The following is a 57,671-nucleotide window of genomic DNA, read 5'->3' as shown; positions in this document are numbered from 1 at the left end:
AAACGTTTTTATACCGTCATCTTCCGCGACATCACAGAACGCAAGGTCGCCAAAGAAAAAATGGCGCTTTACCATGATGAACTGACACAGTTATCAGCCGCCCTGCAAAGCATACGTGAAGAAGAACGCAAGCATATTGCGCGTGAACTGCATGACGATCTCGGTCAATTACTGGCCGCCCTGCGCATGGATTTATCGCTACTGCAAAGAGATAGTGTATTGACAGGCAAAACCCAGCAAACCCTGAATAGCATGGACCAGTTGTTACTGACCTCCATCACCACTCTGAGGCGCATTGCCACCGACCTCAGGCCACGTGCCCTGGATGAAGGCGGCCTGTACTTTGCCCTGCAAACCCTGCAAAAAGATTTTTCCCAACGACATGGGATAGCTTGTGACCTGGAAGCAAATGAAGAACAACTGGCGCTCGACGACGCGCGCAGTACGGCCATCTTCCGCATCGTCCAGGAGTCACTGACGAATGTGGTCAGGCATGCACATGCCACGGAAGTGCAAATCGCGTTCGAACGCAGTCCAAGTACCCTCAGTTTCAGCATTACGGATAATGGCAAAGGCATAGAGGCCGATGAGATGCGCAAATCACGTTCTTTTGGCCTGGTCGGCATGCGCGAGCGCGTCAAGGCCATGCAGGGAGAGTTTCTGGTTGATAGCCAACCTGGCGAAGGAACCAGGCTGAAAATTAATTTGCCACTAAATTAAGTAAATAAATCAAGCAAATAAGTTAAGCAAATTGAATAGCCGTGCAAACTTATCCGTTCCGGTATAAGCTTTCATTAAATCACCTTGTAATCACATTGTATTTGGAGTACTTCATGTCAGTTTCAGCGCTTAACAGTGGCCTTTCAGGACTCAAGGCTTACACTCGTGCGCTGGACAGTTCTGGCCACAATGTGGCGAATGCCAGCACCTCAGGTTTCGTCCCTCAACAAGTCAGTTTTCAAGAACAGCCTGCAGGTGGTGTGATTGCCAATATCAGCCGGGAAGGCAGCAGCCTGGCTTCGCAAGAACTGAGCGGTACTGATCTGACCAGCGAAATCGTGCAATCCATACAATTTAAAACAGGTTTTGATCTGTCTGCAAAAATCATCAAGACCGCAGATGAATTACTGGGTACGTTGATCGATATCAAGGCTTGATGCCGCCCTCTCAGGCAGTTGGCACCAGACATAAGAAGGATGGCATATCCTTCATATCAAAATGCCAAAGCCCTAAAGCACCTAGCCCTATCAAGATTGCTGCCCCCAGATAACGCAGGCCACGCATGATTTTTTTATTCTGCGCCTGTTGCATGACTGCCTGAGTCAGTAATAAATGCGGCAATGCAAACACGCCAAACACCAGCATCAGCAAAGCACCTGACCAGGCATCACCCGACAGCAAGGCAAATGGCGCAACACCGTACAAAAGGCCGCAAGGCAGGCAACCCCAGCTCATCCCCAATAAAAATGGATATCTTGCTGCCTGTTGCAGCGATGGCAGTCTCCTGGTCAATCCCGCATGTAATTTCGCCAAAAAACTTTGCAAAAAAGGGATTTGCAGCGACAGACCCAATACGCGCAATCCAAGAAGTATCAACATCAGATTGCCAACAACGAACAGAATTTGCTGTACTGGTAAATAAGGTTTGAACAACATGCCTGCTGTTCCAAGGCCACCAAGAATAGCGCCAGCAATTACATAGGTAAAAATGCGACCGCTTTGTAATAGGCCTTGATATAACACTCTGGCTTGCAAATTGACGGCAATTTGTCCAGTCCCGCCCTGGGCTACAACGGTAATCGGAATGGTTTTACTGGCTGGCCTATCGCGTTTCTGCCCCGCCTGCGTCAACAGCAAGGAGATACCGCCGCACATTCCAACACAATGGACACCACCTATGGCACCGGCAGTCATCGCGGCAAATACCAAAGGGAGAGTCAGCATATCAAATCAATTTGGAATACCGGGCACCTGACTGCTGCGACAGGTAGCAATCAAAGACCATCGCCAGTGCGCGTACGAACAAACGCCCTTTGGCAGGAATGCTGATACTGGCATCATCAATAAGTACTATGCCTTCTTTGGCATAGTCTTGCAGCTTCAGCAATTCAGCAGCAAAGTAATCGGAGAAAGAGATGCCATATTGAATCTCAAGAAATTTGAAATTCAGGGTATTACTGCACATCAGGCTCATGATGATCTGCCTGCGCAAGATATCATCAACATCAAGATGGTATCCTTTCTCGACAGGCAATATTCCCTTGTCCAGACTGGCATAGTATTCATCCAGCGTGCGCAGATTCTGACCATAAGACGCGCCCACCTTGCCTATCGCCGACAAGCCCAGGGCAATAAGATCGCAATCTGCGCGCGTGGTGTAACCCTGAAAATTCCGATGCAGGCTACCATCCAGCGTTGCCAATGCCAGGCTGTCATCCGGTTTGGCGAAATGATCGAGACCTATGTAAATGTAACCCTCAGCCAGCAAGCGTTTGATCGACATCAAAAAAATCTGCAAGCGCTGTTCTGCAGAAGGCAAATCTGCTTCGGCAATACGGCGCTGTGGTTTAAACCTGGTCGGCAGGTGTGCGTAGTTATACAGCGCAATGCGTGCTGGCGAGAGTGCGATGACCTGATCCAGGGTTTGCGAAAAACTGTCCAGATTCTGCTTGGGCAAGCCATAGATCAAATCAAAATTGATGGATTGAAAACCACAGGCGCGGCTATCAGCGACAGTTTGTGCCACCATCTCATAAGGCTGGATACGGTGCACTGCCTTTTGCACATCAGCATTGAAGTCCTGCACACCCAGGCTGGTGCGGTTGAAACCCAGCTCCGCCAACAATTGCAAGGTCTCTGTCGTGACTGTGCGCGGATCTATTTCTATCGAGATTTCAGCATCATCAGAAAAATCAAAATGTTCGCGCAGCAAGTGCATCAACTGACGCAGTTCAGCATGACTGAGGAAGGTAGGCGTACCACCACCCAGATGCAACTGGCTCAAGGTTTCCCTGTGATGCAAATGCCCTGTGACCAGCTTCAACTCTTTGGCCAGATATTCCAGATATTTGGCTGAGCGTCCATGGTCTTTGGTAATGACCTTATTGCAGGCGCAGTAGTAACACAACGAAGCACAAAACGGAATGTGTATGTATAGCGATAAAGGCGGCTTGTTCAATAAACGGCTGCGCTCTTCCAGGTAGAGTATGTAAGATTCTGCAGTAAAACCTTCCATGAATCTGTCTGCCGTTGGGTAAGACGTGTATCTCGGCCCCAGACTGTCGAAACGACGTATCAAAGCTTCTGGGATTTCTATTGCTGGAAATGCAGCCAGTTCGTTCATTTTCATGATGATGTCTCAATGTGCTTTCTGCACAAGCAAGGCCGTTAAACCACTAGACAGAATTCCCAGCATCCAGAAGGCAAAAAAACCTACTGTGTAAACACCAGTTTCATGCATTTGCAGGCGCTGATCCAGCACAATCATTTCCATAGGATCAATAAGGCTGAAAAACAAGCCAGTTGCCGCACAAGCCATCAAAAATGCAGGCCACAAGACGATCATTAACATGGAGCGCAACTGTGGTTTGCGTGATGTGATAGTGCTATTTTCCAAATCCTGTCCCCTTCTAGTGGTTATCCAGCCTCAGGTCAGCAAGCTTTCAGGGATTACCTTCATTTTGCTGCATTCAGTTGCACCGATTTTTGTTCTGGATCAAACCAGTCACCTGTCAAACGCCAGTCTGTTGTCTCCAGTTTGATATGAAACAGCTTTACAGTTCCCTCACCCGCCTTGGGCATCAATTTCAAGTCACCTTCATACTGTCCAGGTGAGGTCTGTTTCATAGGTAGTCGGCGGATAACTTCACTGACAGAATTACTGCCAGCAGCGGCATTGGCCATACTGAGTTGTATGGTCTCTGGCAAATTGCTCTTGCCACTGAGTTGCAACATGATCTTGCCTTTGACAAAGTCAGCATTGATGTAGGCATTCAGTTGCATTTCCCTAGCCCTGGCGTCACGCTGTATATCTTTGTTGATCATCAAGCCTTGCTTGTAATAGTCTTCGGCGACGACCTTATCAGCGCCACGCATGGCAATGTAGCCAGTGTAAATACTTGCGCAAACCACAAATGCCGGACCACCAGCGACCAGCAGCAACCATGGTTCTTTGTACCAGGTATCACGCCTGGATTTTGGGGGCATCAAACTGGCTTCCATTTTCTTCTCCTATCGTGGAACGATGAACACGGCTTTTTCAGTCACAGTCACTTCTGGCGAGTCCAGATCCTTGACAATAAAGCGTATGCGATTGGAACCTTTGGCCAACACATTTGCTGGCACCCTGACCCTGATCGGGAAAGCTTTTGCTGTTGCAGATCCAACTTCAAGATTAGCTGAATTCACGATAACTGCACCACTTGCACCCTGCACTTCCACACTGTAATGCCGGGCGGACTCCTGGGTGTTCATCACTTGCAGGCGATAGACATTTTCTATCGCACCCGTTTCTGTGATCTTGGGCATGCCGCGGTCTTTAATGACATCAAGCTTTAAAGGCGTATGCAGGGCCAGAGAAACGGCAGCCAGTAAAATAATCAAACCCAGCAAACCACCGTAGATCAGGGTACGCATGCGGAACACCCGCCTCCACATGGCTTTGTCATCCAGTTTTCGTGTCAGCGCATGTTCAGTGGTATAACGTATCAAACCCCGTTCATAGCCCATCTTGTCCATGACCTGGTCACAGCCATCAATGCAGGCACCGCAGGCGATACACTCATATTGCAAGCCTTCACGGATATCAATTCCGGTAGGACAGACCTGCACGCAAATCCCGCAATCGACACAGTCACCCAGGCCTTGTGCCTTGTAGTCGACTTTCTTGTTCCTTGAACCGCGAGGATCGCCACGTGCGGTATCGTAAGTAACAATCAGTGTGTCCTTGTCAAACATGGCACTCTGGAAGCGTGCATAAGGACACATATATTTGCAGACCTGCTCACGCATCCAGCCCGCATTACCATAAGTGGCAAAGCCATAGAACAGGAACCAGAATGTTTCCCATGGGCCTAGCGTAAAATTGCCCACTTCTATCGCCAGTTCACGTATGGGTGTGAAATAACCGACAAAGGTAAAACCCGTCCACAGTGCCAGCGTTATCCAGATGAAATGCTTGATGAATTTGAGTGAAAACTTGCGTGCCGACATGGGCGCGGCATCCAGCTTGATCCTGGCATTGCGCTCACCTTCTATCTTCTGTTCTATCCATAAAAAGATTTCCGTGTACACGGTTTGCGGACAGGCATAACCACAAAACACTCTGCCAGCAATGGCGGTAAACAAAAATAGACTCAGGGCAGAAATGACCAGCAAGACTGCCAGATAAATAAAATCCTGTGGCCATAGAACCAGGCCAAAAATATAAAATTTACGTGCTACCAGATCAAACAATACTGCCTGTCTGTCATTCCAGTTCAGCCAGGCTGTGCCATAAAACAAAGCCTGGGTAAAAAACACCAGCACCCAGCGCCAGGAAGAAAACCAGCCTGTTTGCGTACGTGGATAGATCTTCCTGCGCTCTTCAAAAAGCGCCAATTCAGCTTCTTCTATCGGCACCTGGATGATGGGTATGTGCTTCATCGTGATTCTGTTTTTCTTAATAAGACAAGGTGGCAAGGCCAAACAATGCAGGCGGGGCATGCTGTATGATCACTTTCCCTCCCTGCGTATGATTGGCGTTGTCATGGTTATCATTCACTTACTTGTTTGAGTTCGCCGCGCCCGATGCCGTTGCAGCGATCTGTTTGACTGCGCCAACGTCGGCATCGCCAATCTGTGCAGAAGCTGAATTATTTGACAGTCCCCAGACATAGGCAGCCAGCAGGTGCAGCTTGCCGTCCGTCAAAATGGTTTTATGCGCTGGCATCTGGTTATTGCGTCCCTTGTTGATGGTTTCCATGACGTTTTCAATACCGCCACCATATAGCCACACTTTATCCGTCAGGTTTGGTGCACCCAGTGCCTGATTACCCTTCCCATCACCACCATGACAGGCGGCGCAAGCAGCGAATTTGGATTTGCCTAATGCAGCCTTGATAGGGTCATACGCAGAATTGGACAGACTCAATACATAATTGGCGACGTTACGAACATCATCATCAGTACCCAGCGCCACGCCCATGGGTGGCATCTGGCCATGGCGGCCTTCGCGTATGGTAGTCAGGATGGTTTGTGGGTCACCACCATACAGCCAGTCATTGTCGGCCAGATTAGGATAGCCCTTGCCGCCTTGCGCATCAGAGCCATGGCATTGTGCGCAGGTGTTCAGGAACAGACGCTGACCAATTTCACGGGCTTGCGGATCTTTGGCAACTGCCTTGATATCCATGGCAAGATATTTATTGAAGATAGGGCCATATTGCGCCTCACCATCTTTCATTTCTTTTTCATATTCACCTTTTTGACTCCAGCCAAATGTGCCCTGCCATTTGCCAAAACCAGGGTACACAATCAGGTAGCCAACGCTATACACCACGGTCAGATAAAACAGCCACATCCACCATTTAGGCAGGGGGTTGTTTTGTTCCATCAAGTCGCCGTCCCAGACGTGGCCAGTGGTTTCTGCAGGCAAGGGCTTGCCATCGCTGCCGACTTTGACCTTGACCTTGGATTGTGACCACAGCAGTAACACGCAGGCCAGCATGGACAAGGCCGTAGCGATGGCGATGCCGGTACTCCACCATTCATTAAAAAAGTCTGCCATGGCTATTTTCCATTCTCATTATCAATTGGCAAGCGCGCCATTTTTTCAAACCTTTCCTTGTTACCCGCACTAAATGCCCAGTAGATAATGCCAAGGAATACGATGAGGCTGATGACGGTAACGACGCTGCTGATTATTGTGAAATTCATTTTTAATTTCTCCCCGAATAGCCGGGCCACTCAAAAACAGGGCCAGGCCATTCCTCTGTCAATTCTTGTTCGTGATCGCAGTGCCCAACACTTGCAGATAAGCGATCACCGCATCCAGTTCAGTCTTGTTCGCCAACTCAGAAGCACCAGCCTTGATTTGCGCATCGGTGTAAGGCACTCCCAAGGCTTTCATGGCTTTGAGTTTGGGCGTGACCTCATCAGGCACGAGCTGTGTTTTAGCCAGCCATGGATAGGCAGGCATATTCGACTCCACCACGACCGAACGCGGATCATTCAGATGGTCTTTGTGCCAGGTATCGCTGTAGCGTCCGCCAACACGCGCCAGATCGGGGCCAGTGCGTTTGCTCCCCCATTGAAAGGGGTGGTCGTAGACAGATTCACCTGCCACAGAATAATGGCCATAGCGTTCAGTCTCGGCACGGAAAGGGCGTATCATCTGTGAATGACAGCCATAGCAGCCTTCTCTCAGATAAACGTCACGACCTGCCAGTTGCAGTGCCGAATAAGGCTGCATGCCCTGTACTGGCTGGGTCGTTGATTTTTGAAAAAACAAAGGGACGATTTCAACCAGGCCGCCGACACTGATGGTCAGGATCACCAGCACCAGCAGCAAGCCCACATTCCGCTCAATCAAGTCATGAGTAAAATTACGCATTCAATTTCTCCTTTGATTTATGCATGTGCTGCAGTTGCAGGCAAAGCCGGGATCGCATTATTGACAGGCTTGGCTGCCACGATCGTTTTTGTGACGTTGTAAGCCATTACCAGCATGCCACTCAGGTACAACAAACCACCCAGCATACGTATCACATAGTAGGGATAGGTTGCCTTGACGCTCTCAACAAAGGAGTAAGTCAGCGTGCCATCCTCATTCACTGCACGCCACATCAGGCCCTGCATGACACCGGCAATCCACATGGACGCGATGTACAAGACCACACCTATCGTCGCCACCCAGAAATGCACTTCAATGAGACGTTTGCTATACATCTGCGTCTGACCAAACAGGCGCGGGATCAGGTAATACAAGCTGCCGATGGTGATGAAGCCTACCCAACCCAAAGCACCGGAGTGAACGTGGCCAACAGTCCAGTCTGTATAGTGAGACAAGGCATTCACGGTCTTGATCGCCATCATCGGGCCTTCAAAGGTCGACATGCCATAGAAAGACAGGGACACGATGAGGAAACGCAGGATAGGGTCAGAACGCAACTTGCTCCAGGCACCGGACAGGGTCATGATGCCGTTGACCATACCACCCCAGGACGGAGCCAGCAAAATCAGCGAAAACAACATGCCTATGGATTGCGCCCAGTCAGGCAAGGCGGTGTAATGCAAGTGATGCGGGCCCGCCCACATATAAGTGAAGATCAATGCCCAGAAGTGAACGATGGACAAGCGATAGGAATAAACCGGGCGCTCAATTTGCTTGGGGATGAAGTAATACATCATGCCCAGAAAGCCAGCCGTCAAAAAGAAGCCGACGGCATTATGGCCGTACCACCACTGCACCATCGCATCCTGCACGCCAGAATAAGCAGAATAGGATTTCATGAACGACACCGGGATGGCAGCGCTATTGACGATATGCAAAACTGCTACCGCGATAATGAAGGCACCATAAAACCAGTTCGCCACATAAATGTGCTCCACCTTGCGCTTGACCAGTGTGCCAAAAAACACCACGGCATAGGATACCCAAACCACGGCGATCAGCAGGTCGATAGGCCATTCCAGCTCCGCATATTCTTTACCCTGGGTAAAGCCCATAGGCAAGCTGATGGCTGCAGCGACGATCACCAGTTGCCAGCCCCAGAATGTGAATTCAGCAAGGCCCTCAGAAAACAAGCGCACATTGGATGTGCGCTGGACGACGTAATAGGAAGTGGCAAACAAGGCGCAGCCACCAAAGGCAAAGATCACGGCATTGGTATGCAAGGGGCGCAAACGGCCATAACTCAACCACGGTATGCCCCCCAGAAATTCTGGCCAGGCAAGCTGGGTAGCAATCACCACGCCCACGAGCATGCCGACGATTCCCCAAACCACTGCCATGACAGAAAATTGCCGTACAACCCGATAGTTGTATGTGTTTTCTTTAGTTATTGTCATGATCTCACTCTGTTGTAAAAATACACCGCCAGAATAACAATCACCTTGCCCAGCTACATTGATGCAAATCAAATGCAGCCAGATTCAAAATCAATTACCGGCAAAAGACAACATGCGCATAAATCTGAAGAATCAGTTTTTAAAAAAAACAAAAAAAAAGACATCCAGAGGATGTCTTTTTTAACAGCAAGATGATGCTGAATTATGGTGCGGCAGTTACTGGTGCTGTCACTGCTGCCTTATTGATAGTGACCTTGGCTTTGTGCTTCAACAATTCTATATATGAATACAGATTTTGAGCAGACTGCATGCTCGTCAATTGCTGTGCTTCTGAAGCACGGCGTGCCGCATCAGGTGTACCCGCGGTGACTTTACTTATACGGAAAATCACATAGCCAGCATTACCCAGGTGTGTGCCGACAAAGGCAGGCAATTTCTGTGTATCAGCGCGCATCACATCAACCAACGCAGCACTTGGGATATCCTGATTCTTCAAACGGGACACCATTTTTGCTTCTGTAAATCCAGCCGTTGAATCTGCAGCCTTCAACGCAGCCAGTTTGGCTATGCCTTCTTTTTCAGCCAGTGCTGCAGCTTCAGTTGCAGTCACCTGCGCCTGAATTGATGCCTTCACTTCTTCAAACGGGCGCTTGGATGCGGGTTTGTATTCAACAATACGGCCAGCAATCAAGGTATTCGGGGCAACTTCAACTGCTTCTGTATTATGTTTTTTCTTGACCACGTCGTCAGAGAAAATCGCCTTCAGGAATTTAGGGCTATTGGTTTCTACCGTTGCTGGTAGACCTGGTTTACTGTTACGTGACAAGCCATTCACCGTTTGTATTTTCAGCTTCAGCTTTTCTGCTGCAGGCTTCAAGCTATCGCCTTGCTCGTACAAGACATTGGTAAACGTTTCGGCAGCTTCAGTATATGCCTTGCCAGCTTTTTGCTTTTTGATATCGGCAGCAATTTGCGCTTTGACTTCATCCAGAGTTTTTACGCCGGCTGGTTTGATCCCTGTCACAGTGATGATGTGAAAGCCATAGTCAGACTGCACCAGCTCACTGATCTCACCTTGCTTGAGCTTGAATACACTTTCATCAAACTGTGGAACCATCGCACCTTTGCCAAAGAAATCCAGATCACCACCTTTTTCCTTGGAACCTGGGTCATCAGAATTCTCTTTCGCCAGTTTGGCGAAATCTTCTGGTTTCTTGCGCAGTTGAGCAAGAATATCCGCAGCTTTGGCTTTCGCCTTGGCTTTATCAGCATCGCTACTGTCTTTACCAGCCGCGATCAAAATATGGCTGGCACGACGCTGCTCTTCTGTCGTATAGGATTTTTCATTGGCCTTATAGTAAGCCTGGACATCAGCATCAGATACCGTTGTCTGCTCAGCCAGCACTTCACTGTTCAAGACTACGTACTCAGCATTAATTTGCTCGGGAATTTCAAACTGCGCCGTATTTTTTTCGTAATACGCTTTGAGCATTTCATCAGTAACTTTGACACGTGACGCAAAATCACCCGGCTTGTACATCAGCATCTGCACTTCGCGCTCTTGCTCATTGATGGCAGAAAGACGCTCGGTCACAGTTTTTGAAACGAAAGCACTTGCCTGAACTGGGCTCAGCAATTGCTGCAGCACCATGTCCTGGCGCAGACGCTGCTCAAACATCGGTGGCGTCATGCCTTGTTGTGCCAGCAGACGGGTATATTCAGCATTGTCGAAATGCCCGTCAGCCTTCACCAGGCCTGGCGTCTTGGTAATATTGTCTTGCAATGTTGCATCTGCAATTGCCAATTTTTTGACAGCAATCTCACCGGCCATCGCTTTGCGTGCAATTAACTCGTCCAAAATACTTTGCCTTGCTTCAGGAGTATTAAGCATTTTTGCATCAAACTGCGGGCCATACATCTGGCGCATACGGTCTAGTTGATCACGCAAGGCTTGATCAAACTCGCCCTGGGTAATGGGGGCACCCGCAACAGTTGCAATACCTGCCTCTTTGCCTATTGAACGCAAAGCGTCAGTGTTACCGAACAAAACAAATGACGGCAAGATAAGAACAGCTAGCAAAATTTGCATTAAGCGCTGATGGGTACGAATAAATTCAAACATGTTCAACCAATCACGTGGCTAAGTATCACAATAACAATTTGACGAATACAAAAAAAGGCGAACTTTCGTTCGCCTTTTCGATTTTCTGGCGGAGCGGACGGGGCTCGAACCCGCGACCCCCGGCGTGACAGGCCGGTATTCTAACCAACTGAACTACCACTCCTTTTGTTTCTTTTGTACTTCCTGGCACTACAATTTGCTTGCTACTGGTGGGCGCTGAGAGGCTCGAACTCCCGACCTAAGCCTTGTAAGGGCTCCGCTCTACCAACTGAGCTAAGCGCCCCACGCATACAAACAAATATCGCGACCCATGTCCTGAGCCACGAAAGTGCATTAGTTTACCGCATCTTTCAATGCTTTGCCAGGTTTAAATTTAGGTACCTTGGCAGATTTGATCTTGATTGGCTCACCAGTCTTAGGATTACGGCCTGCTCTGGCAGCACGTTTGGCAACAGAGAAGGTACCAAAACCAACCAGTGTTACCGTGCCATTTTTCTTCAATGTGGTTTTTACGGCGCCGATCACAGCATCCAGCGCACGCGACGAAGCCGCTTTGGAAATATCCGCTGTTTTCGCAATATGATCGATCAACTCAGTCTTATTCACTTATAGCCCCCTCACAAAAATTTGAATTTCGCGATGATGTATTCGATTATTTTATTGGTCGTGCATCTATCACGGCAAGCAGGAAATCTGCATCCGGTATTAGAGCAAGCCGCAAAGCCTTATGTCAAGCGGTTTGCAAGCTTTATGGCCAAGTTTGCTGATTTGTGATTTGCTTATTCGGTTTTTATGCTTGCTCAGGCTAAAGCCACTGTGCAAAAAATCAGGTGGCTGAGTGTTTTTGCTATATGGAAAAGCCACCCTCTTTTGTATCCTGAATTAGAATGTGACAAGCCCACATTAAAAATTGAGGCATCATGCTACCCGGCAGCAATTCAGGTAACTGCGTATTTCATGTAACTGCGCACACGGTCAAGCTATTCCTGATTCGTTACATGGTATGGCTTTAAGTTATAGGAAGCCCTGACAGTCTGCCTGAATCATGATCTGCAAAAAAAGCAGCGGATATAGCAGTCCCCAAAAATCGGAACAGACTTAAAACAAATAAAGATACACACGGAAGACAATGAAGAATTTTGACGTAGCAATCGTAGGTAGTGGACTAGCCGGCTTGTCTGTCGCCCTGCATCTGGCACAAACTCGCAAAGTCGCCATCGTTTCCAAGCGTGAATTACTCGACGGTGCAAGTAACTGGGCACAAGGTGGCATCGCTGCCGTGCTGGATTCTCACGACAGTCATGAGCAGCACATTTCAGACACCCTGATTGCAGGCGGTGGCTTGTGCGACGAAGGTGCCACCCGCTACATCATAGAACATGGCCGTGAAGCTATAGACTGGCTGATAGAACAAGGCGTCCCCTTCACCCGTGATGAAGAAGCTGAACTGGGCTTTCACCTGACCCGCGAAGGTGGTCATAGCCAGCGCCGCATCATCCATGCTGCAGATGCTACCGGCCATGCCGTGCAAGTCACACTGGAACAAAAAGTACGTAATCATCCCAATATCACGCTGTTTGAGCATCACTATGCAATCGACGTGATTACCTCAGCCAAGATAGGTGACACGTCCCCTACCCCACGCTGCCTTGGTTTGTATGTGCAAGATGTAAAAACTGGCAAGGTCGATACTTTTGCCGCGCAGCACACCGTGATGGCAACTGGCGGTGCCGGCAAAGTCTATCTGTACACCACCAACCCTGACACTGCTACCGGAGATGGCATTGCCATGGCCTGGCGCGCTGGCTGCCGCATCGGCAACATGGAATTCATACAGTTCCATCCCACCTGCCTGTATCACCCTTTTGCCAAATCATTTTTGATTACTGAAGCAGTACGCGGCGAAGGCGGCATATTGAAGTTACCGGCTGAGGCTGGTGCTTCTGCCGGCAAACGCTTCATGACCAATCATGATGACCGCATGGAACTGGCACCACGCGATGTGGTCGCCCGTGCGATTGACTTTGAAATGAAAAAACGCGGCCTGGATTTTGTTGAACTTGACATCAGCCACCAGCCGCCAGAGTTCTTGAAAGAGCATTTCCCCACCATTTATGCACGCTGCCTGGAGTTGGGCATAGACATCACCAAACAAGCCATACCTGTGGTACCTGCTGTGCATTTCACTTGCGGTGGCATCGTCACCGATACAGATGGCCGGACTGACTTGCCTGGTCTGTATGCTGTTGGCGAAACAGCTTACACAGGCCTGCATGGTGCCAATCGCCTGGCCAGCAATTCGCTACTGGAATGCCTGGTTGTTGGCCGCGCCACAGCCAAACACATAGAAGCCCAGGAACGCGCCAGCGTCATTGCCCTGCCAGACTGGGATGAAAGCCGCGTTTCAGATGCAGATGAAGAAGTCGTCATCGCCAATAACTGGGATGAGCTGCGCCGCTTCATGTGGAATTATGTGGGCATAGTCCGCACCACCAAACGCCTTGAGCGCGCCAAACACCGCATACGTTTACTGAAGGAAGAGATAGACGAATACTATGCCAACTTCCGCATCTCGAATAATTTACTGGAGCTGCGCAATCTGGTAGAAGTAGCTTCGCTGATCGTAAATAGCGCATTGTCACGTCGTGAAAGCCGTGGCCTGCATTTTAGCCGTGACTATCCAGATACTTTACCCAAAGCACTGCCCACGGTCTTGTCGCCAAAGCGAAAAAAATAAACCCGTCTGCCAGCATCTTGGACGATGCTGGCAGAACCTTGCGGGCGTTCAAATGCAGCTCAAATAATACGCAAGGAATAATCAGTCGCTTTAATATCCTTGGTAAGACTGCCTATCGATATTCTATCGACACCCGTCTCTGCTATTGCCCTCACGGATGCATGATCAATGCCACCAGATGCTTCCAGCAAGGCACGGCCAGCGGTGATGGCAACTGCTTCACGCATCATGTTGGTGTTGAAATTATCCAGCAAGATGGAAGTGGCACCAGCATTCAGTGCGGTCTGCAATTGTTCCAGTGTTTCCACTTCTATTTGTATGCTGACGCCCGCATTCAGGCTCAGGGCATTTTGCATGGCTTCGGCTACGCCACCTGCTGCTGCGATATGGTTTTCCTTGATGAGGATGCCATCATAAAGCGCCAGGCGCTGGTTCTTGCCGCCGCCCACACGCACGGCATATTTTTGCGCCAGACGCAGACCCGGCAAGGTTTTGCGGGTATCGAGTATCGCCGCTCTTGTACCAGCGATGATGGCGACATATTTGCTGGTGGCGGTTGCGACAGCAGATAATAATTGCAGGAAATTCAGCGCAGAACGTTCGGCTGTCAGCAAGGCCCGGGCAGGCGCTTTAATCTTGCAGACGACAGTGTTTGCCTTCATCTGCTCACCTTCGGCATATTGCCAGTCTACTTCTATGCTTGCATCAAGTGCCGTCATGACGGCATCGAACCACGGCGCACCACATAGAACAGCACCTTCGCGCACGATGACTTGTGCCTGCACTACTTCATCTGCAGGCACCAGCAAGCCAGTCAGATCGGCAGCACCAACATCTTCAGCCAGCGCATCACTGATATTGCGTTTAAATGCTTTTTGTAAATCTGCATCAAAAGGGAAATGCGTATTCTTTAAATTACCAGACATGTCCAGATAACCTCAGTTTAATTAGATGGGGCTTGCGCAGTATTCAGAACCTGTTGATGATCTGTAGCGAGCATGCGTCAGCGGATTGAAGAGCAGCGCATAAGGGCCTCGCATTAATTCCTGTTGCACTCGCGCTTAAGATCGTCAACAGGTTCTCAGGCCGGGCCTATTCCGGAGAACAGTTTGGCTTCTTTAGCCAGGTCACCTGAAGGGCGTACATTGGCTTTTTTGGCCGCCGCAAAATCCAGCATGCGGTCTATACAGACTTTGGCTTTTTGCCCCACTACCGGGTCAACCTGGATTTCATTATTACCATTCTCCAGTACCTGTACCAGATTGCGCAAGCCATTCATCGCCATCCATGGGCAATGTGCGCAGCTCTTGCAAGTCGCGCTATTACCCGCTGTTGGGGCAACGATGAAACGCTTGGTCGGGGCTGCCATTTGCATTTTGTGCAGGATGCCATTATCAGTGGCGACGATGAATTCATCTGCATCCAGGGTTTGTGCCGCATGGATCATTTGCGAAGTCGAACCAACCACGTCTGCCAATGCCACTACGGCAGCGGGTGATTCAGGGTGGACCAGGATTTTGGCATTAGGATGCTCAGCCTTGAGCACGTCCAGCTCTATACCTTTAAATTCATCATGGACCAGGCAGGAACCCTGCCATAGCAACATGTCTGCACCTGTCTGTTTCTGGATATAGCCACCCAGATGTTTGTCGGGAGCCCAGAGTATTTTTTTACCTTGTGCATGCAAGTGTGCGACGATGTCCAGGCCTATGCTGGAGGTCACCATCCAGTCAGCACGTGCTTTGACTGCCGCGCTGGTATTGGCATACACAACGACGGTACGGTCGGGGTGGGCGTCGCAAAACGCCGCAAACTCGTCTGCCGGACAACCCAGATCCAGAGAGCAGGTCGCATCGAGGTCAGGCATTAAAATGGTTTTTTCTGGGCTGAGTATTTTGGCGGTTTCGCCCATGAACTTGACACCGGCCACGACCAGGGTCTTGGCGGGATGGTCACGGCCAAATCTTGCCATTTCCAGCGAGTCAGAAACGCAGCCACCAGTTTCTTCTGCCAGGTCCTGCAGTTCGGCATCGACATAATAATGCGCCACCAGTACAGCCTGCTTTTCTTTCAGCAATTGGCGTATTCTGGCTTTGAGCTCCAGCTTTTCTATTGCTGAAGGCGCATCAGGGATGCGCGCCCAGGCATTGGCGGTACAACTACTGCCCACATCCATCTGCGGACGTTCAAATTCGACAACTTTGGTTTCCATATAGCCCTACATATCTGGAGTGCATGACTGGCACGCACCCTGATGACAAGAAATATTGGCAGGTTTTGAGATTGCCAGATTTGCATCCAGCGCCCCTTTAACCTGCATCCACTACTGCATTTCAAGCCATAGTATACGCTGTTACCAGATATTTACCCGCGTCGCTGTTGGGCGCAGGGGTGAACGATCGCCCTTGCACTGGAAAGCATCAGAAAATTCTGTCATGTTTGCCAATGGCGCAATGACACGGTATTTGTCTGGTGAATGCGGATCAGTTGCCAGTTTCATGCGCAACATCTCATCACGAATGAGGCTACGGAAGCTCTGTGCATTAGCGACAAAGAAGCGCTGGTCCACCGTCAAGCCATCAATTTCCTTTGCCTGGGGCTTGCGTTCCAGCGATTTGTGCAGCGCTTGCAGGGCAATCTTCATCCCACCCAGATCAGCAATATTTTCACCAGCAGTCAGTTTGCCATTGATGTGCAATTTATCGATGGGGTTAAATTCATCAAATTGCTTTTCTATGGCTTTGACACGAACCAGGAATTTCTTCTCGTCGTCCTTGGTCCACCAGCTTTTGAGATTACCCTGGGCATCATATTGGCGACCTTCATCATCAAAGGCATGCGTCAGTTCATGACCTATGGTAGCTCCCGTATTGCCATAGTTGGCCGCAGGATCAGCATTCACATGGTACAGCGGTGGTTGCAGTATGCCTGCCGGAAACACCATTTCATTCATGGTGGGGTTGTAGTAGGCATTCACCGTTTGTGACGTCATGCCCCACTCATTCCTGTCTATGGGCTTGCCCAGCTTGGCCAGATTGCGCTTGAATTCAAATTCAGCGGCGCGTGCCATATTCGCTGCATACGGGCCAGTATCGATTTGCAGGCTGCTGTAATCACGCCAGACATCGGGGTAACCTATTTTTACCAAAATAGTGTCGAGCTTCTTATACGCTTGCTGCTTGGTGGTATCTGACATCCATTCCAGCTTGCTGATGCTTTCACGCATGGCGAGTTTGATGTTATCAACCATTTCCAGCACACCAGCTTTGGCTTCAGGGCCAAAGAATTTTGCGACATACAACTCGCCCATGGCTTCGCCTGCCATGTTATCTATAGAACCCAGGACGCGCTTCCAGCGCGGTTGCAATTCCTTGGTGCCAGCCAGAGTCTTGCCGTAAAAATCAAAGTTGGCATTGACAAAGGCTGAACTCAAATCTCTGGCACGTGCATTCGCCAATTGCCAGCGTAAATAAGTCCTCCATTGATCGAGGCTGACGGTATTAACCATGCGCCCTGCTTCTGCAATGAATTTGGGATGGGCGAGATTGAATTGACCAGGCTGCGCCAGACCCAGCTCATTAAAATAAGTTGCCCAGGCTGTTTTCTTGTCTGTCTTTTGCAAGGCATTCAGATCAGACAAGTGGTAACTGGCTTGCGGGTCGCGTAATTCGACCTTGGTCAAGGATGCCTTGGCCAGGCGGGTTTCCAGTGTCAGTACAACGCCAGCATTTTTCTTTGCCTGGTCTGGCGTATCGCCGAGCAAGCTAAAAATCTGAGTCACATAAGCGACATACTTGTCGCGGATATCCTTGGTCTTGGTATCAGTTTTCAGATAATAATCACGGTCTGGCAAGCCCAGCCCACCCTGCATGATTTGCGGGATGTAGCGGGTCGTGTTTTTTGCGTCCTGATCTACAGTGAAGCCAAACAAAGGTGAGACACCTTGCTTATGCAAATCAGCGATCACAGCCAGTAATTGCGTACTATCCTTGATGCCATTGATTTGCGTAAACTGCGGCTCCAGCGGTTTGATACCTTCTTTTTCTATCTGCGATTCATTCATGCCACTGGCATAAAAAGCACCGACCAGTTGCGCTGCCTTACTCTTGCCCTCGCCTTTTGCGGCTGTTTCTGCAATGAGCTTCAGTGCTGCCAGATTCCGTTCAGTCACTTCATCATAAGCGCTGTAACGCGCACGATCAGAGGGAATGGGGTTAGCCTTCAGCCATTCGCCATTTGAATACTGGAAGAAATCTGTGCAAGGGTCAGTCTTTTTATCCATGGTCATGGATTCCAAGACCAATTGGTTTGAAGTCGCTGTCTGAGCAAATACTGCATTACCCATGCAAGCCACGCCAACCAGGCTGGCCATCACACTGCGTTTGAAGATATTTTTTGTTTTCATTTTTTTGTCCCTGTCTCTTAATTTTTACGGTATTACTTGCACGGCTATACCTGAGTATTGTCCCGGCGAACGATAAACTCTTTGCGTCGCTTTCTGGAAATCCTCAGGATTGGCTTTTGGGATATCCATGAATTTTTGAGGATTCAAATCCACCAGCGGGAACCAGCTGCTCTGCACCTGTACCATGATGCGGTGACCACGGCGGAAGGTGTGCTGGATATCCGGCATGCTATAGCTGATGGCAGCGACTTTGCCAGGCACAAAGGGCTCTGGCTTTTCAAAGCTGTTACGGAACTTGCCTCGCAAAGGCTCTCCCCGGACCAACTGCTGATAGCCAGCCATGGCCACCGACGGTGGTGGCACGTCATTGGCACGATCGCGTATTACCTGTTTATCTGGATAAGTCGAGGGATACACATCAATGAGTTTGACGACCCAATCGGCATCCGTTCCTGAAGTTGAGACAAACAATTTTGGATTGACTGGCCCGACGATGGTTACATCTTCCTCCAGTGGCTCAGTCTGATAAACCAGCACATCTGGCCGTGTCGATGCAAAGCGCTGGTCAGAAACGACATATTCACGCGGTGCACCAGTGGCAGCGTAAGAGATGAAGGGTACTGGCTTTTTAGGGTCGCTGACATATTCGTCGAAGGTATTAAATTCTGTCTGCGGCTCTTTCCAGCTCAGGCTGCCGTCATTGCCAAAATACAGAGTACGTTTTTGTGCCTGTTGCGGTGGCCAGGCAGGATATTCGCGCCAGACATTGGTGCCGGTTTCAAATACAGTCACTTCCGGCAAGGCCTTACCAGTCGTGCCTTTCAAATGCTGCTCAAAGAAAGGGAAAACAATGTTCTTGCGATAATAGTCACCTGTTTTGGTGTCGAAGCTGACATTGCCAATTGACTTGCCATCAGCACTCGCCCAGCCGCCGTGCGACCAAGGCCCCATGACCAGGCCATTGTAATAACCCTTGTTATTACTTTTGATGCTGTGATAAGTCGTGAATGGCCCTTGCGGGTCTTCAGCGTCATACCAACCGCCGACAGTCAACACCGCTGCCTTGATATTTTTCAGATGAGACGCGATGTTCCTGCTCTTCCAGAAGTCATCATAGGTACTATGCTCTATCGTCGGCATCAGCAATTCGCGTTGCTTGGCTGACAGCTGGGAAGTAATATTTTTCAGGCTCATATGCTTGAGAAAGTATTGATAGCCATCCGAGGTACCAAAATCAAACTCTTCCCAGCGTTTGGGTAAGGTGGTGGGATTTTTTTCTACTGTGAAGTTGGAGAAAAAACCAAAATTTGCCGCCAGCATGAAGGCACCGCCATGGTAAGAATCATCACCCATGAACAAATCAGTCACTGGTGCCTGAGGTGATGCTGCCTTGATGGCTGGATGCGAATCTATAATACTGGCTGAGGCATAAAAGCCGGGGTAGGAAATACCCCAGATACCTACCTTGCCATTATTACCCTTGACGTTTTTCAGCAGCCATTCAACGGTGTCATGCATATCCTGGCTTTCAACACCCTCGCCTGCCAGCCTGCCGGCTTTGATATGCGGTGTCATTTCTTGCCATACGCCCTCTGACATATAGCGACCGCGTACGTCCTGTTTAACGAAGATATACCCACTTTGATCAAATTCTTTAGAGGGTCCCAGCGATTGCGGGTAAAAATCCACGCCATAGTGCGATTGCCCGCCCTCATAGACACCGCTGCCATAAGGGGAGCGTGTCATCAGGAAGGGATAAGACTTGCTGCCATCTTTGGGAACATATACCACTGTAAAAAGCCGTGTACCATCACGCATGGGAATCTGGTACTCATATTTGGTGTATTGTTCACGTATGCCAGGTTTGGCAGCTTCAGGAGCATCAGCCATGGCAGCTTCAGCAGCATATACCGGCAAATTGGCCATCAAGGCTAGAGCACACAAGGCTGCACATTTTTTAATCACAAATTTCATAATTCCCTTTAAGATAAGGCGCTATTGTTTTATTTATTCTGGTCGACATCCCTGCAGACGAAGTCTGGCGCAGCGAACGATAAAGAGAGTGAATTTTGCCCGATAAGTTTCCTGATTCCGACCTAAACTGCTAAATAGTCACCAAACAAATATTTTATTGCGGAAATACCATGAAATCACTCAGAATATTTGCCCTTGCCCTGGGTTTCCTAACGCTTACAAACTCTGTATGGGCGCGCCCTGGCGGTCACCATTTCCACCCGAGGGTGAGCATAGGTATATCCATACCGCCGCTGTATTTTAATTATGGCAACCGTCATAGCTATGTATCTGCGTATTACCCTTATGATTATTCCTGGCGCTATTACCCCAGCCTGGTGATCTCGCCCACAGTCAGCTACGTTACGCCAGCAGTCAGCAATGGCAACGTGATTTATACGGATAGCTATGGCACATACAATACTTATAGTCAAAGTTATACTGACGACAGCAACATCATCAGCCAGCCTGACCCGACACTTCAATCTACAGCAGGCAAGGATTGGTTATATTGCCACCAGCCAGATGGCTTTTATCCTGCCATCAAGTCTTGTCCAGGTGGCTGGCAGCGCGTACCAGCACAGACAAGATAAACGCTAAACACCAGATACAAAAAGGGTGCAATTATTTACTAATTGCACCCTTTTTCACTAATTGAAGGCAGGTATTTATTTTGCCAGTACGGCACGTATCGTCGCAGCCAATTCTTCAGCAACAAATTTGGCAACATAGGCATCTGCACCTACTGTCTTGATATGGTCTTCGTTGGTCGCACCAGACAAAGACGAATGTATTACCACAGGCAGGAACTTGAATCTGTCATCTTGCTTGATCTTGCGTGTCAGGGTAAAGCCATCCATCTCTGGCATTTCCAGGTCTGTCAGCACCATTGCCACCTTGTCGCGCACGCCCTTGCCTTCAGCCTGCGCTGCAGTAGCCAGGGATTGCAGTTTTTCCCAGGCCTCTTTACCAGTCTTGGTCATGATGTATTGCGCACCCATGGCGGTCAGGGCTTGCTCTATCAGGCCACGGGCCACTGCTGAATCATCCGCAGCCAGAATGGATGCCCCGGCTTGCATTTTCAGTTTGGCACCTATGGTTTCAGGGTCAACATCCTTGGTGTCAGACGGTGTGATCTGGCGCAGTATCTGTTCTACGTCCAGCACCTGGGCCAGACGAGTATCTTCAGTATCACCATCGAGCCGGGCGATACTGGTCACCATGCCGCCAACAGCACTGTTTTCTGCAGACAAAACCTGATTCCAGTCGAGACGCACGATTTCTTCTACAGATTCAACCGCAAAGCCCTGGGTAGTTCGTGCATATTCAGTCACCAGCATGATATTCAGGCCAGTCTTGGGCTTGAGCCCGACGACGGAAGGCAAATCGATGACGGGGATAATCTGCCCGCGCAAATTCACTACACCCAGCATATGGGGCATTGCGCCAGCCATGCCGGTAATCGTGGGCATGGCAACAATCTCTCGCACCTTGAAGACATTAATGCCAAACAGTTCTGACCTGTCGCTATTGCCATCTGTCCCTAACCGGAACAGCAACAGCTCAAACTTGTTGGACGCAGTCAGGTTGGTACGTTCGTCGACTTCTTGCTGTACGGAACTCATGTCTGTTTTCCTCATATTGATGGAACAGGGTTGCACCATTATCCTACGGTTTTACTGCAACGCAATTACTTTATAACACGGTAGCAAGGGGTATAAGCCTTACCTGGTAATTTCATGCGACTTTGTGCAACAAAAGATGCCAGCAAGGTGTCCATTGATGCCATTATTTCACTATCGCCGCGAATTTCAAAATGTCCATGCTTTTCTATCGCACGTATACCCTGGTTTTTGACGTTACCAGCAACTACACCTGAAAAAGCACGGCGCAGATTTGCTGCCAGCAAATGGGTTTCCTGGTTTTTGTGCAAAGCCAGATTGCGCATATTTTCATGGGTAGGATCAAAAGGCTTCTGGAATTCTGCATCTATTTTCAACAACCAGTTGAAATAATAAGCATCACCCTTGGCTTTGCGGAATTCACGCACTTCTTTGATACCAGCCTGCACTTCTTGCGCTACCCTGACCGGATCATTGACGATGATCTTGTAACTCTGCTGCGCTTTAGGCCCCAGGGTTGCAGCAATAAACTGATCTATCTGACGGAAATAATCTGCTGCACTTTCTGGCCCGGTAAAAATCAAGGGGAAAGGTAAATCAGCATTGTCAGGATGTAGCAAAATCCCAAGCAAATACAAAATCTCTTCCGCCGTACCTGCACCACCAGGGAACACAATCACTGCATGCCCCATGCGCACAAAGGCTTCAAGGCGTTTTTCTATGTCCGGTAAAATCACCAGGTCATTGACGATGGGGTTTGGCGCTTCGGCAGCGATAATGCCGGGCTCGGTAATCCCCAGGTAACGGCCAGTAGTAATCCTTTGCTTGGCATGGCCTATCGTGGCACCTTTCATCGGCCCTTTCATGGCGCCCGGGCCACAACCTGTGCAAATATCCATGCCGCGCAAACCTAGCTGATAACCTACATGCTTGGTGTAATCGTATTCATCACTGGAAATCGAATGCCCACCCCAGCACACCACCATATTGGGGTTGACTTGTGGCTTGAGCAAATTGGCATTACGCATAACGTGGAAAACGGCGTCACTGATGCCTTCAGTGGTCGTCAAATCAAATTTGCGGTCATCTTCGATGGCAGCCTTGATGAACAGGATGTCGCGCAATACGGCAAACAAGTGTTCCTGTATGCCCTTGATCATGACGCCATCAACAAAAGCGCTGGCAGGCGCGCCCTTGACGTCAAGCTTGATGCCTCGTTCGCGCTGGATAATGCTGATATCAAAGCTCTTGTAACGCTCCAACAGTTCCTTGCCATCATCCAGGCCACTACCGCAATTTAATACCGCCAATGCGCAACTGCGAAACACTTGGTACAAGCCACCATGACTATTGTCGAGCAACTGCGCGACCTCGGCCTTGGACAAAACTTCCATGCGGCCGCCGGGTGAAATTTGTGTGTCGATGACTTCGAATTCCATAACTGCTTTTTCGCTCCTGAAAATGATCTCTGGTTGATGCATGCGTGGCACCACACTGCACTTCCCTGTGTGTCCATTATGCATCCAATTTATTCTACGGGTTGCATCAGCAGCATTATTTTCCACAGTTGCATTGTGAAGAATGGCAAATTACGCCGGATTCAGATTGCTGATTTGACGCTCGTATAAAAATATTTCTATAAACGATTGTATATAGCGCCCGCGCCATGTACAATTCGCCTCCTTCAGACGCGGGGTGGAGCAGTCTGGCAGCTCGTCGGGCTCATAACCCGAAGGTCGTAGGTTCAAATCCTGCCCCCGCAACCAAGTTTTTTTGTTCTGGTGCATTCGCACAAATTTACCGAGCACTATTTATACTTCTGGCAAGCAATTGCCGGGGTCGGTTTATTTTGCTTTTTGCTCAAGCGTCACAAAATATCGCCAAACATCAACATTGATCAAGCTCAACTGATGAAAGACAATAAAGATCACGCTACTCTGGAGTTACCGGGCTTTGGCGAACCAGCATTTTTATTGCCAGAAGCCAGAAAACCTTTGCCAGCACAACGTCAGCGCGGTAAAAAACAAGAGCAGCTTGAACTTCTGGAAGTACTGGGGCCAACTGACCGCACTGGTCTGCCAGCCTGGGTACATGATGAAAACACTGACCTGACTGGCTTGCCGGTCTGGCGCTGAACGGTCTGGCGCTGGAGGCGCTGGATTTGCTCAGCGCGCAAAACAAGTCAAACCCGCACCAAAGCCTTGATTATGGGCCATTGCCTGCGTGAAATCGGCAGACGTTCAGTACAACCGCTGACGATGATTTGCCACGACTCTGATACCTTTTCCTGATTATTCTCCACATCCACTAATTGCACTGCCCGTTCGACACCATTAATGGCTGTACGTGCGACAAGAGCATTCCTGTGCACCCTGACCAGCAAATCACCCAGCTCCAGCTCTATCGACGTCAGCGATTCTTCCAGCAGATATTCGCGCTGCACAGTATGCAGGGTCACATATTTTTGTTCTGCCTTCAAAAACAGTACATCTGCCACTGGCACTAATAATATTCTCCCTCTTTCCAGCACAGAAAAATGCTTGCGCCTGGATCCGCTGACATCCGCTGCCATGGTTTCAGGCAGGCGGCGTGCCACCTTCATTTTTTCACCGGCGCGCACCAAGGCATCGACCAGGCGGCTGGCCCGCACCGGCTTCATCAGATAGTCAAGCGCGTGAACTTCAAAAGCCTTGACGGCGAATTCATCGTAGGCAGTCACAAAAATAATCGCTGGCGAGCGCAGGTTGGCCTGATGCTGTGCGAGGTGCTGCGCCAACTCTATGCCATTCATGCCCGGCATCTGCACATCAAGCAAAACGATATCTGGTTGCAAACTACTGATTTTCTCCAGCGCCAGCATGGCATTTTCTGCCTCACCCACCACCGTCACCGGGCATTCGGCCTGAATATCCGACAACAATGTCATCAACCTTTGTCTTGCGGGTGCCTCATCATCAACAATCAGTATTCTTGGTGTCATCATCTTTTAGCCGGGAATTGCAATTTAACCTCAAAGTACGCATCTACTACTCCGTATTGAATTTGCGCTTCGATATCATAAAGCAAACTTAGTCGCTGTCGTATGTTTTCCAGTGCCATTTGGTTACCAGAAACCATATTCGCCTCTGCATGGTAAGGATTACGGATGCGAATTTCCACCTTATCCAGTTGACGTTTTATCTCCACAGTAATGGTGGCCTGCTCCACCGATGGCTCAATGCCATAATGAACCGCATTCTCCAGCAATGGTTGCAACAACAAGGAGGGAATTTGTATTTCACCCAGCTCTTTGGGTGAAATTTTTTCTTTATCCCAGATCACCTGCATGCGCTCCCCCAGACGTATTTTTTCTATCGCCAGATATTGCTCACATAAACGTATCTCATCCTGCAGACTGGTGACATTACGCGTATCACGCATCAATACCCTGAATAGATCAGCCAGGTCTTCCAGAACGATCTCGGCACGACGCGGCTCGGTACGTATCAGTGACAAGGCAGTATTGAGGCTATTGAATAAAAAGTGAGGGCGTATCCTGGCTTGCAAGGCTTGCAGCTTGGCCTCACCCAACGCCGGCGAAAAAGCCCTGGTACGCAGTTCAAAATACTGTTGAAATGCCAGCGCCAGCAAACCAGTTGCGGCGACGACAAAGATGGGATTAAATTTAGGAAAACCTGCCAATATCCAGTATTGCGTACGCAAATACAGCATCAGCATGGAAGCTATCGCTGTTGGCAAGGCGCAACACAACAAGCGCTGAAACCAGCCAGACATGTAATATCGCATCGCCAGTCTGCGCAAATTGCATAAAACCAGCAAAGACAGCAGGCATATGGTTTCCAGCAATGCTGCGCTTTCCAGAAAGTTTTGCAATACCACACGCCACTCATCCCCCCGCGACCACAAAGCCAGTAAGGCCAGCAGATTCACACTGATCAAGATGCGGGAAAACACACCCAAATTGCAACAATCAGGGATCAAAGGCTCACTTACGGTGTTTTTCTTATCGCTAGTCATTGTTGTTTATCTTTATTTTTTATATGCGCAATAGCGTCTCGAATGCGCCTTGATTCTTAGCTGACCTGCAGTTTATAAGTGGCCACACGGGCACCCGGGTAAGTAAATTAAATGACTAATTGTCCACGACCAGACAGACATCTGGCATTTCCAAGGGTAATCATGCGCAAAATCTGGGATAATCAAGGGAAATTCTCTCGCAAATGCAGCCAATATGGCAACAATTCACTATGACATCACAATTCAATAAAAAAAGCGAGGCATGGTCTGCCCGTTTCTCTGAACCTGTTTCCGATCTGGTCAAACGCTATACTGCCTCAGTTTTCTTTGACAACCGCATGGCTGCCTTTGATATTGAAGGCTCATTGGCGCATGCTGAGATGCTGCAGGCACAAAATATCATCACTGCTCAGGATTATGCTGACATACAACGTGGCATGGCACAGATCAAATCTGAAATCGACAGCGGCAAATTTGAATGGTTGCTGGATCTGGAAGATGTGCATCTGAATATAGAAAAACGCCTGACCGAGCTGGTAGGTGATGCTGGCAAACGCCTGCACACCGGCCGCTCACGCAATGACCAGGTCGCCACTGATATCCGTCTGTACATGCGTAGTGCCATCGACAATATCCTCGGCTTGCTGCAAGACTTCCGTCTGGCTCTGCTGGATCTGGCAGAAAAAAATGCCGATACTATCCTGCCTGGCTTTACTCATATGCAGGTGGCCCAGCCCATCACTTTTGGTCACCACATCCTTGCCTATGTAGAAATGTTTGGCCGCGATGCCGAGCGCATGCAGGATTGCCGCAGGCGCGTCAACCGCCTGCCACTGGGTGCTGCAGCCCTGGCTGGCACAACCTTCCCTATCGACCGCGAACGCGTCGCCAAAACCCTGGGCTTTGACGAAGTTTGCTACAACTCACTGGACGCCGTCTCTGATCGCGACTTTGCCATAGAATTTTGCGCAGCCGCTGCATTGGTGATGACCCATATCTCGCGCATGTCAGAAGAACTGGTGATCTGGATGAGCCCACGCATAGGCTTCATTGATATCGCTGACCGCTTTTGCACAGGCTCTTCCATCATGCCGCAAAAGAAAAACCCAGACGTACCAGAACTGGCACGTGGTAAAACCGGCCGTGTGAATGGTCATTTAATTGCCCTGTTGACCCTGATGAAAGGCCAGCCACTGGCCTACAACAAGGACAACCAGGAAGACAAAGAACCTTTGTTTGATACAGTAGACACGGTCATTGATACACTGCGCATTTTCGCTGACATGGCAGGCGGCATCACCGTCAAGCCAGAAGCCATGCGTGCCGCTGCCCTGCAAGGCTATGCCACAGCAACCGACCTGGCTGACTACCTGGTCAAGAAAGGCCTGCCTTTCCGTGATGCCCATGAAGCCGTAGCACTGGCAGTGCGTACCTGCGTAGAGAAAGCCTGCGACCTCAGCGATATGTCACTGGAAGAATTGCGTGCCTTCTCCAGCCTGATCAATGACGATGTCTTTGAAGTCCTGACGCTGGAAGGCTCAGTTGCGGCCCGCAATCATATAGGCGGTACCGCACCACAACAAGTCAAACTGGCCATCGCCAGACTGCGCAGTCAGTTAAGTTAAGCCAAGCCTGGCCAAACCTAACCAAGCAAGTTGGCATATCTACATTAAACTGCTGGCCAGGGTGCGATTTATCACACAGAAATCGCACCCGCCCACCAAGCTTTAAATTCCCGCATTAAATATTCATCTAAGTAGAAATACTGGGAATGTCGTTTTCACTCCAAAAAAGCATTTTTTCAGCGCTTACAGGCTCTCGTGTATGTGAAAAAATGTCTTATACTCGTGACGGCTAATGGAATACCTGCACTAAGCTCATGGTAATTCCAGAAGCACCAAATAAGACACCAGGGAACCATGCTGCGCAGGATTTATGCTCCTCAGGCAGGATTAGTTTTCTTGGTAGTCTATAAAATAAAAACTCAGGAGATATGTATATGCAAGTATTTCTGCGTCTGTCTAAATGGATCGACGTAATGAATGAGCGTATCGGTAGTCTGGCAAACTTGTTAATTTTATTATCATGTATCGTCAGCGCTACGAATGCGTTAATACGTTATGGTTTCGACTGGAGCGACAACTGGCCATTGGAATTGCAATGGTATTTGTTCGGTGCCGCCGTCATGCTGGGTGCCTCGTACACCTTCCAGAAAAATGAACATGTCAGGGTAGATTTGATTTACGCCCACGTTTCTGAACGTGCTCAACTCTGGATCGATATTTTCGGTATCGTCTTTTTCCTTTTCCCTTCGTGCATATTGTTTTCCTGGCTGGCCTGGAAATCCTTGTTCCTGCCATCCTGGGCAATTCTGGAACAATCGAGCAATTCTGGTGGGCTGCCGCGCTACCCCATCAAACTCATCGTTCCTGTTGGCTTTGCATTACTGACTTTGCAAGGCGTATCTGAACTCATCAAGCGTATTGCATCTTTGCAGGGCAAGACACATCTGGAATCGAAATACGAAAGGCCTGTGCAATGATCCCTTTAGAGTATATGCCGCCACTGATGTTTGGCGGTCTGGTGTTGTTCATGCTGGTCGGCTTCCCCGTTGCATTTTCGTTGCTGGCGGTGGGCTTGTCCTTTGGTCTGCTGTCGATAGAACTGGGCTTTTTTAACGTCGCTTTCCTGCAAGCTGTTCCACAACGTATTTTTGGCAGCGTGCTTGCCAATGATCTTTTATTGGCCATTCCCTTCTTTACCTTCATGGGGGCGATACTGGAGAAGTGTGGCCTGGCAGAAGACATGCTCGACTCCATGGGGCAGTTGTTTGGCCCTATCCGTGGTGGCCTTGGTTACTCCGTCATTATCGTCGGTTTCATTCTTGGCGCCATCACAGGCACGGTTGCCGCCCAGGTGATTGCGATGGCGATGATCTCATTGCCGGTCATGATGCGTTATGGTTACAACATGCGCTATACCACTGGCGTATTGGCGGCCTCAGGTACGATTACCCAACTGGTACCACCTTCACTGGTACTGGTGGTATTGGCTGATCAATTGAAAACCCAGACTTCCAGCGCCGACGTAGGCAGCATGTATCTGGGCGCATGGGGACCATCGCTGGTACAGATTGCGCTGTTCATCCTGTACACCTTCATCCTGTCCCGCATCAAGCCAGAATGGCTGCCTGCCGTCCCGAAAGAAGCACGCACTTTACAAGGCTGGGCCCTGTGGAAGAAATGCCTGCAAGGGATTATTCCATCAGCCGTACTGATTTTCATGGTGCTAGGCACCATGATGCTGGGTATAGCCACACCGACAGAATCCGGTGCCATGGGTGCACTCGGTGCAATCATCCTGGCGGTGTTGCGCGACAAGGAATTCAACAAGAGGGATAAACTGGCTTTCCGCGCCGGCCTGGCTGGTCTGGGCATCGCCCTGATCATCGGCCTGTTTTTCTACTCCGACACCAAAGAGATCAGCAAACCAGCGAAGCTCGCATTGCAAATTGCCCTGGTCGTTGTATATGTTGCTCTCGTCTGGCTGGTGACACGTGCCTATCGCATTGCTGATTTGCGTGCACTGATTACACTGGGATACCAGTCCACCATGCGCATTACCGCCATGGTTGTCTTTATCCTGATAGGCTCGACCTGTTTCTCCGTGGTATTCCAGGGCGTTGATGGCGGTGTATGGGTAGAACATCTGTTCACTTCCTTGCCTGGTGGCTGGATAGGCTTTTTGCTGATCGTCAATCTGTTCATTTTCTTCCTGGCTTTCTTCCTGGATTTCTTTGAAATTGCCTTTATCGTGGTTCCCATGCTGGCACCGGTTGCAGAAAAAATCCTCGCCCCAGTTTTACTGGAAAGCATGGGTAGCCCGCAAGCCGCCTCTTCTGCTGCACTGGTATGGTTCGGTGTGATGTTGTGCGTGAATATGCAAACATCATTCATGCATCCGCCATTTGGGTTTGCGTTGTTCTATCTGCGTGGTGTAGCCCCCAAAGAAGTCAAGAGCTCGGATATTTACTGGGGAGCCCTGCCCTGGGTGGGTCTGCAGATGATCATGGTCGTGCTGGTCATGTGCTTCCCTGTCATGGTCACTGCCCTGCTTGATAAAGGCTCCAGCAAACCTGTGTCAGACAATCTGGTGATAGAAAAAACTGTCAATGAACCGGATGCCGACGTCAAGCCCCCGGTATTTAGCGACAGCACCGAGAAGCCCGCCAGCGCGCCTGCTACACCTGAAACGCCGCCAGAAGAGGAGCAACCAAAGTTCCAATTCCAGGAGCCGCAGAAGTAAGTGGCGAATAAAAGATAAACAAGCAGTATTAGCAATAAGAAAAAACCTCTGACTAGTAATAGCAGAGGTTTTTTCATTGCTGCAGGTAAGACACAAAACAAAAATCCCCGCAAAATTCTGCGGGGATTTTTGTTTGTAAAACCTGAATTACAATTATTTCAAAGCCTTGCCAAAGTTAAAGCGTGCAAAGGCTTGCTCAGCAACCCCGAACCATTGCCCCTGGTTGTTGCGGAAGTTGATCCAGTCCGTATATACCTTGGCGAATTTTGGGTTCTTTGCCACTTCTTCTGTAAAGGTCTCCTGGGCCGCTTTAAAGCAGGCATCCATGACAGGCTGCGGGAAAGGCTTCAGATTGATTTTTTGCGCCAGCAAACGTCCCAGGGCTGCCGGGTTGCGTGCATCGTACTTGGCTTGCATGTCGTTATGTGCTTCATGCGTCGCAGCCTCAATTGCAGCCTGGTATTGCTTGGGCAGTTTGTCCCATTCTTTCTTGCTGACATAGAAGGACAATTGCGCGCCACCTTCCCACCAGCCTGGATAATAATAAAACTTGGCAATCTTGTTGAAGCCCAGTTTTTCATCATCATAAGGACCTACCCATTCAGCAGCATCTATCGTGCCTTTTTCCAGCGCAGGATAAATGTCACCACCGGCGATCTGTTGCGGCACTGTACCCAGCTTGGACAACACGCGACCAGCAAAACCACCGACGCGGAATTTCAGGCCATTCAAGTCTGCGACCGTCTTGATTTCTTTACGGAACCAGCCACCCATTTGGGTGCCGGTATTCCCGCCCAGGAAATTGACCACATTGTATTCAGCGAAGAACTCACGCATGAGTTTCATGCCATTGCCATGCAACATCCAGGCAGTTTGTTGACGTGAAGTCAGGCCGAACGGTACTGCTGTATCAAATGCAAATGTTGGGTCTTTGCCAAAATAGTAATATGACGCGGTGTGTCCCATTTCTACAGTGCCATTTTGTACCGCGTCCAAAACCGCCGTACCAGGAACAATCTCACCAGCAGAAAACACCCGTATATTCAATTTCCCATCTGTCAGTTCTTTGACGCGTGCTGCAAAAACCTCGGATGCACCAAAGATGGTGTCCAGACTTTTAGGAAAACTGGATGTCAAACGCCAATTCAGGGTTGGCAAAGCATCCGCAGCCAGGGCTGGTGCGGCAACCGCAGCGCCAACTGATGCACCTGCTGCGGCTTTTTTAAGAAAGGAACGACGTTCCATACTATCTCCGATATTTTGAATAATGACCAGAATTGCTCCCGGACCAACTTTGATTTAATGATGGCAGCACCATTTGCTAAAACCGAAATCATTCTATGGGCGTAAGCAGGAGCTAGCAATAAATGATTATATTGCAATGCAACAATTGCCACCAATCCCCGCGAACGATCAAGCTTTATTGCAGCGACAAGTATCAATTTCGCACACATGCACTGCGCCAGCAATATAGAATCCGGGGTGGTTCAGACAGTAATTTAAGTAGTACTACTGAGGGCGAATAACAACAGGCATATTTCTGTCTATGCATTTTTTCGCGTCATACACCAGAATGTAGGCTATTCAAAAAACGACAACAACTCTGGAAAAATTAATTCATGGACATCAGTAATCCACAATTTTGGTTTGCCATCCTGCAAATCATGGCAATTGATATTTTGCTCGGGGGCGACAATGCCATCGTGATAGGAATGGCTTGTCGTCGCCTGCCCGATCATCAGCGCAAACTGGGTATTTTCTGGGGTATGGTGGGCGCCATAGGCTTGCGCATTGCGCTCATCCTGTTTGCCCTGAACCTTTTGGCTATCCCTTACCTCAAGATAGTCGGCGCCTTGCTGCTGGTGTGGATAGGCATCAAGCTTTTGATACCAGAAGACGAAGAAGCACATGAAATTGATGGTGGCTCTACCCTTTTCACGGCAATCAAAACCGTGATCGTGGCCGATGCGGTCATGAGTATGGACAATGTCATTGCCATTTCTGGTGCTGCGGGTGGTCACAACTGGCTGGTTATTTTTGGTATTTTGCTGAGCATCCCGATTATCGTCATGGGTAGCCAACTGGTACTCAAATTAATAGACAAATTTCCATTTGTTATTTATGTTGGGGGCGCGATGCTGGGATGGATTGCAGGTGGGATGTTTGTCGAAGATGTTGCCATCCATGGCTGGATAAAATCCAATATTCCTGCTCTTGTTGACTTGATGCCATTTGCAGGTGCCGTCATTGTCTTATCTCTTGGCAAACTACAATCCACCAAAATAAATATAGACAAGTGACGTAGTTATATTAAAAGAAGCCTGTCTAACAAATGATGACAGGCTTCTTGGACCTCCTTAGCGATCCGATTTCTGCTAATCAGCTACCCGCGACTATCATGTTTTCTATGAGGATGGAGCCAGTTTGCTTCGTGCCACGTATTAAAGCATCATTGCCAACAGCAGCGATTTGCTGGAACATGTCACGCATATTGCCAGCGATCGTAATTTCTTCTACTGCATACTGGATTACACCGTTCTCTACCCAGTAACCGGATGCGCCACGTGAGTAATCACCGGTTACATAATTGACACCCTGCCCCATCAGCTCGGTGACCAGCAAACCTGTACCCATTTTTTTGAGCATGCCAACAAAATTGTCTGCGCGCTTGGTCAGGCTGGAAGTCAGCGACAGATTATGCGAGCCACCGGCATTACCGGTAGTTTGCATGCCCAGTTTGCGGGCAGAATAAGTGGACAGGAAATAGCCCTGCAATACGCCATCCGTAACGATATTGCGCTTCTGGGTTTTTACACCCTCATCATCAAATGGTGAAGAACCAACAGCACCGATAACATGCGGATCTTCCACCACTTGTATATGGGACGGAAAAATTTGCGTCCCTAAAGAATCCAGCAAGAAAGTGGATTTGCGATACAGGGCACCACCAGATGTAGCCTGCACCAGGGCACCCAGCAAACCGGCAGCCAACGGTGCCTCAAACAAGACCGGGCACTTGCGGGTATCGAGCTTGCGTGCATTCAACCTCGCCAGTGCACGTTCCGCGGCATAACGACCTATGGCTTCTGGCTCTGCCAGTTTTTTGGCATTGCGCTGCGAGGAATACCAGTCATCCCTTTGCATTTTTGAGCCCCTGCCCGCAATAGGTGCAACCGAAATGGTATGACGGGAAATGGGATATCCCCCCATGAAGCCACGTGAATTGGCTGCCACAAAATGCGATTGCTGGGCGTGTACGCTGGCACCTTCGCTATTGGTGATGCGCTTGTCGACTGCAAAAGCCGCAGCTTCTGTGCGTTTTGCCAGCTCTATGGCTTCTTCTGCAGTGACCAGCCACGGGTAGCACAATTTGAGGTCACGCGGCGCCATTTCCAGCAAGTCTGCCTCAGGCAAGCCAGCGCAATCATCTTCTGCCGTGAAACGGGCAATATTGTAGGCAGCATCGACAGAGTCACGCAGGGCCTGTTCAGAAAAATCCGAGGTACTGGCGTTGCCACGGCGTTGACCGATATACACCGTAATACCTATGCCTTTGTCACGGTTCTGTTCTATGGTCTCGACTTTACCCTTGCGTACGCTGATGGACAGGCCACCGCCCTCACTGATCTCAACTGCCGCATCCGATGCCCCTTTTTCACGGGCGAAACGCAACATGTCCTGCGCGATTTGCTTTAACTGGTCCTGGGTATGGGTGAAAACTGGTTTGCTCATGGATGGGGTTCTATGTTTGTCAATGCTAAATGACCAAATGGCCAAACGGAAATATCCTAATTATTTACCTTGATTCACACCATATATGGGTCAATTATGGGTCAATCGCAGCTTGATTTTAGGTAATTCCAAGCTAAAAAGGGTATCATAGCAGCCGTTTCATTAAGTTAATAGTAAAGGCGCAGAATTATGCCAAATCCAAATCGTGGCTCATGTGGCTACCAGTCCAGTGAGTTCGAACCAGAATACGAGCGTCCTTCCAAGTCACAATTAAAGCGCGAGATGACCGCCTTGCAGAAATTGGGGCAGGAATTGGTCGAGCAGCCGCGTGAACGCGTCAAGCGCGTACCCATGCCAGAAGACGTGCGCGATGCCATCCTTGAATGTCAGCAAATCAAGGATCATGAAGGCCGCCGTCGCCAGATGCAGTATGTAGGCAAGAAAATGCGCACTCTGGATGAAGAAGAAATTGCCCTGATCCAGAAAACCATCGATAGCTGGAAAGGTGCATCCAAGGCCGAGACTGCAGCCATGCATGCGCTGGAGCGTCGCCGCGACAAATTGCTGGCAGACGACAATGCCCTGACAGAGCTGATGGCAGAACACCCTCACCTCGACGTACAGCAATTGCGCACAATGATACGCAATGCCCGCAAAGAACAGGCTGAAAACAAGCCACCGAAGGCTTATCGCGAAATCTTCCAGATTTTGAAAGATTTGCAAAAATCCAAAGCTGCAGCCAACGCTGACGAAACGGATGACGCAGACCTGGATGAAGAAGACGATGGGTTTGATGACAAGTGAGCCTGAACAAATGACCTCAGCAGATGGTGAAAAACTCAAAATAGGTCTGGTATCAATCTCGGACCGCGCCTCTGCCGGCATTTATCAGGACCAGGGATTGCCTGCATTGCAGGAATGGTTTGGCAAAGCGCTCACCAGCCCATGGGAAATGGTGACGCGTCTGATCCCCGATGAGCGCCCAGCTATAGAAGCGGCTTTAATCGCCCTGGTGGATGAAGAACAATGTCATCTCGTTATTACCACGGGTGGTACCGGCCCATCGAGACGTGATCTCACACCCGAAGCGACACTGGCAGTCGCCAGCAAGGAAATGCCGGGTTTTGGTGAACAAATGCGCCAGATCAGCCTGCAATTTGTACCAACGGCCATCTTGTCACGCCAGGTTGCGGTGATACGCGAAACGCCAGACCATGCTGCCTTGATTTTGAACCTGCCAGGCCAACCCAAATCCATCAAGGAGACGCTGGAAGGCTTGAAAGACGGCGAAGGCAAGCAAGTCGTTGCCGGTATTTTCGCAGCAGTACCATATTGCGTGGATTTGATAGGTGGTCCGTATATAGAAACGGATGACGGCGTCTGCAAAGCTTTCCGCCCTAAAAACGCCATACGCGCCAAAACCCCATCTGCCTGAACGGCAAAAAACCGATTGCGATGGCAACCATACTGACGCATCCCGTTGTACCACTGACTTTGGGCCTGATACTGGGGCAAAAACGCCTGCCCTGGCCTCTGGTAGTAACGGGCATGTTAGCCGCGATCTTGCCTGATCTTGATGTGATCGCCTTCAAACTCGGTATTGCCTACGAATCTGCCTTTGGTCACCGCGGCTTCAGCCATTCCATCGTGTTTGCCATGCTGGTTGCCAGCCTGACCAGTGTCTTTCATACACGTTTGCGTAGTTCAGCCCTGGTTTGCTGGCTGTTTATCGCTTTTGCCACACTTTCACACGGCCTGCTCGATGCACTGACTACAGGCGGCCTGGGAGTGGAATTTTTTTGGCCATTGACTGAAGAGCGTTATTTCTTCCCCTGGCAATTCATCCAGGTATCACCTATAGGCGTGAACCGCTTTCTGACAGCGCGCGGATGGCGTGTAATACAATCTGAACTACTGACCGTCTGGCTACCCTGTGGCCTGCTTTTGCTGTCGGTCAAACTGGCTGCTTATTTTTCATCTTCCCGAAAATCATCATGACACAAGATATTTTAGAAACCGTAGAACTGGAAAGCACACCGAATCCAACTGTTGCCATTATCTGGATGCACGGCCTGGGCGCGGATGCGAATGATTTTGTCCCTATCGTCAGGGAACTGGATTTGCGCGGCAATCCTGGCATACGTTTTGTCTTCCCGAATGCACCCACCATGCCGGTGACTATCAATGGTGGCTATGTCATGCGTTCCTGGTACGACATCCTTGGTACAGATATCGCCAAGCGTGAAGATGAGGCTGGTTTGCGTCTGTCACAAAAACGCATAGAGCAATTGATCGCCCGCGAGAATGCGCGCGGCATCCCGTCTGAGCGCATCATCCTGGCTGGTTTCTCGCAAGGTTGCGCCATGACTTTGCAAACTGGTTTGCGTTATCATGAAAAACTGGCAGGCTTGCTATGCCTGTCTGGCTATGTACCCTTGCGTGATGTGATTACAGAAGAACGCCATGCGGCAAACCAAAATACTCCCATCTTCCAGGCCCATGGCCGCGGTGACAATGTCATCCAGATACAACGTGCAGAGCAATCGCGCGATCTGCTGAAAGATCTGGGCTATCAAGTGGAATGGCATGAATACATGATGCCGCATTCCGTTTGCCCTGAAGAAGTGGATGACATCAGCCTGTGGTTGAAAAAAGTCTTGCAGTCTTAATGCATTACATCAATCAAAGCATCGCAGAAACCCTGGCAAGCCAGGGTTTTGTCATCTTGCCGGGCTTTCTTGATGAATCTGAATTACAGCAATTGCGGCAGGCTTGCCAGCCCATCTCTGATCAATACGGTGTGCGCCAGGTAATGCAAAGTTACCCAGGCATACGCCAGGCTTTGAACTGGAACAAACTCCATGCGCTACTAGATGCTGCAGATATGACAGAAGCACAAACAGTGCGCAGCATCTTTTTCAATAAGAATGCCGATCATAATTGGCTGGTACCCTGGCATCAGGATATGACTATTTGCGTCAACCAGAAAACCAAGTTTGCTGGCTATGGCAAATGGACTTACAAGAAAAATGTGCATTATGTAGAGCCACCAGCAGCAGTGCTGGAAGCAATGCTGACTTGCCGCATTGCCCTTGATGATGCTGGCGCTGACAATGCTGCGCTCAAAGTTATTGCTGGCAGCCACACATCGGGCAAACTTGACGATACCCAGATACAAGACGTCAGCCAAACTACCAGTTCTCATACCTGCATCATGCAGGCAGGTGATATCTTGTTGATGAAACCCTTGTTACTGCACGCGTCCGACAAGGCAAAACTGATTAGCCAACGCAGGGTACTGCATCTGGAATTCAGTAACTACATACTTCCACCGCCACTATATTGGGCAGAGGCTGTTTCCAGTACGACCTAGACCAGTGAAGCTGTTTTGTCTGCTTTAAGCGGCAAATAGTTGCGCAGGCACTTAATTATCACTGATTTCCAGGTCAAGGCCGGTTTTTCTATTATGTGCCACGAACATACCGCCAGCAATAGTGTCGCAAAACCCGACACCATCACCATACTCCACACGGCAATCCCCGGGAATAAAGCAGCAATTGCCTGCTGTACCGGGAAGGCATAAATGTACACTCCATACGAATAATCACCCATGCGGTTATAACGCCTTACCCCACCTTCAGGCAAGTAAGCAATGCAGGCCACAAGATAAGCAATCGTCAGGTTATAGACGCTAAAGAATACAGGTTTGCTGATGAACGCAGTTGCCAGTACCAGTAACAGCAAGGAATAGAAAAAACGCCTGGTCAACACCAGTTTTTCTTTCAGCACAAACAGGCTGGCACCAGAGAAAAACATGAACAGCAAACGGGCAAACTGACTATCGTAAAAAGGATAAAAATGAAGAAGGAATTCGCTATCTTGATAAAGGTAAAAATAGCGCATGAACATCAACATGGCAGCCAGCAAAGTAACAGCCGGTATCAGGCATGTCAGAATCTGGATGCGCCATTTCTTCAGCAGGGCCAGGCAGCACCAGAGCGCCAACAATAACAAATACATCTTGATTTCGTATGGCATGCTCCACAGTGAGCCATTGACTGCATACGGATAAGGATTATGTGCAAACACGCCGGGCAATATGTAGGCGACATCGGGTAACAGCCTCGCACATTTGAGCAGGTATTTCCACGTCTCCACAGCAGACAAATATCCTGTCAACGGCAAGCTGCTGAAATAAGGTCCCAACAAAAATACTGTCAACAACAACATGCATATCAGCGCAGGGAAAATGCGCAATACCCGTGCGCATATATAGTCAACCATGCTTTGCTTGTTGAGCAGGCTTGCTGTCACCAGCATGCCACTGACGATGAAAAACACATCAACTGCAATTGAGCCCGGGGTCATGCCTGTCAGTGCACCCCAAGGTTCTGGTTGACTCAACAGAGCAAAGCTATGTCCAACCAATACTGCCAGCGCAGCGACTATGCGCAACAAGCTCAGGTTATTGTCCCTGCCGCCTATGCATTCAGACAAGCGCATTCAGGCAAACTCTTTAAGTACTTCCAGATCGATTTGTACGGAGGCATCTCCGGCAGACATCCAGATTTGCCCGTCCTGTATCGTGCATTGCAATTGCATATTGCGCTGGGCGAGTTTTTCCAGTGCCTGACTTTGCGCTGAGGGCACATTCATGACGCGCAAATTCTTGGCGCGGTCGAGACGGCTATTCATTGCCTTCCACCAGATATCACTGGCGCTGGCAAAACTATAGACGATGACTTGCTCGGAACGACCACAAGCCTTCAGCAAACGTCTGTCATCTGGCTGGCCTACCTCTATCCATAGCTGTATGGCGTCGGTGTAATCCTTGAGCCAGATATCAGGTTCCTCCGTATCCGAGATACCTTTGCCAAACTCCAGACGCTCAGCGGCATGAATGGCGAAAGCCAGCACGCGTATCATCATGCGCTCATCGGTTTCGGATGGGTGACGGGCAATAGTCAGGCTATGGTCGGCATAATAGCCACGGTCCATGTCCGAGATGTTCAGGTCGGCTTTATAAATGATGGATTTGAGTGCCATTACTTGAATACCACCGTTTTGTGACCATTCAACAAAATGCGATGTTCAACAAAGCATTTGACTGCACGTGCCAATACCACGCATTCCACATCGCGACCTATGGCTGTCAGGGTTTCTGGCTCCATGGAGTGATCAACACGTTCCACGTCCTGTTCAATGATAGGACCTTCATCCAGATCACCCGTCACAAAATGCGCAGTAGCACCGATCAGTTTGACGCCACGTTCATGTGCCTGGTAGTAAGGCTTTGCTCCCTTGAAGCTGGGCAGGAAGGAATGATGAATATTGATGGCCTTGCCCTTCAAGGCATCACACATTTGTGGTGACAATATCTGCATATAACGCGCCAGCACCACCAGTTCAATATCATTGGCAGCAACAATATCCAGCACTTTTTGTTCCTGCGTCTGTTTGGCTTCTGCCGGTGCACCCGCTGCCAGTGGCAGATGATGGAAAGGAATATTGTAGCTGGCAGCGAGTTGATAAAAGTCTGTGTGATTCGAGACGATGGCCTTGATTTCTACTGGCAAGAGACCGCTCTTGTAGCGGAACAGCAAGTCATTCAGGCAATGGCCTATCTTGGATACCATCAGCATCACGCGCGGCTTGTGATGGGCATCATGCAACTGCCAGTTCATTTGCATATTCGCACCCAAAGCCGCAAATTCTTCGCGCAAGGCACCGTCGCTCACACTGAAATCTTCTACCGCAAAATGCACACGCATGAAGAAAGTTGCAGATTGGGCATCGCCAAACTGGGCAGAATCGATAATATTACAGCCGTGGTTGGCCAGGAAGCCCGATACGCTATGCACAATGCCGCGTTGGTCAGGACAGGATAAAGTCAGGATATATTCTGGTCGTATGCTCATGATGTCAGTGTATAGGCCAGGATTGCTGCTTTCCATGGCCAGAAACAAATTAAATTCGTTAAATTGATTGCAAAGCTTAAAGATTAACCGTCTATTGTCGCATGATCAGTCGCATAATTCATAGAATCCATCTTCAATTAAATAATCACAACAAAAAGCACGATCGTTCTAATTAGTGTATAGTCGTTCTTCTGGCAGCCCCCAATTGGTTCAGACAGCAGCAACCTAAGTACAACATTCTGGAGACAACATGAGCACACTCAGCAATCAGCAATACCGCCTCGCCGCCCGCCCTGTCGGCAACCCCAAGCATAGCGACTGGAACTTCACAACAGAAGAAGTACGCGATATCACAGATGGTGAAATCGTCGTGCAAACCATTTACATCTCGCTGGACCCTGCCATGCGTGGCTGGATGAACGAAGGTAAATCCTATATCCGTCCGGTTGCCATCAATGAAGTCATGCGCGCTGGCGGCATAGGCAAGGTGATTGCCTCTAAATCCCCCAAATTTGCGGTGGGTGATTATGTTTCGGGCGGCACTGGTGTCCAGCAATACTGGGTAGGTGCAGCCGATGACAAAACTGCTGGCTTTTACAAGGTCAGCCCCAAACTGGCACCTTTGCCAAAATTCATGAATGCTCTGGGCATGCCTGGCATGACGGCCTATTTTGGTCTGCTGGATGTGGGTCAGCCTAAAGCTGGTGAAACCGTCGTGGTATCTGGCGCTGCCGGTGCGGTCGGCCAGACTGTGGGCCAGGTCGCCAAACAAAAAGGCTGCCGCGTAGTCGGCATCGCCGGTGGCAAGGATAAATGCGATTTTGTGGTCAATGAACTGGGCTTTGATGCGTGCATAGATTATAAAACCGGCTCAGTCAAAGATGGCCTGAAAGAACACTGCCCGAATGGTGTTGATATTTACTTTGATAATGTCGGTGGCGATATCCTCGATACCGTGCTGACCCGTATCAATCTGAAGGCGCGCATCATCATCTGCGGTGCAATCTCACAGTACAACAACACTACGCCTGTCAAAGGCCCGGCCAACTACCTGTCATTGCTGGTGAACCGTGCCCGCATGGAAGGCATAGTCGTGTTTGATTACGCTGCCCGCTATGGCGAGGCATTGGCAGAAATGGGTAAATGGATGGCTGAAGGTAAATTCCAGACTCGTGAAGATATTGTCAAAGGCCTGGAAACTTTCCCTGATACCTTGATGATGCTATTTGAAGGTAAAAATTTTGGCAAGCTGATTTTGCAGGTAGCAGACGAATAAAACTTTGCTTGGAGTCGGTCAGAAATCGGCCTGATTTTGAATAGATCAGGCCGCAGCACTTCAGTTTGTTTTTGGGGTAATTGCAGGAAAACTGAAATACAGGCGCACGCCTTGATCGTCTTCACTCTCAAGCCTTACAGTTCCCTTGAATATACCCTGCACGAGGTTATGGACGATATACAGACCCAGACCTGAACCACCCTGTCCCAGGCGGGTTGTATAAAAAGGTTCAAACACCTTGTGATGCAAGGCTGGCGCGATGCCTGAGCCGTCGTCCGTATAAACGAGTTCAATCATCCCGTCCCCGCTACGCGCATCAATGACGATATGCTTATCCGCTCTTCCCTCAAAGCCATGGGTAAGGGAATTAACGATAAGATTATTGATGATCTGCTCCAGATGGCCTGGAAAACTATCCATCATCAGCCCTTCAGGAATGCGGTTATCAACCGACACCACTGCGCGATTGATCATGCCACCAAGGGCATTGATGCTGTCTTGTACCGCAATGCGTACATCAAATGAGCGTCTGCGCTGGCTGGTCTGGTCTACTGACACACGCTTGAAACTGTCTATCAATTCACTGGCACGCCCGCCACTGCGTACAATCAATTGACCGACATCAGCACATTCATCCAGGGCTTGCACCAGACCTGAGCGCGTCACCTTGCCACTCTCGATCAGTTTGGCCACGTCCTTGAGTTTGTCTGCCAGAGATGAAGCGGCCAGCAACATATTTCCTATAGGTGTATTGAGTTCGTGCGAGACACCCGCCACCAGTACGCCCAGCGAAGCAAGTTTTTCTGATTCAATGATCTGCGTCATGGCGCGACGCAATTCGTGTGTGCGTTCTTCCACACGCAATTCCAGTTGCTCGTTCAGGATGCGCAATTCCTCTTCAGCCTGCTTGCGCTCGGAAATATCGACGTGGGTACAAATCATGCGGGTGGCAACTCCATGCTCGTCATGGCTGACGATCATGCCTCTGTCTATGACCCATTTCCAGCTACCATCCTTACCAAGAATTCTATGCTCACTGTGATAGCGCGGCATGGCACCAGCAAAATAAGCACGCAACGCGTCCCGGACCAACGGCAGCTCATCCGGGTGTACCAGGTCCATACCGCCATCGACGGTAGCCGGGATTTCATTACTGCCATAGCCATGCATACTGGCCCAACATGATGAGTACAGCACATGACCCGTTTTGATATTCCAGTCGGATACCCCATAGCCTGCGCCTTCCAGGGCAAAACTCCAGCGCTCTTCGCTCTCGCGCAACGCTTCCACGGCCTGCCTGTGGGCTCGTCTTTGCGCGGCTTCGCTCATTTCACGTTTGATGGCAGGCGGCAGTCGTGCCAGGCTATCTTTCATGACATAGTCATGTGCACCGGCCTTCATCAGGGCGACTGCAGCATTGTCACCAAGCTCGGCAGAGACAACGATAAAAGGCAGGTCCAGGCCAGATTCTTTTAACAGTGCCAGAGCTTCATTGGTATTGAAATGCGGCAGGTTGTAGTCTGAGAGTATGACATCCCAATCACGCTCAGCCATGGCCTGGCGCATCTCTTCACTAGTTTCAACCCGTATCATACTGACATCAAAATCGGCACGACGCAGGCACAGCAAGACCAGCTCTGCATCCATATCAGAGTCTTCAACCATCAGCAAAGCCAGTGGAGTTGCCATGTCAGCCCTGTTTCATCTTCATCTGCCTGATTATGATTGATGCGGATTTTCGTTAATCACCAGCCAATACAAACCCAATTGCTTGATGACTTCGGCAAACTGTTGAAAATCCACTGGTTTGCGTATGTAACTGTTCACACCAAGATCATAACCAGCCGCCACATCCTGCTCTTCCCGCGAAGAAGTCAGGATCACCACCGGCACTCTGTGGGTACGCGGGTCATTGCGTATCTGCCTTAATACTTCCAGGCCATCTACTTTAGGCAACTTCAAATCCAGCAACACCAGCATGGGAGGATTTGCATCTTCTCTATTGGCATAATTCCCCTGGCAAAACAGGTAATCCAGTCCTTCCTGCCCATCCTGGGCAATCACCAGATTATTGGTGATATGGCTTTTCTTGAAGGCGCGTTCGGTCAAGCCTATGTCACTGGGATTATCCTCTACCAGCAAGATGGTTCCTGTACTCATTGAAACTCCTTCAAGGTAAAATAAAATGTCGCCCCTTCGCCTGATGTTGAGTCTGCCCAGATATGCCCACCATGGCGAAAAACAATACGCTGCACCGTCGCCAGACCTATTCCTGTACCGCTGAATTCACTGGCTTTATGGAGTCTTTGAAATACACCAAAAAGTTTGTGGGCATAGCGCATGTCAAAACCCGCGCCATTGTCCTTGACATAGAAGGCTCGCACCTCTGTCTGCGACAATGGTTCTGTTATGTGCACACTGCCAAATGTAATCTGAGGCAGTTCTTTCATTTTAGAAAATTTGGCCGCATTTTCGAGTAAATTAGTCAAAACGACTTCCAGCAAACGTTTATCACCCCAGGCGTGCAAGCCCGGAGCAATGACGAAGTTGTATAGACGCTGCTCATTTGCGCCCTGTTGCGCGTCCTGTATGCGTGCCGCGATGGTCGTCGCCAAATCACTGAGATCAACTTCGCGCATAGTCAGGGCTGCACGGCCTAAACGTGAGAACTGCAACATATCGTCTATCAGCTGACCCATGCGCTGGCTTTCAGCACGCACCCTTCCCAGATACTCCTGGCCTGTTGCATCCAGTTGCGGGCCATAATCTTCTTGCAAGGCCAGACTCCAGCCATCAATACCACGCAAGGGGCTGCGCAAGTCATGCGATACTGAATATGAAAATGCCTCCAGTTCCTTATTGGCGGTTTCCAGCTGCGCAGTACGTTCCTGCACCTGTTTTTCCATACTGTCGTTGATCAGGCGTAGCTCAGCCCGTGCCAGTTCATTCTCGACCAGCAGCGTGCGCATATCTTCTGCAGCCTTCAATTGCTCACTGATATCAGTATGGGTGCCTATCATGCGCGTAGCTTTACCTTCGGCATTCTTTTCCACTACCATGCCACGCGACATCACCCATTTCCAGCTACCATCCTTGCATAACATTCTTTGTTCTATACTAAAAAAATCTGATTTACCCGATAAATTATTATCCAGTTGAGCAAACGCACGGGCAGCATCTTCTGGATGTGCAAGCCTGGTATAAGTATCAAGAATGCCGGGCAATTCATCTTCGCGATATCCAAGCATTTCTTTCCAGCGTCGCGAATAGACGACTTCATTGGTGACAAGATTAAAGTCCCAGACACCATCGCCAGCACCTTCCAATGCAAATTTCCAGCGAAATTCACTTTCCTGTAAATCTTCAACGAACTGATCAAGACGCTGCTGCATGGCATTGAGCGCACCAACAACTTGTTCAAGCTCGTCCCCTGCTACTCTGGGGCCTGGTTTACGCTCAAGCTGCAATTTTCCTGCCTTGCTGCCTGCAAACAGGCGATCTGAAAACAAAGCGATTTTTTTTAAATGCCGCCCCACCATGTATTGAAACAGCATGAGGATAAACAAGGACACCAGGAAAGTCTTGATGGTCTGGGTAATCAATATCACCACCACCTTGTCGCGCAAGCGTTGATAAACACCTTCCAGATTGGCGACGATCAGCACGCTACCTATATGAACCTGATTTTGCCTGTGGATGAAGTTAAGCGGGAATTCATGGCGTATGACGTGCGTGCTGATGGCTTGCCCTGCCCTGGCAACGAGTGCCCCCTGATCGGTACGCACTTCGGCATATTGCATGTCAGGTAATCTCAGGATGCCGTTCAGTTGCAGCTCCAGATCACGTACACTGGTCACCCACAGGCTGGATGATAAACTTTCTTCATAGCTGGATTGTATCTGCGTCATCTGCGCTTCTATATCGCTGACTTCCCGCTTATAGTCTATTGCCAGCTGAAATACCGTAGACACCAGCGTCACCACAGAGCTGAACATGAGGATGGCAATCGCTATCCTGCGCCCCAGACTATTGGCGCCACTTCCACCCAGATTGCGTATCAGTGAGCGCATTCAAGCACCGGCTACGGGCTGATAGCGTTTTAAAACTGAATCAAAAATCCGCTTATGAGTACCATCCTGCTTCATCTTGCGGATTTCTTCAGCCAGCCTGGGTACCAGTGCCTCATGTTTCTTGTGGAGGTATAAAAACCAGTCACCCTCAACAAAAGCCGGCTCCATGATCTTGATGTCCTTGAGTCCCAGGCTCTTGATGAAATGCAAACCTTCCAGTTTTTCTATCACCGCAACATCTATCCGTCCTTTATCCAGCATGGAAAACAATTGCGTACCCGTTTCCAGTTTGAGCAAGGACCGGGTATCAACGATATTCCGTTCAAGAATTTTCCAGCCTGTGAGTATGCCTACGTCAAAAGGCTTGAGACTATCAGCGCCTGTCACAGTAAAACTGGGTTTGCGGGTAAACACCACCATTTGATAAAACATGACGGATTCTGGAACGCGCACAAGATTCGGGTAAGTCTTATCTATACCCAGGACGCGCGAGACATCACCATCATCAATACCATTGTTAACATTGAGCAAACTGCGCTCAGCCGACATAGGCTGGATATCGACCTTGAACCCTAAGCGCTTGAATAACTCAGCGTAGAACAGGTCAAGTACGCCATCGCGCCCAGGGGAAGTAATTGGTGCAAAAAAGGGGGTATTTAATACCAGCGTAGTTTCTGCATGAACGGAACTGGCCAGCATCAGCCCCAGCATGACTGACAGCCAGATTTTGATACGGATACTCATGATCGCCTCCAATGCACTTCAAGGAGTAAGAGAACCACAAAAGCTGCTTGCTTTGATCACTTTCCGCCGTTTTCATGCCACTGTCAATGCATCTTCAAATGACTGTGGCAAAGCTGATTTTCGCGGCAATTCAGCATATTAAATAAGCATATCAATTCGATATATTTATCCGCGTAACCAAGGAGCCAACCAGCCCAAGCCGGCACTGGTTCCTGCTTTAGGACGGTACTCACAGCCTATCCAGCCTGGATAGCCAAGCTCATCAATCAAATCAAACAGGTAGGGGTAATTCACTTCCCCTATATCAGGTTCATGCCGGTCCGGCACACCGGCTATCTGTATATGACCTATGCCGGCGTGCTTGCGTGACATATCGCGGCGCAGCTTGGTGGCAACATCGCCTTCCACGATCTGACAATGATAGATGTCAAATTGCACACGCAAATTCTCTACACCGATTTCCTGGCAAATCTCTTGCGCCTCATCTTGCCGGTTCAAAAAATAACCCGGAATGTCCCGTGTATTGATAGGTTCAATGACGATGGTGATACCTTCCCGCGAGGCCAGCAAGGCAGCATAGGCCAGATTGCGTAAATAGACGGCACGGTGTCTTTCCCTATCTTGCTCAGGCTGTATCAATCCAGCCATGACATGCAAATGACGGTTACCCAGGATGCGTGCATAATCAAGTGCCGTATCAAAAGCTTGCTTGAACTCTTCTTCCCGGCCAGGCAGAGATGCAATACCACGTTCGCCCAACGCCCAGTTGCCTGGCGAGGTATTGAACAAGACTTGCTCCAGTTCATTTGCATTGAGCAAGCCTTTCAATTCAGTCGCGGCATAATCGTAAGGGAACAAATATTCGACCGCCCTGAAGCCATCTCTGGCAGCAGCGGCAAAGCGCTCAGTAAAAGCTAATTCGGTATACATCATGCTGAGGTTGGCAGCAAAACGTGGCATGTCTGACTCCTTATCTTTTAGCGTAATGTTGCGCCATGAAGGCACATACCATCAACTGTAGCTGATGAAACAGCATTAGTGGCAATAAGACCATACCAACCGCATGGCTGGCAAATAAAACTTTGGCCATGGGCACACCACTGGCAAGGCTTTTCTTTGAGCCACAAAACACGATCGTGATTTCATCTTCCTTGCTGAATCCAAGACAGCGGCTGATGATGGTTGTCAGACTCATGATGATCGTTAGCATCACGGCGCTGATACCCAACAAACTTGCCAGCATCAAAGGTGGTAACTGCTGCCACAATCCCTGCACTACTGCTTCGCTGAAAGCGACGTAGACCACCAGCAAAATTGAGCTTTGGTCCACCATGGTCAGTGTGCTGGCATATTTTTCCAACCAGGCTTGCAACCAGGGCCGCGCCAACTGTCCTGCGATAAAGGGTAATAATAATTGATAAACAATTTTCAACATCGCATCCAGTGACGAATGACTCTCACCATGTGCGACGACAACCATGCCGACCAGTAATGGGGTCAGGAAAATTCCCAGCATATTACTCAATGAGGCACTGCAAATGGCAGCAGGCACATTGCCACGGGCTACGGATGTAAATGCAATTGACGATTGCACGGTCGAGGGCAGTACACATAGAAAGAGTATGCCTACATAAAGTTCTGGTGTAACCAGAGACAAGAGTAAGGGCTTTAATGCCACGCCCATAAGAGGGAAGATGGCAAAAGTAAATGCCATCACCAGCAAATGCAGACGCCAATGAGTAAGACCAGCCAGCACGGCCTGACGCGACAACTTGGCCCCATGCATAAAAAACAGCAAGGCAATCATGCCGACAGACAAATGATCAAAGCCTGATGCGACCACCCCGCGTGCAGGAAACAGGCTGGCCAGAGTGACCACGCCTAACAGCAGCAAAGTCATGTTGTCGGGTAAAAAACGCGGGCGTTTCATGTGGGGAAAGCAAGAAATAGAGGTAATTGATTGTACTTGAATAATGCACCTTACTTGCCAGCATGTAGATGCTGCCCTGTAAAGCGTAGTCTGAGTCCAACAAATGCCTGGCTTAATGCCACCTCCCCTGAATTGCCGCTTACAGGGATGGAACCACCGCCGGTAAATAGATATCGCAAAACTCTGCAGGCATGCGGCGTGCCCGGCCACTGCTAAGCTCTATGCAGACCAGATTCCAGCGCCCCCTGAGTACGGTGGCACTATCGCTATCGCGTATCAATTGAAATCGCCGGTCCATGGTGAGTTTGCCATCGCTGGCAAACAGCCATGTCGCCAGCGTCAGCGATTCGCCAAGCAAGGTTGGCAAGACATAATCATATTCACCACGCCTGATGGCCATGGCGCGGTCCAGGCGATGGTAGTCTGCGAGATTCAAGCCCAGCGCTTCAGAATGACCCCATGCGACTTCTTCACACCAGCGTACATAGACTGCGTTGTTAGTGTGATTCAAACCATCGATATCACTTTCTTGCGGCTTCACTGCTCGCGTGAACGGTTGCGGATAATCCCAAACCATGGAAATACCTGAAGTCTCTAAAGCCCCTGAAGCATTTAATTCAGTCATATATATACACGCAAAAATTTAATCGCTAAAACACAGTGTTTACAAACCAATCACAAGCCCAGTTCTTGCCAGATCTGGTCTACCTTGGTTTTGACTTCCGGCGTCATCTCTATGGTCGTACCCCACTCACGGCTGGTCTCACCTGGCCATTTATTGGTGGCATCTATACCCATCTTGCTGCCGAGGCCGCTGACGGGCGAAGCAAAATCCAGGTAATCAATCGGCGTATTATCCACCAGCGTGGTATCGCGCAAGGGATCAACGCGGGTAGTGATCGCCCAGATGACTTCTTTCCAGTCACGGATATTGACATCTTCATCTACGACGATGATGAACTTGGTATACATGAACTGGCGTAAAAAACTCCAGACCCCGAACATGACGCGCTTGGCATGACCCGCATAAGCCTTCTTCATTTGCACCACTGCCATACGATAACTGCAACCTTCTGGCGGCAAATAAAAGTCCGTGATTTCACTGAACTGTTTTTGCAACAGAGGGATGAAGACTTCATTCAGCGCCACCCCCAGTACCGCAGGTTCATCTGGCGGTTTACCTGTATACGTAGAGTGATAAATAGGATCACGGCGCATGGTGATGCGGTCTATGGTAAAGACCGGGAACCAGTCTTTCTCATTGTAATAACCGGTGTGGTCACCATACGGTCCCTCCAGCGCATGCTCATAGCCGCTAGGGTGATTTTCATCAGGATAGATATGCCCTTCCAGCACAATTTCTGCTGACGCTGGCACGCGCAATTCGCTGCCTATGGCCTTCACCAGTTCAGTACGGCTACCGCGCAAAAGCCCGGCGAACTGGTATTCAGACAAACTATCCGGTACTGGCGTCACTGCACCTAATATAGTAGCTGGGTCAGCACCTAGCGCAACGGCGATGGGATAAGGTTTACCTTTATTGACGATGCCGTGCTCACGGAAATCCAGCGCACCACCGCGATGTGCCAGCCAGCGCATGATGACTTTATTGTGGCTCAAAACCTGCTGTCTATATATACCCAGATTCTGACGCTTTTTATTGGGGCCTTTGGTAATCACCAGACCCCAGGTGATCAATGGCGCAACGTCGCCAGGCCAGCAATGCTGTATGGGTAAACGAGCGAGATCAACATCATTTCCTTCCCATACTATTTCCTGGCATTTGGCACCACGCAGTTCTTTTGGCGACATGTCCCAGACCGCTTTGACCAGGGCACCCATGCCCATGATTTCTTTAAAACCCTTGGGAGGTTCCGGTTCTTTCAATGCCGATAAAACATGGCCTATCTGGCGCAATTCGCTCAGGTTTTCTGCTCCCATACCAAGTGCTACACGACGTGTCGTTCCAAATAAATTACCCAGTACTGGTATGGTATGACCAACAGGTTTGGTGAATAAAAGAGCCGGACCTTCGGCACGCAAAGTGCGGTCACAAATCTCGGTCATTTCCAAATGTGGTGAAACAGGCAAGTCCACCTGTTTAAGTTCGCCTTTTTCTTGCAATTGGGAAATAAAATCTCTCAAATCAGAATATTTCATCATTTTTCGCTTTTTCGTATCTCTGCACTAGTCGCACTAGCAACTTCTGCCAAGTGCTTGATTTTATTGAATTTTGCTGCGTTGCAGCACAAATCATAAGACATAAAAGTAATTACTTTCCTGTTTGATAGTGTTGACTTGATATAAAACCGCCCCTACAATTCGCCCAACTTGATGAAGAGGTTAATGACTTCCGCCACTTTCGACACAAAGAGAGTTTCGCCAAACGGTAACATCATTCACGGGGATCGGGCCCCAACATAACATTGTAAGGATTGTTTTCAAAAGGCGTCTGCCTTATCCCGAAAAAAGTTGTTTGTCACTGGACACACCATGAACAGGTTCGACGGACCTGATTTGACAAACGGCTCCGGCGTCTCACGATCACACTTGTGACGGGGACGATGTTTCTGATTCGCGGAAGTACGCACTGTGTTTGGCTTTTAAATAAGTTGAATGACGCATCGCGAAGATTCAGGAGGTAAGAATGTTTCAACGTTTTATTTTAGCTGTACAACAAAGTAGTTTTTCTTCAATGGACATGCGCAAAGCGCTCTCCATGGTAGCGCGTGATACAACCAGTGGCTTATTCACCACCCTGCGCAACCTGCTGACACTCGCTGGCATCATTGCAATGACCGTTTTGGTCACGATGTATGTCAAACCTGAACTTACCGACAAATTCAAAGGTTTGTCACCCTATGCTGAAGCAGGCGAAGAGCCCGCGGAAGCCGTAGCAGCTATACCAGCACCTAATCTTGCCCATTTGATGCAAGCACCAGGCCAGGCTGATTCTGACAGCAATTTGCAAAAAACAAGCACATCTGAAGAAGAAGCAAAAATGATGGGCAACACACGCCAGCAACAATGGGTAACCACCTGGCTGGCCAAACGCTACCGCGTGGCTACCGATGCTACCAACATGCTGGTATCTGCAGCTTATCTGACCGCCAAGGAAATCAAGATTGATCCTTTGCTGATTCTGTCTGTTATGGCGATAGAGTCCGGCTTGAATCCTTTTGCTGAAAGCCCGGTAGGAGCGCAAGGCTTGATGCAAGTTATGTCAAAAGTACATCACGACAAGTTTCAGGATCTTGGTGGCGTTAAAGCCGCCCTGAACCCTGTTGCCAATATCCGAGTTGGTGCTTTGATATTGAAAGACTATGTCACCCGTGGTGGCTCTGTTGAAGCTGGCCTGAAGATGTATGTAGGTGCAGCCGATGCCGACAATGATTCTGGTTATGGCGCCCGTGTATTGAATGAATACAAGCGCCTGAAAGATGTATCAGCAGGTAAAAATGTGCCTACCTTCTTTAGTGCCCCTGCACCAGCGCCTGTGCAAGCCCGTCCTATCGAAGCGGCTCCGGTACACAAGCCTGATGCTACAGAAGCTAAATTGACAGTAGAAACGAAAAAAGACCAGGTCGCAGCACTGTAATCCTGCTCGTTCCTGTTCTTTTGAAAAAAGCCACCTGAATTTTGATCAGGTGGCTTTTTCACTTCCTGACGCCCCTGGCATAATTATCTGTGAGCCAGGAACTTCTTCAACCTTGCAACTGCTTCCTGCAAATTCTCCAATGAATTGGCATACGACAGACGCACATACGATGTCGCTGTCGCTGGACCAAAATCCAATCCCGGCACAATCACCACACCGGCTTCGTTCAACACCTGTTTGGCAAAAGCATCTGCATCGTCAGTAAATCTGGAACAATCGGCATATACATAGAATGCACCATCGGGCATAACTGGAATACCAAAGCCAAGCTCACGCAATGCTGGCACGATGTAGTCACGGCGGCGCTTGAATTCTGCCTTGCGCTCTTCATAAATGGCGATAGTCGCAGGCTCGAAGCAAGCCAGGGCAGCATACTGTGCAATCGAAGACGGACAGATGAACAGATTTTGCGCCAGCTTTTCCAGTGCAGGCACGATACGCTCAGGCACCACCAGCCAGCCAAGACGCCAACCCGTCATATTGAAATATTTGCTGAAGCTATTGATGACGACCACACCCTCATCCAGCGACAGGGCAGAAAATGGTGCGCCATCATAAGTCAGTCCCTGATAAATCTCATCAACGATGCTGAAGCCACCCAATTCTTTTACTGCAGCGACGATCTTGCCCAGTTCTTCATGCTCAATGGACGTGCCGGTAGGATTCGATGGAGAAGCCAGCAAAACGCCGCTGCTGCGTCCATCCCATTGCTGGCGGACGATTTCTTCAGTCAGTTGAAAGCGGTGGTCAGGCCCGCTGGCGATGAGTTTTGCCCTGCCCTCAAATGCCGCAACAAAGTGGCGGTTGCAGGGATAGCAAGGGTCAGGCATCAGCACTTCCCTGCCCGGTTCGACCAGCGCGGCACATGCCAGTAGCAAGGCAGCCGATGCTCCAGCCGTCACAATAATGCGGGAAGCTGGCACGTCAAGACCAAACACATCACGGTAATGCTGCGATATCGCCGTGCGCAATGCAGGTAAACCCAGGGCAGAGGTATATTGCAAACGCCCTGCTGCCATGGCCTCGGCGGCAGCATCGATAACCGCTTGCGGAGCTGTAAAGTCTGGCTCGCCTATACCCATATGAACGAGATGACGGCCCTGCTTTTCCAGTTCTGCCGCCATTTTCATGAGTTCCATCACATGAAAAGGGGCGATATTGTCCAGTCTTGCTGCGAGATTTTGATGCATGGCACTTCCTAAAAACACAGGCTAAAAAAAACCGCCTTATTTATCTTTCAAAATAAGGCGGTAGATACTTTTACAAATATGGTCAGTAACTTAGTCAGTAACTTATTTACCCGCTGCAACCTCAGTCGCACGCAGTTTTGCTGCCAGCTTGTCGAGTACACCATTGACATACTTGTGACCATCCAGACCACCAAAGGACTTGGTCAACTCTACCGCTTCGTTGATGACGACACGATAAGGGATTTCTATGTGGTTCTTCAATTCATAGGCACCGATCAGCAAGGCCGCATGTTCGATCGGTGACAATTCCGCAATACTACGATCGATCAAGGGCGCAATTTGCTCGCGCAATTCTATGGATTGTTTGATAGCACCATGCAGCAGGGAGTCAAAATGCTCTCTGTCAGCCTTGTCAAAACCGTGAGCTTCACGGATATGGGCTTCAATCGCGCCGGAATCTTCATTATTCAGCAGCCATTGGTACATGCCCTGCAAGGCAAATTCGCGCGCCCTGTGGCGTGGCGAACGGTTCTTGCTGGGATTGGCGTGTTGGGTTTTATTATTCATATCTTCTCTTACTTAATTTACTTAATACAACTGGCGATCATCTACTCTGGCTCAAACTTGCGCTTCAACTGATTTAAGCACAAGTTGAACCTGAACAAGACGATCAGGCATCATAGTGCACGTCTTCTGTAGCTTCTGCCAGTTCTTCCAGGGCCAGGGTCAGGTTGGCCATTTCTACGGCAACGCGGGCGGCATCGCGGCCTTTTTCCTGCATGCGCACTTCAGCCTGTTCATCATTTTCTGTGGTCAGGATGGCATTGGCGATAGGGATGCCAGCATCCAGGCCCACACGGGTGATACCTGCACCGGATTCATTCGATACCAACTCGAAATGGTAGGTTTCACCACGGATGACTGCACCCAGGGCGATCAGGGCATCGAACTGATTGGTTTCTGCCAGTTTTTGCAAGGCCAGCGGCACTTCCAGTGCACCGGGCACAGTTACGTGCAGGATGTCTTCATTGAGTACGCCCAGCAATGACAATTCAGCCAGGCAGGCATCCAGCAAGCCCTTGCCGATATTGTCGTTAAAACGCGCCTGTACGATACCCACACGTACGCCTGCGCCATCCAAATTTGCTTCGTAATGTCCAACGGTCATAATATTCTTTCTTGCGCTTTTCGCGCCTGATGTGATGTGAGTGATGAAAATGCACTAAAAAGACCGCTGGCGACACTGCTGCGGCCCGGCACTCCCATCCTTATTTGTCTGCGCACGGCTTATCGAGATACCCAACAACTTCAAGATTAAATCCTGTCATGGACGGCATCTTACGTGGATTGGCCAGCAATTTCATCTTGCCCACACCCACATCCTTCAAAATCTGTGCACCTATGCCATAGTTACGCAAGTCCATGCGTGCGGCACGGCCTGCTGGCTTGGTTTCTGGCGTATCGAGTGCCTTGAATTGGTCAAACATCTGCTCGGCAGTTTCTTCGCAATTGAGCAGGACGATGACGCCAGAATCTGCCTTCTTGATAGCTGCCATGGCCGCCGCGACATTCCATGAATGCGTGGTAGCCTGGCTTTCCAGCAAGTCTATGATCGATACCGGTTGGTGCACACGTACCAGTGCTTCTTTTTCACGGCTGATATCGCCATGCACCAGCGCCAAATGGGCAGACCCACTGGGCTTGTCGCGATACACCAGGGCCTTGAAGCTGCCATGCACGGTATGCATTTCACGCTCGGCCACGCGGTCAACTATGCTCTCTGTCTGGCTGCGATAATGAATCAGGTCGGCAATCGTCCCTATCTTCATATCGTGTTCTTTGGCGAATTCGATCAAATCAGGCAGACGGGCCATGGTGCCGTCATCCTTCATGATTTCGCAAATCACGGATGCTGGTGTCAGGCCAGCCAGTTCTGCCAGGTCGCAACCGGCTTCGGTATGGCCAGCACGCATGAGGACGCCGCCTCTTTGCGCCTTCAGCGGGAAAATATGGCCAGGCTGGACGATGTCAGCAGCAGTGGACTTCTTGTCAACAGCTACCTGTACAGTCCGGGCACGGTCAGCGGCAGAAATGCCAGTAGTCACGCCTTCAGCCGCTTCTATCGACACGGTGAAGTTGGTACCAAAGGACGTACCGTTGCGGCTGGTCATCATGGCCAGATTCAACTGATCGCAACGTTCTTCTGTCAAGGTCAGACAAATCAGCCCACGGCCAAACTTGGCCATGAAATTGATGGCTTCTGGTGTGACAAACTCGGCAGCCATGATCAGGTCGCCTTCGTTTTCTCTATCTTCTTCATCAACCAGTATCACCATGCGGCCAGCGCGCAATTCGGCAACGATTTCCTGGGTAGTAGACATGCTCATAGGGGAATATCCTGAACCGGGCCACAGACGCAAAATCTTAGGGCCACTGGTTTTTCAGTGCAAATGAATGAAGTCGCTATTTTAAAGGATTTACGCCTGCTCTTCCCGTGCTTTATGTCTATTTATATGCTGTTCAGCTTGATTTAAGTCCGATTCAGAAGAATTTTTCTAGATTTGCAGCTGGCCTTGTGCAATTTCTATCACTTTGCCACCTACCCGTATACTCTTGTCAGTTGCCACATCCAGGTAAAGCTGGCATGGACGCCTGACTTGTGCACCCTGGGCTATGCGCATGCTGATGGGTAAATCACGCCCCTGATGCTGCCACCAGCCACCCAGATTGGCGCAGGCAGAACCTGTGCCCGGGTCTTCGGCAAAGCCGCCGCCCTGCCTGGCAAAGAAATAACGCGCCGTTACGGACAGGCGCTCATCCCCTGCCACAGGCTCATCAAAGGCAAATACATAGACAGACTTGCGCCCCAGACTATTGGCAGGCCAGACAGGCAGCTTGCTGGCGTCTGGCGCGGCACGTAAAACTGCATCCCTTGAATTCAAAGGCAGCAGCATTTGTTCGCTACCAGTGTTGATCCACAACGGAACAGAATGAATATCGCTTTCATCCAGCCCAAGCAAAGAAGCTGCTTGCGCGGCAGAAAGGCCACTGGCTTTGACCACAGATTCGCCTTTGTGCGGTGCGGTCAGTGTCCAAATGCCATTCTCAAGACGCAGATCGACCAGGCCCGCCTTGCACTCAAGCGTAATCTGGCTGGAATTACTGAGGCAGCCAACCACCTGCGCTGCACCCAGGCTGGGGTGCCCAGCGAAAGGCATCTCTGTATCTGGCGTAAAGATGCGCATTCTTGCAGTAGCAGTTTTTGAGGGCAATACAAACACAGTCTCAGACAAATTGAATTGCAGGGCCATGGCCTGCATTTGCTCATCCGACATGCCTGTGGCATTTTCAAATACACAAAGTGGGTTACCGCCGAGAGTTTCTTCTGCAAACACATTCAAGAGGCGAAAAGCGTAGTTAGTCATCGTTTTTTCACTATTCTTTCTTCAAAAAATCAGGCAAGCGTGGATTTGGCATGGGCGACATTCACTTCTGCAGGCAGCAGGATGCGGTTTTTTACCGCCGTCAATTCAGCCAGTATGGAAATCGCAATCTCTGCCGGAGTCTTGCTGCCTATATATAAGCCTATGGGGCCATGGAGTTTTGCCAGTTGTTCGTCATTGAGATCAAACTCTTTTAGTCTCTCACGTCGTTTGGCATTGTTAATGCGCGAGCCTATGGCACCGACATAAAAAGCATCGGACTTCAAAGCCTCCATCAGCGCCAGGTCATCAAGCTTGGGGTCATGCGTCAGGGCGACCACGGCACTGCGGCTATCCAGCTGCATTTCCAGCACCAGGTCGTCGGGCATGGCATGAATCAGTTGCACACCTTCGACTTTCCAGCCGCTGCGGTATTCTTCACGCGGGTCGCAAACCGTGACCTGATAATCCATGCCGACTGCAATACTGGCCAAAAAGCGTGACAACTGCCCTGCCCCTATGATGAGCAAGCGCCAGCGCGGCCCGTGCACTGTTATCAAAGCTTCATCAGTAAACTGTAATTGCTGGCCCGGATCAGCCTTTGCGAGTGTCACCTCCCCGGTGCGCAAATCCAGGCGTCTGGCCAGCAATTCATGTCTTTGCAGGCCCTGCAGCAAGGCATCAAGCTGGCTGCGTGCAGATAAAGGTTCTATTGCCAGTTCTATTGTGCCGCCACAGGGCAGGCCAAAACGGTGGGCTTCATCCGCGGTAATGCCGTAGGTGACTATCTCTGGCAAATGACGCTGCATGCCTTCACGCTGCACTCTTTCTATCAAATCGTCTTCTATGCAACCGCCAGAGACAGAACCTACTACCTGGCCATTGCCTGCAATAGCCAATGTCGCGCCTTCGGGCCTTGGGCTGGAACCCCAGGTTTTGATGACAGTGACCAGTTCGCAGGGCTGCCCCGCCTTGATCCAGGCGTCACAGGTTTTGAGTACTTCGAGATCTATGCTGTCCATTGCTTGCTATGTTTTCCTGTTATCTGGCTGTGATGTGAACTTATTAATGAGTCATTTTCGCATGATTTTGACTTTGACCTTTCTCATAGAAATTATCTATACAAATTGTCTTATTTCCAGCATTTCTTTGCATTACAATGCCTGCCAGACCACCACTCTGGAGACTACCTTGTCCACCATCAAACAAAGACTGGCTACCGTACCCGAAGGCGCAGGCGCACTTTTTTTCATACAGATTTTCGCCACCCTGGGTTTTGCCGTACTGTATTCCACCCTGGTGCTATATGCCACCAAGAAGCTGGGCTTCACCGCCAAGGATGCCACGGCCATCATGGGTGTGTTTGGCGCTTTCAATTATGGTCTGCATTTGTTTGGTGGTTATCTGGCCGGTCGTTTTATCAGCAACCGCAACCTGTTTGTTGGCGGCATGATCTTGCAAG

56 protein-coding genes and 3 tRNA genes (2 of these 59 only partly in view) are annotated in these 57,671 nt (G+C 49.6%); 19 read left to right on the top strand and 40 right to left on the bottom strand.

Going from position 1 to position 57,671, the window contains the following annotated elements:
- Together AC3WQT_RS18745 and AC3WQT_RS18740 are read left to right on the top strand one after the other, a co-directional pair.
- Positions 1-720, top strand: the end of a protein-coding gene (locus tag AC3WQT_RS18745; RefSeq protein ID WP_492705952.1) for an MASE3 domain-containing protein. It extends 1,209 nt beyond the left edge of the window; the window shows 720 of its 1,929 coding nt (coding positions 1,210-1,929); its start codon lies off the left edge, out of view; the stop codon is at positions 718-720.
- A 113-nt stretch (positions 721-833) separates the two neighbouring features.
- A complete protein-coding gene (locus AC3WQT_RS18740; protein ID WP_492705951.1) occupies positions 834-1,157 on the top strand; it encodes a flagellar basal body rod C-terminal domain-containing protein in 324 nt (107 codons plus the stop codon).
- A gap of 10 nt (positions 1,158-1,167) precedes the next feature.
- Here the strand turns inward: AC3WQT_RS18740 and AC3WQT_RS18735 are convergent, their stop codons facing one another.
- The 13 genes from AC3WQT_RS18735 to AC3WQT_RS18675 form a co-directional block, all read right to left on the bottom strand.
- Positions 1,168-1,944: a sulfite exporter TauE/SafE family protein gene (locus tag AC3WQT_RS18735; RefSeq protein WP_492705949.1), complete on the bottom strand. Its 777-nt coding sequence runs from the start codon at positions 1,942-1,944 to the stop codon at positions 1,168-1,170.
- A 1-nt stretch (position 1,945) separates the two neighbouring features.
- On the bottom strand, positions 1,946-3,349 hold the full coding sequence (gene hemN, locus AC3WQT_RS18730) for an oxygen-independent coproporphyrinogen III oxidase (RefSeq protein WP_492705947.1): 1,404 nt from the start codon (positions 3,347-3,349) through the stop codon (positions 1,946-1,948).
- Positions 3,350-3,358: 9 nt separating this feature from the next.
- Positions 3,359-3,616, bottom strand: a complete 258-nt coding sequence (locus AC3WQT_RS18725; RefSeq protein WP_492705946.1) for a hypothetical protein — start codon at positions 3,614-3,616, stop codon at positions 3,359-3,361.
- A 59-nt stretch (positions 3,617-3,675) separates the two neighbouring features.
- Positions 3,676-4,221, bottom strand: a complete 546-nt coding sequence (locus AC3WQT_RS18720; protein ID WP_492705944.1) for a FixH family protein — start codon at positions 4,219-4,221, stop codon at positions 3,676-3,678.
- Between the two features lie 9 nt (positions 4,222-4,230).
- Positions 4,231-5,643, bottom strand: a complete 1,413-nt coding sequence (gene ccoG, locus AC3WQT_RS18715; RefSeq protein WP_492705942.1) for a cytochrome c oxidase accessory protein CcoG — start codon at positions 5,641-5,643, stop codon at positions 4,231-4,233.
- Positions 5,644-5,761: 118 nt separating this feature from the next.
- Positions 5,762-6,766, bottom strand: coding sequence for a cytochrome-c oxidase, cbb3-type subunit III (gene ccoP / locus AC3WQT_RS18710; protein ID WP_492705940.1), 1,005 nt, complete (start codon positions 6,764-6,766; stop codon positions 5,762-5,764).
- A 2-nt stretch (positions 6,767-6,768) separates the two neighbouring features.
- Positions 6,769-6,915: a cbb3-type cytochrome oxidase subunit 3 gene (locus AC3WQT_RS18705; RefSeq protein WP_492705938.1), complete on the bottom strand. Its 147-nt coding sequence runs from the start codon at positions 6,913-6,915 to the stop codon at positions 6,769-6,771.
- A gap of 58 nt (positions 6,916-6,973) precedes the next feature.
- Positions 6,974-7,591, bottom strand: coding sequence for a cytochrome-c oxidase, cbb3-type subunit II (gene ccoO, locus AC3WQT_RS18700; RefSeq protein ID WP_492705936.1), 618 nt, complete (start codon positions 7,589-7,591; stop codon positions 6,974-6,976).
- A gap of 17 nt (positions 7,592-7,608) precedes the next feature.
- Positions 7,609-9,048 carry a cytochrome-c oxidase, cbb3-type subunit I gene (gene ccoN, locus AC3WQT_RS18695; RefSeq protein ID WP_492705934.1) on the bottom strand — a complete coding sequence of 480 codons (1,440 nt, stop codon included), beginning with the start codon at positions 9,046-9,048 and terminating at the stop codon, positions 7,609-7,611.
- 202 nt (positions 9,049-9,250) lie between these two features.
- Positions 9,251-11,170, bottom strand: a complete 1,920-nt coding sequence (locus AC3WQT_RS18690) for a SurA N-terminal domain-containing protein (protein ID WP_492705932.1) — start codon at positions 11,168-11,170, stop codon at positions 9,251-9,253.
- Positions 11,171-11,256: 86 nt separating this feature from the next.
- Positions 11,257-11,333 (bottom strand) — tRNA-Asp (locus AC3WQT_RS18685).
- 44 nt (positions 11,334-11,377) lie between these two features.
- Positions 11,378-11,453, bottom strand: a tRNA-Val gene (locus AC3WQT_RS18680).
- A gap of 50 nt (positions 11,454-11,503) precedes the next feature.
- Positions 11,504-11,776: an HU family DNA-binding protein gene (locus AC3WQT_RS18675; protein ID WP_162040973.1), complete on the bottom strand. Its 273-nt coding sequence runs from the start codon at positions 11,774-11,776 to the stop codon at positions 11,504-11,506.
- 523 nt (positions 11,777-12,299) lie between these two features.
- Here AC3WQT_RS18675 and nadB point away from each other — a divergent pair.
- Positions 12,300-13,907, top strand: a complete 1,608-nt coding sequence (nadB, locus tag AC3WQT_RS18670) for an L-aspartate oxidase (RefSeq protein ID WP_492705930.1) — start codon at positions 12,300-12,302, stop codon at positions 13,905-13,907.
- A gap of 59 nt (positions 13,908-13,966) precedes the next feature.
- Here the strand turns inward: nadB and nadC are convergent, their stop codons facing one another.
- From nadC to AC3WQT_RS18650, 4 genes are all read right to left on the bottom strand, one after another.
- Entirely contained in the window at positions 13,967-14,833 is an 867-nt protein-coding gene (nadC, locus tag AC3WQT_RS18665; protein ID WP_492705928.1) for a carboxylating nicotinate-nucleotide diphosphorylase, read from the bottom strand.
- A gap of 155 nt (positions 14,834-14,988) precedes the next feature.
- Positions 14,989-16,119, bottom strand: coding sequence for a quinolinate synthase NadA (gene nadA, locus AC3WQT_RS18660; RefSeq protein ID WP_492705926.1), 1,131 nt, complete (start codon positions 16,117-16,119; stop codon positions 14,989-14,991).
- Positions 16,120-16,260: 141 nt separating this feature from the next.
- Positions 16,261-18,312, bottom strand: coding sequence for a M13 family metallopeptidase (locus tag AC3WQT_RS18655; protein WP_492705924.1), 2,052 nt, complete (start codon positions 18,310-18,312; stop codon positions 16,261-16,263).
- Between the two features lie 24 nt (positions 18,313-18,336).
- Positions 18,337-20,286, bottom strand: coding sequence for a CocE/NonD family hydrolase (locus AC3WQT_RS18650; protein ID WP_492705922.1), 1,950 nt, complete (start codon positions 20,284-20,286; stop codon positions 18,337-18,339).
- A 170-nt stretch (positions 20,287-20,456) separates the two neighbouring features.
- Between AC3WQT_RS18650 and AC3WQT_RS18645 the strand changes: the two genes are divergently transcribed.
- Positions 20,457-20,918 (top strand): hypothetical protein, encoded by a 462-nt coding sequence (locus tag AC3WQT_RS18645; protein ID WP_492705921.1) that lies wholly within the window; start codon positions 20,457-20,459, stop codon positions 20,916-20,918.
- 75 nt (positions 20,919-20,993) lie between these two features.
- Here the strand turns inward: AC3WQT_RS18645 and AC3WQT_RS18640 are convergent, their stop codons facing one another.
- The gene (locus AC3WQT_RS18640; protein WP_492705920.1) at positions 20,994-21,950 is read right to left on the bottom strand and encodes a chemotaxis protein; all 957 of its coding nucleotides are present in this window, start codon (positions 21,948-21,950) and stop codon (positions 20,994-20,996) included.
- Positions 21,951-22,015: 65 nt separating this feature from the next.
- Complete coding sequence (gene ppnN / locus AC3WQT_RS18635) at positions 22,016-23,386, bottom strand: nucleotide 5'-monophosphate nucleosidase PpnN (RefSeq protein WP_492705918.1); 1,371 nt, start codon at positions 23,384-23,386, stop codon at positions 22,016-22,018.
- 250 nt (positions 23,387-23,636) lie between these two features.
- On the opposite strand from ppnN, the gene AC3WQT_RS18630 reads away from it, so the two are divergent.
- Both AC3WQT_RS18630 and AC3WQT_RS18625 read left to right on the top strand, forming a co-directional pair.
- Positions 23,637-23,713 (top strand) — tRNA-Met (locus AC3WQT_RS18630).
- 144 nt (positions 23,714-23,857) lie between these two features.
- Positions 23,858-24,082 carry a hypothetical protein gene (locus AC3WQT_RS18625; RefSeq protein WP_423008691.1) on the top strand — a complete coding sequence of 75 codons (225 nt, stop codon included), beginning with the start codon at positions 23,858-23,860 and terminating at the stop codon, positions 24,080-24,082.
- A 47-nt stretch (positions 24,083-24,129) separates the two neighbouring features.
- Here AC3WQT_RS18625 and AC3WQT_RS18620 read toward each other — a convergent pair whose 3' ends face one another.
- Entirely contained in the window at positions 24,130-24,930 is an 801-nt protein-coding gene (locus tag AC3WQT_RS18620) for a LytR/AlgR family response regulator transcription factor (RefSeq protein WP_492705917.1), read from the bottom strand.
- Positions 24,927-25,964, bottom strand: a complete 1,038-nt coding sequence (locus AC3WQT_RS18615) for a sensor histidine kinase (protein WP_492705915.1) — start codon at positions 25,962-25,964, stop codon at positions 24,927-24,929. The genes AC3WQT_RS18620 and AC3WQT_RS18615 overlap by 4 nt, the downstream gene beginning before the upstream one ends.
- Positions 25,965-26,194: 230 nt before the next feature.
- On the opposite strand from AC3WQT_RS18615, the gene argH reads away from it, so the two are divergent.
- From argH to AC3WQT_RS18600, 3 genes are all read left to right on the top strand, one after another.
- Positions 26,195-27,589 (top strand): argininosuccinate lyase, encoded by a 1,395-nt coding sequence (gene argH, locus AC3WQT_RS18610; protein WP_492705913.1) that lies wholly within the window; start codon positions 26,195-26,197, stop codon positions 27,587-27,589.
- A 374-nt stretch (positions 27,590-27,963) separates the two neighbouring features.
- Positions 27,964-28,506 carry a TRAP transporter small permease subunit gene (locus AC3WQT_RS18605; protein ID WP_492705912.1) on the top strand — a complete coding sequence of 181 codons (543 nt, stop codon included), beginning with the start codon at positions 27,964-27,966 and terminating at the stop codon, positions 28,504-28,506.
- Positions 28,503-30,269 (top strand): TRAP transporter large permease, encoded by a 1,767-nt coding sequence (locus tag AC3WQT_RS18600; RefSeq protein ID WP_492705910.1) that lies wholly within the window; start codon positions 28,503-28,505, stop codon positions 30,267-30,269. The genes AC3WQT_RS18605 and AC3WQT_RS18600 overlap by 4 nt, the downstream gene beginning before the upstream one ends.
- Before the next feature lie 153 nt (positions 30,270-30,422).
- Here AC3WQT_RS18600 and AC3WQT_RS18595 read toward each other — a convergent pair whose 3' ends face one another.
- Complete coding sequence (locus AC3WQT_RS18595) at positions 30,423-31,514, bottom strand: TRAP transporter substrate-binding protein (protein WP_492705909.1); 1,092 nt, start codon at positions 31,512-31,514, stop codon at positions 30,423-30,425.
- A 374-nt stretch (positions 31,515-31,888) separates the two neighbouring features.
- Here AC3WQT_RS18595 and AC3WQT_RS18590 point away from each other — a divergent pair, with 374 nt between their 5' ends.
- Positions 31,889-32,569: a TerC family protein gene (locus AC3WQT_RS18590; protein WP_492705907.1), complete on the top strand. Its 681-nt coding sequence runs from the start codon at positions 31,889-31,891 to the stop codon at positions 32,567-32,569.
- 79 nt (positions 32,570-32,648) lie between these two features.
- Here the strand turns inward: AC3WQT_RS18590 and pmbA are convergent, their stop codons facing one another.
- Complete coding sequence (gene pmbA / locus AC3WQT_RS18585; RefSeq protein ID WP_492705906.1) at positions 32,649-34,001, bottom strand: metalloprotease PmbA; 1,353 nt, start codon at positions 33,999-34,001, stop codon at positions 32,649-32,651.
- A 189-nt stretch (positions 34,002-34,190) separates the two neighbouring features.
- Here pmbA and yjgA point away from each other — a divergent pair, with 189 nt between their 5' ends.
- The 5 genes from yjgA to AC3WQT_RS18560 are packed head-to-tail and all read left to right on the top strand — an operon-like array spanning position 34,191 to position 37,374.
- Entirely contained in the window at positions 34,191-34,805 is a 615-nt protein-coding gene (gene yjgA / locus AC3WQT_RS18580; RefSeq protein ID WP_492705904.1) for a ribosome biogenesis factor YjgA, read from the top strand.
- Between the two features lie 10 nt (positions 34,806-34,815).
- The gene (gene mog, locus AC3WQT_RS18575) at positions 34,816-35,436 is read left to right on the top strand and encodes a molybdopterin adenylyltransferase (protein ID WP_492706274.1); all 621 of its coding nucleotides are present in this window, start codon (positions 34,816-34,818) and stop codon (positions 35,434-35,436) included.
- A 20-nt stretch (positions 35,437-35,456) separates the two neighbouring features.
- Complete coding sequence (locus AC3WQT_RS18570) at positions 35,457-35,999, top strand: metal-dependent hydrolase (protein WP_492705902.1); 543 nt, start codon at positions 35,457-35,459, stop codon at positions 35,997-35,999.
- Positions 35,996-36,670, top strand: coding sequence for an alpha/beta hydrolase (locus AC3WQT_RS18565; protein WP_492705900.1), 675 nt, complete (start codon positions 35,996-35,998; stop codon positions 36,668-36,670). Before AC3WQT_RS18570 ends, AC3WQT_RS18565 begins: the two co-directional genes overlap by 4 nt.
- Positions 36,670-37,374, top strand: a complete 705-nt coding sequence (locus tag AC3WQT_RS18560) for a phytanoyl-CoA dioxygenase family protein (RefSeq protein ID WP_492705899.1) — start codon at positions 36,670-36,672, stop codon at positions 37,372-37,374. Before AC3WQT_RS18565 ends, AC3WQT_RS18560 begins: the two co-directional genes overlap by 1 nt.
- On the opposite strand, the gene AC3WQT_RS18555 is transcribed toward AC3WQT_RS18560, so the two are convergent.
- The 3 genes from AC3WQT_RS18555 to purU are packed head-to-tail and all read right to left on the bottom strand — an operon-like array spanning position 37,371 to position 39,919.
- Positions 37,371-38,504 carry an acyltransferase family protein gene (locus AC3WQT_RS18555; protein ID WP_492705897.1) on the bottom strand — a complete coding sequence of 378 codons (1,134 nt, stop codon included), beginning with the start codon at positions 38,502-38,504 and terminating at the stop codon, positions 37,371-37,373. The two genes, AC3WQT_RS18560 and AC3WQT_RS18555, sit on opposite strands and share 4 nt — an antisense overlap.
- Positions 38,505-39,047 carry a YaeQ family protein gene (locus tag AC3WQT_RS18550; RefSeq protein WP_162040944.1) on the bottom strand — a complete coding sequence of 181 codons (543 nt, stop codon included), beginning with the start codon at positions 39,045-39,047 and terminating at the stop codon, positions 38,505-38,507.
- On the bottom strand, positions 39,047-39,919 hold the full coding sequence (gene purU, locus AC3WQT_RS18545; protein ID WP_492705895.1) for a formyltetrahydrofolate deformylase: 873 nt from the start codon (positions 39,917-39,919) through the stop codon (positions 39,047-39,049). The genes AC3WQT_RS18550 and purU overlap by 1 nt, the downstream gene beginning before the upstream one ends.
- Before the next feature lie 250 nt (positions 39,920-40,169).
- Between purU and AC3WQT_RS18540 the strand changes: the two genes are divergently transcribed.
- The gene (locus AC3WQT_RS18540; protein WP_492705893.1) at positions 40,170-41,195 is read left to right on the top strand and encodes an NADP-dependent oxidoreductase; all 1,026 of its coding nucleotides are present in this window, start codon (positions 40,170-40,172) and stop codon (positions 41,193-41,195) included.
- 60 nt (positions 41,196-41,255) lie between these two features.
- Here the strand turns inward: AC3WQT_RS18540 and AC3WQT_RS18535 are convergent, their stop codons facing one another.
- From AC3WQT_RS18535 to AC3WQT_RS18520, 4 genes are read right to left on the bottom strand one after another with little or no spacing between them, the layout of a single operon-like run.
- Positions 41,256-42,884: a sensor histidine kinase gene (locus AC3WQT_RS18535; protein WP_492705891.1), complete on the bottom strand. Its 1,629-nt coding sequence runs from the start codon at positions 42,882-42,884 to the stop codon at positions 41,256-41,258.
- 30 nt (positions 42,885-42,914) lie between these two features.
- The gene (locus AC3WQT_RS18530; RefSeq protein WP_492705890.1) at positions 42,915-43,355 is read right to left on the bottom strand and encodes a response regulator; all 441 of its coding nucleotides are present in this window, start codon (positions 43,353-43,355) and stop codon (positions 42,915-42,917) included.
- The gene (locus AC3WQT_RS18525) at positions 43,352-45,265 is read right to left on the bottom strand and encodes a PAS domain-containing protein (protein WP_492705889.1); all 1,914 of its coding nucleotides are present in this window, start codon (positions 45,263-45,265) and stop codon (positions 43,352-43,354) included. The genes AC3WQT_RS18530 and AC3WQT_RS18525 overlap by 4 nt, the downstream gene beginning before the upstream one ends.
- Positions 45,266-46,009, bottom strand: coding sequence for a substrate-binding periplasmic protein (locus AC3WQT_RS18520; protein ID WP_492705888.1), 744 nt, complete (start codon positions 46,007-46,009; stop codon positions 45,266-45,268). It lies immediately after the preceding gene.
- Here AC3WQT_RS18520 and AC3WQT_RS18515 point away from each other — a divergent pair.
- The gene (locus AC3WQT_RS18515; protein WP_492705886.1) at positions 46,008-46,151 is read left to right on the top strand and encodes a hypothetical protein; all 144 of its coding nucleotides are present in this window, start codon (positions 46,008-46,010) and stop codon (positions 46,149-46,151) included. The two genes, AC3WQT_RS18520 and AC3WQT_RS18515, sit on opposite strands and share 2 nt — an antisense overlap.
- Positions 46,152-46,174: 23 nt before the next feature.
- On the opposite strand, the gene otnI is transcribed toward AC3WQT_RS18515, so the two are convergent.
- The 4 genes from otnI to ubiD all read right to left on the bottom strand — a co-directional run bounded on the left by otnI (position 46,175) and on the right by ubiD (position 50,099).
- On the bottom strand, positions 46,175-46,969 hold the full coding sequence (gene otnI, locus AC3WQT_RS18510; protein WP_492705884.1) for a 2-oxo-tetronate isomerase: 795 nt from the start codon (positions 46,967-46,969) through the stop codon (positions 46,175-46,177).
- A 10-nt stretch (positions 46,970-46,979) separates the two neighbouring features.
- Positions 46,980-47,939, bottom strand: a complete 960-nt coding sequence (locus AC3WQT_RS18505; RefSeq protein ID WP_492705883.1) for a bile acid:sodium symporter family protein — start codon at positions 47,937-47,939, stop codon at positions 46,980-46,982.
- Between the two features lie 139 nt (positions 47,940-48,078).
- Complete coding sequence (locus AC3WQT_RS18500; RefSeq protein ID WP_492705881.1) at positions 48,079-48,564, bottom strand: acyl-CoA thioesterase; 486 nt, start codon at positions 48,562-48,564, stop codon at positions 48,079-48,081.
- A gap of 50 nt (positions 48,565-48,614) precedes the next feature.
- Positions 48,615-50,099, bottom strand: coding sequence for a 4-hydroxy-3-polyprenylbenzoate decarboxylase (ubiD, locus tag AC3WQT_RS18495; RefSeq protein WP_492706272.1), 1,485 nt, complete (start codon positions 50,097-50,099; stop codon positions 48,615-48,617).
- Between the two features lie 541 nt (positions 50,100-50,640).
- Between ubiD and AC3WQT_RS18490 the strand changes: the two genes are divergently transcribed.
- Positions 50,641-51,537, top strand: coding sequence for a transglycosylase SLT domain-containing protein (locus tag AC3WQT_RS18490; RefSeq protein WP_492705879.1), 897 nt, complete (start codon positions 50,641-50,643; stop codon positions 51,535-51,537).
- 83 nt (positions 51,538-51,620) lie between these two features.
- Here the strand turns inward: AC3WQT_RS18490 and AC3WQT_RS18485 are convergent, their stop codons facing one another.
- From AC3WQT_RS18485 to AC3WQT_RS18460, 6 genes are all read right to left on the bottom strand, one after another.
- Positions 51,621-52,787, bottom strand: a complete 1,167-nt coding sequence (locus AC3WQT_RS18485; RefSeq protein WP_492705877.1) for a pyridoxal phosphate-dependent aminotransferase — start codon at positions 52,785-52,787, stop codon at positions 51,621-51,623.
- Between the two features lie 102 nt (positions 52,788-52,889).
- Complete coding sequence (gene nusB / locus AC3WQT_RS18480) at positions 52,890-53,354, bottom strand: transcription antitermination factor NusB (protein ID WP_492705875.1); 465 nt, start codon at positions 53,352-53,354, stop codon at positions 52,890-52,892.
- Positions 53,355-53,457: 103 nt separating this feature from the next.
- Positions 53,458-53,955 (bottom strand): 6,7-dimethyl-8-ribityllumazine synthase, encoded by a 498-nt coding sequence (ribH, locus tag AC3WQT_RS18475; RefSeq protein ID WP_110253023.1) that lies wholly within the window; start codon positions 53,953-53,955, stop codon positions 53,458-53,460.
- A 100-nt stretch (positions 53,956-54,055) separates the two neighbouring features.
- Positions 54,056-55,174, bottom strand: a complete 1,119-nt coding sequence (gene ribBA / locus AC3WQT_RS18470) for a bifunctional 3,4-dihydroxy-2-butanone-4-phosphate synthase/GTP cyclohydrolase II (RefSeq protein WP_492705872.1) — start codon at positions 55,172-55,174, stop codon at positions 54,056-54,058.
- A 168-nt stretch (positions 55,175-55,342) separates the two neighbouring features.
- Entirely contained in the window at positions 55,343-56,212 is an 870-nt protein-coding gene (locus AC3WQT_RS18465) for a PhzF family phenazine biosynthesis protein (RefSeq protein ID WP_492705870.1), read from the bottom strand.
- A gap of 29 nt (positions 56,213-56,241) precedes the next feature.
- Entirely contained in the window at positions 56,242-57,231 is a 990-nt protein-coding gene (locus tag AC3WQT_RS18460) for an XdhC family protein (RefSeq protein WP_492705869.1), read from the bottom strand.
- A gap of 169 nt (positions 57,232-57,400) precedes the next feature.
- Between AC3WQT_RS18460 and AC3WQT_RS18455 the strand changes: the two genes are divergently transcribed.
- Positions 57,401-57,671, top strand: the beginning of a protein-coding gene (locus tag AC3WQT_RS18455) for a peptide MFS transporter (protein WP_492705867.1). 1,238 nt of this gene lie beyond the right edge of the window; 271 of the gene's 1,509 nt are visible here — the first part of the coding sequence; it begins with the start codon at positions 57,401-57,403; its stop codon lies off the right edge, out of view.

This window comes from Undibacterium sp. FW305-107 (assembly GCF_058788535.1).
The sequence above is the reverse complement of the archived record's forward strand: the minus strand, read 5'-3'. Positions and strand labels throughout refer to the sequence as shown.

Coding starts and splice junctions, on each gene's coding strand:
- AC3WQT_RS18740 (WP_492705951.1), top strand. CDS start 834: ATGTCAGTTTCAGCGCTTAACAGTGGCCTTTCAGGACTCAAGGCTTAC.
- AC3WQT_RS18735 (WP_492705949.1), bottom strand. CDS start 1,944: ATGCTGACTCTCCCTTTGGTATTTGCCGCGATGACTGCCGGTGCCATA.
- hemN (WP_492705947.1), bottom strand. CDS start 3,349: ATGAAAATGAACGAACTGGCTGCATTTCCAGCAATAGAAATCCCAGAA.
- AC3WQT_RS18720 (WP_492705944.1), bottom strand. CDS start 4,221: ATGGAAGCCAGTTTGATGCCCCCAAAATCCAGGCGTGATACCTGGTAC.
- ccoG (WP_492705942.1), bottom strand. CDS start 5,643: ATGAAGCACATACCCATCATCCAGGTGCCGATAGAAGAAGCTGAATTG.
- ccoP (WP_492705940.1), bottom strand. CDS start 6,766: ATGGCAGACTTTTTTAATGAATGGTGGAGTACCGGCATCGCCATCGCT.
- AC3WQT_RS18705 (WP_492705938.1), bottom strand. CDS start 6,915: ATGAATTTCACAATAATCAGCAGCGTCGTTACCGTCATCAGCCTCATC.
- ccoO (WP_492705936.1), bottom strand. CDS start 7,591: ATGCGTAATTTTACTCATGACTTGATTGAGCGGAATGTGGGCTTGCTG.
- ccoN (WP_492705934.1), bottom strand. CDS start 9,048: ATGACAATAACTAAAGAAAACACATACAACTATCGGGTTGTACGGCAA.
- AC3WQT_RS18690 (WP_492705932.1), bottom strand. CDS start 11,170: ATGTTTGAATTTATTCGTACCCATCAGCGCTTAATGCAAATTTTGCTA.
- nadB (WP_492705930.1), top strand. CDS start 12,300: ATGAAGAATTTTGACGTAGCAATCGTAGGTAGTGGACTAGCCGGCTTG.
- nadC (WP_492705928.1), bottom strand. CDS start 14,833: ATGTCTGGTAATTTAAAGAATACGCATTTCCCTTTTGATGCAGATTTA.
- nadA (WP_492705926.1), bottom strand. CDS start 16,119: ATGGAAACCAAAGTTGTCGAATTTGAACGTCCGCAGATGGATGTGGGC.
- AC3WQT_RS18655 (WP_492705924.1), bottom strand. CDS start 18,312: ATGAAAACAAAAAATATCTTCAAACGCAGTGTGATGGCCAGCCTGGTT.
- AC3WQT_RS18650 (WP_492705922.1), bottom strand. CDS start 20,286: ATGAAATTTGTGATTAAAAAATGTGCAGCCTTGTGTGCTCTAGCCTTG.
- AC3WQT_RS18645 (WP_492705921.1), top strand. CDS start 20,457: ATGAAATCACTCAGAATATTTGCCCTTGCCCTGGGTTTCCTAACGCTT.
- AC3WQT_RS18640 (WP_492705920.1), bottom strand. CDS start 21,950: ATGAGTTCCGTACAGCAAGAAGTCGACGAACGTACCAACCTGACTGCG.
- ppnN (WP_492705918.1), bottom strand. CDS start 23,386: ATGGAATTCGAAGTCATCGACACACAAATTTCACCCGGCGGCCGCATG.
- AC3WQT_RS18625 (WP_423008691.1), top strand. CDS start 23,858: ATGAAAGACAATAAAGATCACGCTACTCTGGAGTTACCGGGCTTTGGC.
- AC3WQT_RS18620 (WP_492705917.1), bottom strand. CDS start 24,930: ATGATGACACCAAGAATACTGATTGTTGATGATGAGGCACCCGCAAGA.
- AC3WQT_RS18615 (WP_492705915.1), bottom strand. CDS start 25,964: ATGACTAGCGATAAGAAAAACACCGTAAGTGAGCCTTTGATCCCTGAT.
- argH (WP_492705913.1), top strand. CDS start 26,195: ATGACATCACAATTCAATAAAAAAAGCGAGGCATGGTCTGCCCGTTTC.
- AC3WQT_RS18605 (WP_492705912.1), top strand. CDS start 27,964: ATGCAAGTATTTCTGCGTCTGTCTAAATGGATCGACGTAATGAATGAG.
- AC3WQT_RS18600 (WP_492705910.1), top strand. CDS start 28,503: ATGATCCCTTTAGAGTATATGCCGCCACTGATGTTTGGCGGTCTGGTG.
- AC3WQT_RS18595 (WP_492705909.1), bottom strand. CDS start 31,514: ATGGAACGTCGTTCCTTTCTTAAAAAAGCCGCAGCAGGTGCATCAGTT.
- AC3WQT_RS18590 (WP_492705907.1), top strand. CDS start 31,889: ATGGACATCAGTAATCCACAATTTTGGTTTGCCATCCTGCAAATCATG.
- pmbA (WP_492705906.1), bottom strand. CDS start 34,001: ATGAGCAAACCAGTTTTCACCCATACCCAGGACCAGTTAAAGCAAATC.
- yjgA (WP_492705904.1), top strand. CDS start 34,191: ATGCCAAATCCAAATCGTGGCTCATGTGGCTACCAGTCCAGTGAGTTC.
- mog (WP_492706274.1), top strand. CDS start 34,816: ATGACCTCAGCAGATGGTGAAAAACTCAAAATAGGTCTGGTATCAATC.
- AC3WQT_RS18570 (WP_492705902.1), top strand. CDS start 35,457: ATGGCAACCATACTGACGCATCCCGTTGTACCACTGACTTTGGGCCTG.
- AC3WQT_RS18565 (WP_492705900.1), top strand. CDS start 35,996: ATGACACAAGATATTTTAGAAACCGTAGAACTGGAAAGCACACCGAAT.
- AC3WQT_RS18560 (WP_492705899.1), top strand. CDS start 36,670: ATGCATTACATCAATCAAAGCATCGCAGAAACCCTGGCAAGCCAGGGT.
- AC3WQT_RS18555 (WP_492705897.1), bottom strand. CDS start 38,504: ATGCGCTTGTCTGAATGCATAGGCGGCAGGGACAATAACCTGAGCTTG.
- AC3WQT_RS18550 (WP_162040944.1), bottom strand. CDS start 39,047: ATGGCACTCAAATCCATCATTTATAAAGCCGACCTGAACATCTCGGAC.
- purU (WP_492705895.1), bottom strand. CDS start 39,919: ATGAGCATACGACCAGAATATATCCTGACTTTATCCTGTCCTGACCAA.
- AC3WQT_RS18540 (WP_492705893.1), top strand. CDS start 40,170: ATGAGCACACTCAGCAATCAGCAATACCGCCTCGCCGCCCGCCCTGTC.
- AC3WQT_RS18535 (WP_492705891.1), bottom strand. CDS start 42,884: ATGGCAACTCCACTGGCTTTGCTGATGGTTGAAGACTCTGATATGGAT.
- AC3WQT_RS18530 (WP_492705890.1), bottom strand. CDS start 43,355: ATGAGTACAGGAACCATCTTGCTGGTAGAGGATAATCCCAGTGACATA.
- AC3WQT_RS18525 (WP_492705889.1), bottom strand. CDS start 45,265: ATGCGCTCACTGATACGCAATCTGGGTGGAAGTGGCGCCAATAGTCTG.
- AC3WQT_RS18515 (WP_492705886.1), top strand. CDS start 46,008: ATGATCGCCTCCAATGCACTTCAAGGAGTAAGAGAACCACAAAAGCTG.
- AC3WQT_RS18520 (WP_492705888.1), bottom strand. CDS start 46,009: ATGAGTATCCGTATCAAAATCTGGCTGTCAGTCATGCTGGGGCTGATG.
- otnI (WP_492705884.1), bottom strand. CDS start 46,969: ATGCCACGTTTTGCTGCCAACCTCAGCATGATGTATACCGAATTAGCT.
- AC3WQT_RS18505 (WP_492705883.1), bottom strand. CDS start 47,939: ATGAAACGCCCGCGTTTTTTACCCGACAACATGACTTTGCTGCTGTTA.
- AC3WQT_RS18500 (WP_492705881.1), bottom strand. CDS start 48,564: ATGACTGAATTAAATGCTTCAGGGGCTTTAGAGACTTCAGGTATTTCC.
- ubiD (WP_492706272.1), bottom strand. CDS start 50,099: ATGAAATATTCTGATTTGAGAGATTTTATTTCCCAATTGCAAGAAAAA.
- AC3WQT_RS18490 (WP_492705879.1), top strand. CDS start 50,641: ATGCGCAAAGCGCTCTCCATGGTAGCGCGTGATACAACCAGTGGCTTA.
- AC3WQT_RS18485 (WP_492705877.1), bottom strand. CDS start 52,787: ATGCATCAAAATCTCGCAGCAAGACTGGACAATATCGCCCCTTTTCAT.
- nusB (WP_492705875.1), bottom strand. CDS start 53,354: ATGAATAATAAAACCCAACACGCCAATCCCAGCAAGAACCGTTCGCCA.
- ribH (WP_110253023.1), bottom strand. CDS start 53,955: ATGACCGTTGGACATTACGAAGCAAATTTGGATGGCGCAGGCGTACGT.
- ribBA (WP_492705872.1), bottom strand. CDS start 55,174: ATGAGCATGTCTACTACCCAGGAAATCGTTGCCGAATTGCGCGCTGGC.
- AC3WQT_RS18465 (WP_492705870.1), bottom strand. CDS start 56,212: ATGACTAACTACGCTTTTCGCCTCTTGAATGTGTTTGCAGAAGAAACT.
- AC3WQT_RS18460 (WP_492705869.1), bottom strand. CDS start 57,231: ATGGACAGCATAGATCTCGAAGTACTCAAAACCTGTGACGCCTGGATC.